Consider the following 45,447-nt stretch of genomic DNA (forward strand, 5'->3'; position numbering starts at 1 on the left):
GGTCAGTCGGTGACCGCCGCGGGCAGCCTGGCCAATGTCGCCCCCGGCGTCGTGGATGACCGCACCGCCGCCGGGCTCGATGTCTTCGCCGTCCTCTACGGCGTTCCCACCTGGGGATTCGCCATGCTGTGGCTGGCGCTGGCCATTGCCGTCACCCGGCACGCCCGCACCTCCATGCCGTTCAACCTGACCTGGTGGGGCTTCACCTTCCCGCTCGGCTGCTGCGTCACCGGCAGCACCGCGCTCTACCAGCACACCGGCGCCGACCTGTTCGCCGTCACCGCCGTGGGCCTGTACACCCTGCTGGTCGCCGCCTGGGCCGTGGTCGCCGCCAGGACCGTGCAGGGCGTGCTGCGGGGCGATCTGCTGCGACCCGTGCGCTGACAGCGCGATCAGCGCACGTCCCGGGTGGATCCGGCCGGATCCACCCGGGACGAATTCGTTGCGATACCACCGAAAAGTCCCCGCTGTAACCCCGGGCGCTATCTACTGACAGACGTGAACACGCGTCGTTGTATTCGTTGGATGCGGGAAGCGGCGGTTCATGGTGCGACGGGTCGAATCCGAGCACCGGACGCAGCCTGTCTCGAGCTCGAGCTCGGGTCGGGAGTTGCGGCTGGTGTCCGGTGACAGCTACGCCAGCTGGGAAGCGGTGTACCGGGACAATGTCACCTGGGTGTACGCGTTGATGTTCGGCAAGGTCGGCAACCGGGCCGACGCCGAGGATCTCACCGCCGAGGTGTTCACGGCAGCGCTCAAACCGCTGCGCATCACGGCGAGCGCCCCGGAAGTGCGGGCCTACCTGCGCGCCACCGCGCGCACGGTGCTGGCCGCGCACTGGAAGGCGCGAATGGGCCGGGAGATCACCACCATCGAGGGCGACATCCCCGATGATCCGCCCGAGGAGTTCCACGACTCCGGGGCGGAGGCCCGCGCCAAGGCGGTGCTGGCCGAACTCCCGGACCGCTACCGCCGCATTCTGGAACTGCGCTTTCTCCAGGGGCTTTCGGTCCGGGAGTCGGCGCAGAGCCTCGGTGTCACGGTGGCGAATGCGAAGGTGTTGCAGCATCGGGCGTTGCAGATGGCGTCCCAGCTGAATGAGCGAGGTGTGCGGTGAGCGGGCGGGAAGTGCGGCGGTTCGTCGATGAACTACTGGCCGGCAAGAAGTCCACGGGCTTCCGGCCCGATGAGGCCGAGGCCGAGGAGATGCGCACGGCCATCGAACTGCGGGCCGCGCGCCTGGGCAGCGACGCGCCCAGCGAGGAGTTCCTGAGCAGTCTGCAGCGCCGGCTCGCGGCCGAGATGGACGAGGAGCCGACCCCCTTGCACCCGGCGAACGGTTACCGCCGCCGGAACCTGCTGATCGGCACCTCCGCGGCCGCGGCCGCGGCCACGGTCGGCGCGGTGGTGGATCGGACCCTGATCGGGCACGGGCAGCCGGGTTCCCCGCCCGCCGCCGAGCAGGCCCCGCTGTCCCCCAATACGGGCGCGTGGCTGCCGATCGCCCGCTCCGCGGATCTGCCGGAGGGCGCGACGATCGCGTTCGATGTCGGCACCGTCAATGGATTCGTGCGCCGCGACAAGGGGAATCCGGTCGCGGTTTCCGGCGTGTGCACGCATCAGGGCTGCAAGCTGTGGCTCGATGCCCCGGCCGAGCGCCTGCGCTGCCCGTGCCACTCCACCTCCTTCTCCATCCAGGGCGAGGTGGTCACCCATCAACTGCCGGTGGCGCCCGCTCCCTTGCCCACCGTCCAGGTCCGCGAGAACAACGGCACCATCGAGGTTTTCGCGCCCACCGAACCCGCTTAGCCTCCAATAGTGCTGGTGCACAGCGGTTTCCGTCCGGTGTAACCCCCGCCCCTATCTATGGATGACCGGTTCGCAGCAGCGAACGGAACCATCCCGGATGGAGGCCCGGACCCCATGACACCCACCCGCAGCCGGCGGCGCGCAGCCGTCACCGTCGCCGCGGCAGCCCTGCTGACGGCGAGCGCGTGCAGCTCGAACGGCGGCGGCAAAGCCACGGACAATGCCGCCCCCGGCTTCACCTTCGCTTCCGGCACCGCTACGCCCGGCATGGTGCCGGACGGCAGCGGGCCGGCCGGTATGCCCGGCATGTCCATGCCGAGCTCGTCCGCCGCGGCGGCGGCACCGGCCGGCCCGAATGCTGTCAACATCGACAATTTCGCCTTCGGGCCCAGCTCCCTGACCGTCAAGGTCGGCACCACGGTGACCTGGACCAACAAGGACGAGGAACCGCACACCGTGGTCGGCAACGACGGCAGCTTCCGCTCGCCGACGCTGGGCAACAACGCGACCTACACCTTCACCTTCTCGAAAGCGGGCAGCTTCGCCTATGTCTGCTCGATTCATCCCTTCATGCACGCGACCGTGGTGGTGACCCAATGAACACTCGCAACCCGGACGACCGATACGCGGACTTCGAGGACGAGGACGCGGCCCGCGATCCGCAGAAGATGACCCGCCGCCAGCTCATGCGGCACTCCGCCTGGTTCGGCGCGGCCGTGGGCCTGGCGGTGGTGGGCGGCGAGGTGGTCTCGCACGTGGCCGGCACCGCGCTGGCAGCGCCCGCCCGGCCCACGCTGCGGTTCGCTCAGGTCAGTGACAGTCACATCGGCTTCACCGGAACCGCCAACACCAGCGTGACCGATACCTTCACCGAGGCCATCTCACAGGTGAATTCGCTGGGCTACGAGCCCGACTTCGTCATCCACACCGGCGATCTCACGCATCTGGCCACGGCCGAGCAGTTCGATCAGGTCCATCAAATGATGCAGGGGATCAAGACTCCGCACGTGTTCACCGTTCCGGGAGAACACGATTCGAGTGACGACGGCGGTTCCCGATACCGGTCGACGTTCGGGAACGGCACCCGCGGGGACGGCTGGTACAGCTTCGACATCGCCGGCGTCCACGTGATCGGGTTGGTGAATACGCTCAATCTCAAGGATCTCGGACACCTCGGGCAGGACCAGCTGGACTTCGTGCAGAAGGACGTGGCCGGATTGTCCAGTGACACACCGATCATCGTGTTCAGCCACATTCCGCTGTTCGCCATGTACCCCCAATGGGGCTGGGGCACAGACGATGCCACCCAGGCGCTCAGCTACATGAAGCGGTTCTCCTCGGTGACCTGCCTCAACGGCCATGTGCACCAACTGTTCACGAAGACCGAGGGCAATGTGACGTTCTACAGCGGCACCACCACGGCGTATCCGCTGCCGAAACCCGGTGACGGGCCTGCACCCAAGCCGGTGACGCTGCCCGCGGGCAAGCTGCACGACGCCCTCGGCATCCGCGAAGTCACGTATCAGAAGGGTCAACAGCAACTCGCTATCAAAGAACAATCGCTGAAATGACCACTGCCCAACGGTGTGTCGCACGTGGGTCTCACATCGTTGTCATTTCGTCAGCACGACCTGGCGATGGAAGATCTAAAACGGAGGGTAATCTACTACGCTGGGCAGTAACAAGATGCTGTGCAGCAGTGCGGCGCACGGCGATTACAGGAGGGAAGCTATGCCACCCCGCCGTTTTCGGACGAACGCCGCAGCGAGCGTATTGATCGCATTGGTGCTGGTGCTGGCGGCCTGCTCGTCCAATCTCCCGGGCGGGAATGTGGGTCCGCGCACACCGGTCGCGCAGTCCATCACCATCACCCCCGCACAGGGCACGGACAAGGTGGATCCGTCGGCGCCGGTGAAGGTGAGCACCTCCAGCGGCGTGCTGACCGATGTGTCGCTCACCAATGAGGACGGCAAGGTCATCGAGGGCACCTTCACGCCGGACAAGACGGCATGGAAGCCGAACGATCAACTGGGCTACAGCCGCACGTACACGCTGAAGGCCTCGGGCATGGACGTGACCGGTCCCACCGGTCCGGTCACCTCCAGCTTCACCACCATCGCCCCGAAGAACCAGACCAAGGTGTATCTGAACACCACGGGCGGGCAGGCGATCGTCGACGGCAACAGCTACGGCGTGGGCATGGTCATCGTCGCGCACTTCGACGAGGACATCACCGACCGGGCCGCGGCGCAGAAGCGTCTGGTCGTCACCACCGATCCGCCGGTCGACGGCGCCTGGTACTGGATGGACAACCGCAATGCGCACTGGCGGCCCAAGGAGTACTGGAAGACCGGCACCAAGGTGAACGTGGCGGCCAACCTCTACGGCGTCGAGGTCGGCAACGGCCTGTTCGGCCAGGAGGACTCCAAGGCCAACTTCGTCATCGGCCCGTCGCACGTGTCGATCGCCGACGACAACACCCATCAGGTGCAGGTGTTCGAGAACGGTCAGTTGATCCGCACCATGCCCACCTCCATGGGCCGCGGCGGCAGCGAGACCATCGCCGGCAAGACGTTCACGTTCTGGACCATGCCGGGCACGTACACGGTCATGGACAAGGCCAACCCGGTCATCATGGACTCCTCGACCTACGGTCTGCCCGTCAATTCACGGCTCGGATACAAGGAGGCCATCGGCTGGGCCACGCGCATCAGCACCGACGGCATCTATCTGCACCAGCTGGATTCCACGGTGTGGGCGCAGGGCAATACCGACACCTCGCACGGGTGCCTCAACCTCAATGCCGAGAACGCGCAATGGTTCTTCAACTTCGCGCAGCCCGGTGACGTGGTGGAGGTGCACAATACCGGCGGTGCGCCGCTCGAGGTGTGGCAGAACGGCGACTGGACGCTGAGCTGGGATCAGTGGCTGGCCGGTAGCGCCTGAACCCGCTCGCGCGCGGCCAGCCGACCGGTCCGCGCGAGATACCAGGCGGCGACACAGAATTCGGCGGCCACCGTGCCCCACACCAGCGTCCACACCGAGTGGGTGCGCAGGGTGAGGAGCAGCGCGGTGGCCGCCACCGCTGTTCCGATCACCGCGCCGATCATGATGCCGGCGGTGTCCTGACGCACCGGCAGGACGGCGGTGGTGACGAACGAGGTGGTGGCGGTGGCGACCAGAATGCAGACCTCCACGCGCAGGATCGGCACCACGGCGCGGAAATCGTCGTCGTAGATGAGCTGCACGGCGAACGGGGCGGTCACCCAGATCCCCGCCACCGCAACGGCGGCCACGATCACGCAGGCGGCCAGGGCGCGCATCTCGTGCCGCCAGAAACCCGGATCGGTGCGCTCGCGCGCCATGCGGGGCAGCAGCGCCAGCCCGATCGGATCGAGCAGCGACTGCACCGCGCGCACGAGTTTGTCACTCGCCGAATACAACCCGAGCGAGGCGGCGTCCAGCACCGAGGAGTAGACGGTGGCGGTGCCCTGGCCGTAGCTGGTCACCAGCAGCCGTGACGCGAGCACCGGCGCACCGGTGCGCAGGATCATCACGACCTTGGTGGGGCGTCCCGGGCGGCCGAACCGGGTGTGGGCGTCCCGCCAGGTCAGCGCGACGGTGACCACGGACGAGAGCAGCAGGCACAGCAGCACCACCTCGGCGTGCGGAAGTCGCGGCAGCACCGCGACCAGCAGCACGAGGTACACCACGCGGCCGGCGATCTGATAGGTCATCGAGGCCCCGAATCTGGCCTGCCCCACCAGCAGCCAGTCCTCGGACATGGACAGGAATCCGCCCACGAACAGCCCCAGCAGGATCATGCGCAGGTGCGGGCCGGCGCCGACAGCGAGCCCGGCAGTGAGCGCCACCGCGATGATGCTCAGCCCCGCGCCCCGCACCGCGAGGTAACTCCCCCGCAGTTCGTCGAGCCCCTCCTCGTTCAGCAGCGCGGCCAGAAACGTATTGATACCGAGGTCCACCAGCAACGAGCCCAGAAAATACGCCGACATCCCGATGGCCAGCAGCCCGACCCCGCTCACCCCGAGCGTCCGCGCGGTCAATGGCACGGTCACCGCGGTCACCAGGAACTGCCCGTACTTCCCGAGACTGACGAACCCGATGTCCCGCAAGACCGGCAGCAGCCCATCCTCGGCCACCTTCGCGCGCATCCGCCCGACCAGCGCCGTCCCCACCAGTCGCCGTCCCGCCATAGCGGTCCTCTTTCTCCCCGACCGCGCACTCCGGCCAGACCCCGAAATTCTCCTGCCCCCTCCCCACCCCCGCCACCCCAAACCCCCGACCCACCGCAAAACGTAACCCCGCATTCAAATCGATCACCCAGTCACCCAGCCTGATTCACCGCGGCTGCGGCCGTCGAGTGCCGGGCACCCAACCATCAACCTGTGCAATGGGTTCCAACGTAGGCTCGACGACGCACCGCCCAACCGAAAGGGTGACCCGATGTCCGACGACACCATGTTCAGCGTCTACGGCCGAATGACCGCCCTCCCCGGCCGCCGCGACGACCTGATCACCTTGCTCCTGAACGGATTCCGCGCCGGCGGCCCCACCAGCGGCCTGCTCACCTACACCATCAACACGGCCCCCGACGACCCCGACACCGTCTGGCTCACCCAACTCTGGATCAACAAACCCGCCCACGACGCAACCACCCGCTCCGAACCGGTGGCCGCCATCACCCGCCAACTCCCGCCACTCCTGGCCCGGCAACCCGAAGGCTTCTACGGCAACACCGTCCACGCACAAGGCCACACCCCCGAGTAACAAGAATTCCCGCCGCCCCGGGAATCCGCTGTCACATCATGACGAGTTTCGATACCTGGCGCGCGGAACAGACCTGACGTGGGTCCACAATGTCCAGAATGAAGGGGTTGCCCATCGAAAGGTCGTTCCGACGATGAAGTCCACCCGTATAGTCCTGGCCTCCCGCCCGACCGGTATGCCGCAGCCGGAGAATTTCCGCACCGAGACGGTCGAACTGGACCCGCCGCAGCCGGGCGAGGCGTTGCTGCAGACGTTGTACCTGTCGCTGGACCCGTACATGCGCGGCCGCATGAGCGACGCGCCCTCCTACGCCCCGCCGGTCGAGATCGACGAGACCATGTGCGGCGCGACCGTCTCCCGCGTCCTCGAATCCACCGATCCCGCACTGCGGCCCGGCGATATCGTGCTGGGCTGGGGCGGCTGGCAGACGCACTCGGTCGAGCATGTGCGGGCTCTGCAGAAACTGGACCCGAGCGCCGCGCCGCTCACGACCGCCCTCGGTGTGCTGGGCATGCCGGGTCTGACCGCGTACTCCGGTCTGCTCACCATCGGGCAGCCGAAGCCGGGCGAGACCGTGGTGGTCGCCGCCGCCACCGGACCGGTCGGTTCGACCGTCGGCCAGATCGCCAGGATCAAGGGCGCGCGAGCCGTCGGCATCGCAGGCGGCCCGGAGAAGGTCACCCTGCTGCGCGAGCGCTTCGGCTTCGACGCCGCCGTCGACCACCGCGCCCCCGACTTCGCCGAGCAGCTGGCCGCCGCCACCCCGGACGGCATCGACGTCTACTTCGAGAATGTCGGCGGCGCGGTCTTCGACGCCGTCCTGCCCCGGCTCAATCAATTCGCCCGAATTCCGGTGTGCGGCTTGATCGCCAACTACAACGACACCGACCTGCCGCCGGGCCCCGACCGGCTGCCGCTGCTCATGTCGAGCATCCTGCGCCGGAGCCTGACCGTGCGCGGCTTCATCGTGTCCGAGTTCGCGAGCCAGGCCGGTGAGTTCTATCCGGCGGCGGCGCAGTGGATCGCGGAGGGCAAGCTCGTCTACCTCGAAGATGTGGTCGACGGCCTCGACCATGCCGTCGCCGCGTTCCAGGGCCTGCTCACCGGCAAGAATCTCGGCAAGCTGGTCATCAAGGTCTCCGACTGACGGCCGACCCCGGACCTCCGGGACTCCCGTACGGCGGGCGGAAGTCCCGGAAGCCGTTCTCCTACTTCATGACCGCGATGTACGGCCGCAATCCCAGGGCGATGTCCACACAGACACCCAGCAGCACGTCCCGCTCCACCGGGTCGAGCGGGTGCTCGAGCCAGAGCCGGGTGCCCAGGATCGGGACGGGAAGCGGCTGCCCGGCCCGATCCCACCAGAAGGACTCGTTGTAGAGATCGTTCGCGATACGGCGCAGGCTCCAGCCGCCGACCGTGCGCACCACGTCGAGGCGGCCGGTCTCCTGTCCCATGCGGTCGAGCACCACGATCCGGAAGAGTTCCGGGGTCCGGGCCTCCTCCGGATCGGGTACGAAGTGGAAAAGCGTTCCCGCCGTGGATCCCACGGCGGTCGAGGTGTCGGCGCGCTGAATGGTGGCCAGCGAGGTCCCGTCGCCCCGGCTGAGCACGGTGGGCGCGGAGACCTTGGACTCCACCCACACCACCGACCCGTCGGCGTAGGTGATGCGGTGCTTGCCGGTGCCGCCGTTCTTGAAGCCGAACAGGATGGCGGCCTTGGCCGCGAGACCATTGCCCGCGCCCTGCACCCCGGTGGCCAGCGGGTCACCGGGGCCGGTACTGAAGGTGATCTTCAGTGCGTTGCTCACCTTGTGCACGACCCGGCCCTCGATCATCGTCGAGGGGTCCTGCGGCGCTGACATCGTTCGATCGTAGGCCCGCGGGTTCGAGTCCAGCGGCGGTTTCGGCCCGGCACGCCGGACTCGACGCGCCCCTAGCTATTGGGGAAGCCGACCTTCGCCAGCGCGGTGGTCCAGTCGGTGGCGATCGCCACCTGGGCGTCGACCAGTGCCACCTTGCCATTGCAGATCAGGGTGTGCAGCTTGGTCTCCACACCGTCCTTCGGATTGTTCGGCCCGGCGCCGGCCTGGTGGCCCGGTGACGGCGGCTCGACCCAGATATTGCGCGGATCATTGGGGTCGCCGCCCAGCTCCAGCGAGATCAGGTGGTCGTACTCGGCATCGCGGGGGTCGCCGGTGTAGTCGTAGGACTTGATATTGGCGGCCTTCTCCGGATTCGTGATCGACGTGTTGGGCCGAATCGAGGCGGTATAGCCCGACTTACAGATGGTGCCGGCCAGATTCGCCGCTGTCACTGTGGGATTCGTCGCGCCCGGGGTGCAGTTCGGGTCGGGCAGCGGCTGGCCGTCGGCGGTCTTGCGGTAGTGGCAGCTGCCGGGCGCGGGCTGCGCCGCCACCGTGTACGTGCCCTGGGGACCGGGGCCGACCGGAATCGTGCCCTCCTTCTCCTTGGGCGCGGGCTGCGGAACCGCTTGTGCCGGTGCATTGGCCGGATGGGTGGCCTCCCCCTTCGAGCACGCGACCGTCAAACCCAGGACCAGCAGGGCCATCGCAAGCCCTTTGTGCGCCTTCATAACTTCCCCTGCTCGAGCCGGATAGCCGCCTAATTGTGCGCTATCCCTTGGGGATCGGCCACCCGCCACGGCGACACTCCGAGCAGAGTTGCGGAACCCGGTTACCCGCCGGACAATACATACCGACCGGTTATGCTGCGACGATGACAGCAGATCTGTCGCACTCCCCCGCGGCAATCCAACCAGTCGGCTCCAATGGCATTCGGGCCCGCGCCCTCGCGCTGGCCGCCCTGCTGCTGGGCTCGGGCGTCCTGCACTTCGTCGCACCCAAGCCCTACGACACCCTGATCCCACCCCAGCTCCCGGGCAAACCCCGCACCTACACCCAGGTTTCGGGCGTGGCCGAACTGGCCTCCGGCGCGCTGCTCGTGCTGCCCCGCACTCGCGGCCTGGGCGCGCGCCTGGCCGCGCTGATCTTCCTCGCTGTCTTCCCCGGCAACCTGTTCATGGCCGCCGACTGGCTGCGCAGCAATCGCCCGCTGCCGCTGAAAATCGGCGCGCTGCTGCGCCTCCCGCTCCAGATTCCGCTGATCACGACCGCCCGCAAGATCTACCGCGGCGTGTGACCGGGCGTGCGCCCACCCGAGCGGACCGCTGCCGCCCAGCATGAATCTGAACCGTAGCGAATCCACAGTTGCTGATGTGTTGTCGGAGAACAGAACACATCCGTTGTCATAGTCCGTGTCAGCGTGGGCGAGGACCGGGACGGTCATCAGCCGAACCCCGAAACCGAGGGGAGCGAGGGTCTTTACGAGGGCATTTCGAGCAATCTCACGACGGGTACCCGTCACTGTCTCTAGGGCGGATGAATCCCGACCCGGAAATGATCTGGGTTCGCGGTGAAATAGCCGGTCCGAACCGTCTCCGAACCGAGATCCGAATGCGCCCCAGTTAACAGGAAATTGACAGCTTTCCGCTGGAAATGTCTCGAGGTTCGTGTCGATGTAATTGTCTATGACCCCGATTCAGGCCCCTTCACCGCACGCACGGTGGTTCTGGATCGCGGCCGGCAGTTTCGTCGCCGTGATCTCCCTGGCAGCCCTCAGCGCTCCCACTGCGTTCGCCACGTCTCATGATCAGGCCGGCGTCGGCCAGGTACCCGAGATCACGGCACCCAGCGCGACTGTGATTGCTCCGCACCCTATTTCGGTGACGGCCATCGCCCAGCAGATGCAGACCGCCATCCAGGCGGCCTCGCCCGGCACCAGTGTCGGCATCGACGTGGTGGACACCACCACCGGGGCGGCCATCGCCAGTCTCAATGCCGACGAGCAGTTCTACACCGCCTCGGTGGTCAAGCTGCTCATCGCCCTGGACGCGTTGAAAACCCAGAACTGGCAACCGGATCCGGACACCATGACCCAGATCACCCGGATGCTGGCCACCAGTGACGACGACATCGCCGACGAGATGTGGGACAACGGCGGCAACAACGCCATCATCGATCGCATGGTCGCCGCCATCGGACTGTCCGCGACCACCGCGCCGGACGACACCGCCCAATGGGGCGAAACCCTCACCACGCCACGAGATGTGGTCTCCGTCTTCCACTACATCACCACCGCGATCCCGGCCCCGGCCCGGGACCTGATCGTCGGCGCGCTGCACAACGCCTCCGAGACCGCCGCCGACGGCACCGACCAGTACTTCGGCATCCCCGATGCCCTCACCGGTGCGACCTGGGCGGTCAAACAGGGCTGGATGGATCTGGACTCCTCGACCACCCTGGACACCACCGGTCTGGTCTCCCCCTCCCCCGATCAGCCCTACCGCTATGCCGTGGCGGTGCTGTCCACTCAGCCCGCGGGCACCAGCTGGTCGGTGGCGGGCGCGGCCCTCACCGCCGGGGTGACCCTGCTGCACGCCACCCTGAAGTGAGCCCGCCGACGCCGTACCGAGCATCGTCGCCGACCGAGGGTTAAGGTCGGCCGTCGGATTCGGGAGACGGAGGAGGAGCCGGAGTGGTCACGCTGTGGACGATCGCCCGCGAATGGGGGCGCATCGGCTGCCTCGGCTTCGGCGGGCCACCCGCACACATCGCCCTGCTCCGGGACCTGTGCGTGCGGAGGCGCGGCTGGCTCGACGCGGGGGAGTTCGAGGACGCCATCGCCGCGACCAATCTGCTTCCCGGACCGGCCTCGACGCAGCTGGCGATCTATACCGCCTGGCGACTGCGCGGCACCGCAGGGGCGCTCGTCGGCGGATGCTGTTTCATCGCACCGGGTTTGGCACTGATTCTGATCCTGGCCGCGGTATTCCTGGCGGCGGGCAGCCCGGTGTGGGTGCGGGGCGCCGCGGCCGGGGCGGGCGCGGCGGTCGCCGCCGTCGCGGTGCATGCTGCGATGGGCCTGCTTCCGGCCGGCTGGAGGCGCGCGGGCAACGGCCGAGCCGCTCGGGCCCGCTGGATCGCCTATGCCGCACTGGGAATCGTCTCGGCCGCGGTCCTGGGACCGTGGCTGGTCCTGGTCTTGATCGGGGCCGGGCTGGTCGAGGTGGGGATACGCGGCGGCCTGTCCCCGAGCCGGGTATCCGCGTGGCCGCTGGCATCGGCGGCCGGGCCGGCCATCGGCGGCCTGGCAGCGCTGTGCTGGGTGGCCTTCAAGGTGGGCGCGCTGTCCTACGGCGGGGGCTTCGTCATCATTCCGCTCATGCAGGCCGATGCGGTCGACCGCTACGGCTGGATGACCGGAGCGCAATTCCTGAATGCCGTTGCGCTCGGCCAGATCACGCCGGGCCCGGTGGTGCAGACGGTGGCGGTGGTCGGGTACGCGGCCGCGGGTGTGCCGGGCGGATTGCTGGCCGCCGCGGTCGCTTTCGCGCCGTCGTTCGCCTTCGTGCTGGCCGGCGGCAAGTACTTCGACCGGCTGCGGGCCGACCAGCGCGTACAGGCGTTCTTCACCGGTGCCGGACCTGCGGTCATCGGGGCGATCGCGGGCTCCGCGATCCCGCTCGCCCTTGCGCTGCACCACCTCTGGCAGTTCGCGGTGCTCGCGGCTGCCGCGGCGTGGCTATTGGCGGCACGCCGCGGTGTGGTGAGCGCCCTGCTGGGCGCGGGCGCGCTCGGGGTGGCCGCGGCGCTGGCGGGCCGGCCGGTCGGCTGACGTGCGTCAGACCGTGATGCCGAGTGCTCCGGCGACCGCGCGGGTGAGGTGGTCGGTCACCTGGGCGCGGCTCCAGTGGCGGTGTTCGGTGAGGTCGTAGACCACGCGCTCGTCGAAGATGGTGATCCACAGCAGCACCGCGTAGGTGAGGTCGTATTCGGCTGTCTTGCCCTGCAGCGCAAGGGCATTGAGCACCTCGGCGAGCATGTCGTGCAGGGCGGTGATGGACTCGTCGCCGTCGGCCAGCCGTTCGATGAAGCCCCGGGAGCTGCGGATGTAGCGCACGGCCGGACCCCACTGCCCGGCCTGGTCCACCCAGGTACGGCAGCAGCGGTGGAACCGTTCCACCGGATCGGGGCCGGCGTCGACGGCGGCCAGCGCCTGCACCAGATGTTCAATGGCGCGGCGGTGGAAGGCCTGCAGGGCGTCCTGCGGGGTCGGGAAATGCCGGTACGCGGTGGCCACGCCGACACCCGCCGCGGCGGCGAGTTCCGGGATGGAGAAACCGATCCGGCCCGCCTCCAGCAGGCTCTGGACCGCGTCGACCAGCAGCACGCGGCTGCGCTGGGCGTCACTGCGGGTGTTCACGGGCACGCCTCCATCCTGCGCGAGCGCGACGCGGTATCGGTGCACGGCACTCGAGTAGAGAAGTTCTTCTCAGTTTCGTATTCTCTAACAGAGAAGATCTCCTCAGTTAGGAGGCCGGGATGCGGGCAGCCGCACCGGGTGCGCTGCTGGTGCTGATCATGGCGCAGCCGAACATGGCCACCGGGATGATGCCGTACTACCGGCACGCCTGGACGCTCGCACCCCTGCTCATCACCGTGATCTTCGCCGCCTACCTGTTCGCGCTGACCCCGGCGCTCGCACTGGTGGGCACGCCGCCCACCCGACGGGGCTGGTGGTGGCGCATCGGGATGGGCAGCGGGTTCGGCATCGCCGCGGATGTGGCCATGGCCGTGGCACATTCGCCGTGGCCGGTGGTCGCCGCGCGGATCTGCGCGGGGCTGTCGGTGGGGTTGGTGACCGGCTCGCTGGCCGGATTGATCCTGGAACACAAGGGCGAACGCGGGCGCACGGCCCTGGCGGTGGCGACCGTGCTCGGCTCGGCGCTGGGGACGATCGCGGCCGCGGTCGTGGCGCAGTATCTGCCCGCACCCGGGGCGACCGTCTATATGGGCCACGCGATCCTGCTCGCGGTGACCGCGATGGCGGTGCTGAGCGATCGTGCGGCGCGCCCGGCGATCGCCGGGCGCGCGGCCGCGGCTCCCGAGACCGCCGAACCGCGAATCGCCGGATACCTCAGCGGCATTGCCGCCTGGGTGTCCGCGGGACTGGTCGTCGCCCTGCTGCCGAGTTACGGCGCGGAGCTGCTGGGCACGAAGAATCTCGCCCTGCTGGCGCTGCCCGTCACGCTGTATCTGGTGAGCGCCTGGCTGGCGCAACGCCTGATCGCGCCGACCGGACTCGCCGCCGAACCCGTTGCGGCGCAATGGATCATCATCGCCGGCGTCGCGCTCGCGGCGGCCGTGTCCTGGCTGCCCAGCCCGGCGCTGCTGCTGTGCGGCGGCGCGGTGGCCGGTTTCGGGCAGGGCATCGCCTATCGCTCCGGGCTCCGGATCGTCAGTGCCGCAACACCTCCCGATCAGCACGCTCGGGCCGCCGCGCGCTTCGCGGGCGTGGCCTACGCGTGCGCGGCGGTCGCGACGGTGGGCTTCGGAGCCATCGCGACCGTGGCGTCCATGCGCGACGCGGTGCTCGCCGCCGCGGTCGTCCTCGTTCTGGTGGCCACGACCACCGCAGTCGTCCGTCGGCGCGCAACGGCGCGTGCCACGGACTCCGTTCCCACTCCGCAGATCTCGACAACCGCATAATTCTTCCGCCGCCATATTCGACGCATCGAATGGAACGGCACAATTGATCGCGCGCGAATTCCGATCGCGTGCAATTCAGCATGCCCGCAATGCTTTACATTGCCGAATACTCCAGATTTCGACGAAACGAAGTCGTTACGCGAGTTCACCGCCACATAAACTCCGGCCGTTTCACTGGAATACATCAGGTCCAAAGACATTCTCTCCGAATGGATTCCAGAAATGGCAGCACAAACTCGGGCCGGCGCGACTCCGGCAACCCCGGCCGCCGACGGAACGCTCACCCGCAGCCTCGGCCGGGTGGACCTCATCGCCATGGGCGTCGGCACCATCGTGGGCGCGGGCATCTTCGTCACCACCGGCATTGCCGCCGCGACCAAGGCGGGACCGGCCATCGTCCTGTCGTTCGTGCTGGCCGGGGCCATCTGCGCGCTGGTGGCGCTGTGCTACAGCGAACTCGCGTCCATGACGCCGCTCTCCGGCAGCGCGTACACCTATACCCGCGGCACGCTGGGCGAGGTGCCCGCGTTTCTGGTCGGCTGGAATCTGCTGCTCGAATACGCGGTGGCGGCATCGGCCATCGCCATCGGCTGGTCCGGATTGTTCGGGGCCGCCCTGGATTCCTTGTTCGGAGTGACACTGCCCAAGGCGATTTCCGCAGGCCCGAGTGACGGTGGCGTCATCAATCTTCCGGCGGTCCTCATTGTCGCGGCGCTGATCGGCGTGCTCGTGCTCGAGGTCGGACTCACCGCCGTCGTGGTGAAAACTCTGGTGGCCTTGACCATCGGCGTCCTCGTCCTGGTGATCGCGGTGGGCGCGCCCCATCTGCATCCCGGCAACTGGTCGCCGTTCCTGCCCTTCGGCGTGCACGGCATCGCGGCCGGCGCGGCGCTGGCGTTCTTCGCGTATCTCGGTTTCGATGTCGTCGCCACCTCCGCCGAGGAGACCCGCGATCCGCGCCGTGATCTGCCGTGGGGCATCATCGGCTCGGTCGTCGTCGCCACCGCCCTCTACGTGGCCGTGAGCGCTGTATTGACCGGTGTCGCACCGTATTCCACCCTCGGCAATGCCGCACCGGTGGCGACCGCACTGGCCGCCGTGGGGGCCGGATGGATCGGCAAGGTGATCCTGGTGGCCTCGGTGGTCGCGCTCACCAAGGGACTGCTCATGGTGTGCTACGGCCCGACCCGCCTGGTGTTCGCCATGAGCCGGGACGGCATGGTCCCGAAGGCGCTGTGCCGCACCGGTTCCCGGGGCACGCCCGTCCGGCTGAGCCTGCTGCTCGGCACGGTCGTCGCCGCGGTGGCCGGGCTGCTACCCATCGGCACGGTGGCGGAGCTGGTCAATATCGGCGCGCTGTTCGCGTTCGTGATCGTGGCCGTGGGCGTGCTCGTCCTGCGCCGCACCGCACCCGGCCGCCCGCGTCCTTTCCGGGTGCCCTTCCTGCCCGTGGTGGCCGTCTGCGCCATCGCCGGATGCGTCTGGCTGGCGACCACATTCGAGGCGCTGACCTGGTTGCGGTTCGTGATCTGGAGCGCGGCGGGAGTCGCACTGTATCTGTTCTACGGTCGCAGCCACGCGAGCGCCGTCCACGGCCCGACCGCCACGGCGCTCGATCCACCCCGGGTGCCCGATCCGAGCCCGGCACCCGATCCCACCCCGGCGACGGCCGATTCGAGCGCACTGACCACTACCGCGACGGTGACCACCGGAGGTGCGGCGTGACCGCGCAACTCGACAGCTTCTACCCGACCCGCGTCGACTTCGGCACCCTCGACGAGATCCGTCACGCGGCCGCGACCGCGCTCCCCGCCGACGTCCTGGACTTCATGGAGGGCGGCGCGGGTAAGGAGATCACCCTGCGGGAGAACCGGCTCGCCTTCGACCGCTGGCGCATCCTGCCCGCGCCGATGAGCGGGGTGGGCGCGCCCTCGATCCGCACCGAATTCCTCGGAATGCCCCTGGAGACACCGCTTCTCACCGCACCGTTCGGCGGTGACGCGCTGTTCCATCCGGACGGGCATCCGGCCGTGGCCCGGGCCGCGCAGGCCCGGGGAGCGCTGTCCGTCGTGCCGGAGGCGGGCAGCTTCTCCTATCAGCGGGTACGCGCCGCCGCACCGCGCGCCGCCCGGATCGCGCAGGTGCATCCCTTCGGGCACGCGGCCGCGGTCGCGGACCGGGTGGCGCGACTGGGCTACGACGCGCTGTGCGTCACCCTCGACTGCCCGGTCGGCGGCTTCCGCACCCGCAATATGGCCAATCGCTTCGACCCCGATCAGCGGCACTTCGGCGGGAATCTGACCGGCGAGGACGGCGCTCCCGGCGTGGCGGAGATCTTCGGGCAGCTGCTCAAACGCGGTGACATGGTGTGGGATTGGGCCGAGCTGGCCGGCGCCGCCACCGGGTTCGGGCTGCCCTGGATCGCCAAGGGCGTGCTCACCCCCGCCGCGGCCGAACGCGCCCTGGCCATCGGCGCGAGCGCCCTGGTCGTATCCAATCACGGTGGCCGCCAAGTCGATCCGGCCCCGGCGAGCCTGGACATGCTGCCGCGCATTCGCGCCGCGGTGGGCCCGGAGACACCCATCCTGCTGGACAGCGGCATCCGCACCGGCAGCGATGTGTACCTGGCGCTCGCGCTGGGCGCGGACGCGGTGATCCTGGGCCGCGCGGCCATCTACGGCCTGGCCGCGGCCGGGGAGGCCGGAGTGGATCGGGTACTGGAGCTCCTCACCGAGGAGCTGCGCACCCTGATGATCCTGTCCGGCGCGGCCACCCTCGCCGAGATCGACGCCACCCGGGTCATGCGAGCCGCCCCGTGAGCGCATTCCCGTTGGCCCGCACCGCGTCCGGGCTCGTGTTCACCTCCGGCCTGGCCGCCGTCGACCCGGACACCCTGACCGTCACCACCGCATCCTTCGAGGGCCAGACCGCCGAGGTCTTCCGGCAGCTCGACGCCGCCCTCACCGCGGCGGGCAGCGGCCGCGCGCACGTACTGCGGCTGGACTGCTACCTGTCCGATCGCCGCTGGTTCCCCGGCTGGAACTCCGCCTTCCGCACGCATTTCCCGACGGCCGCACCGGCGCGGATCACCACCGTCACCACCCTGCCCATCGACGGGCTGCTCATCGAAATCCAGGCGATCGCCGTCGCCACCGCTCAGGAAGATCGATCATGACCGCAGTCACCCCGCTCGTCCAACCGCAGTCCGCCCTCGGCGATTTCACCATCCGAGACGTCATCGAGGGCCAGACCGCCGGCCAGCTCATCGTCGCCGCCGACGACTGGGGCTGGTGGGTCACCCTGCTGGGCGGCGACACCGTCGCGCCCACCACCGGCATCCAGCAGACCGTCGCCGAGGGGCTGGTGCGCGCCGGCTTCCTGCTCCGGCGCGGGCGCCGCTACCAGCTCACCCACACCGGCCACGATGTCGGCAAGAACCGCGGCTTCGTGCGGGTGGCCGTGCGCGGGTGGGAACCCACCTTCCGTCAGCTGTCGGACAGCCCGCACCGCGAATACATTCCCGCCGCCACCGAACCCGGCGAGGTGGCTCGCGGCTGCACCGATATCGCGCGGCGGCGGCCGGAGATCTTCGAGGCCATCGGGCACGCCATCGCGGCCGGAACACCCGGCTGCACCATCGATCTCGGCTGCGCCGACGCCGGGCGGGTGCTCGCGCTGGCCGGAATCGCCGAGCGAGAACGGTTCCTCGGCGTCGACATCGAGGACGGCGTGATCGCCTCGGCCACCGCCGAACTCACCGCGCGCGGGCTCGGCGACCGCATCACCCTGCTCGCCGGATCGGTGCAGCCCGAACCGGAACCGCCCGCCTGGCTGGCCACCGTCGACCGCGATGCCGTCACCACCGCCATGTCGTTCTTCCTGCTGCACCAATTGGCCAGCGACGGTGACGGCATCGCCGCGGTGCTGCGCGGCTGGATGGACTGGTTCCCCAACCTGCGGCGGCTGGTGATCGGCGACGGCTACCTGCTCGAGGCCCCGTATTGGACACAGCAGCCGTGGTTCTCGCCCACCTACGAGATCTATCACGCGGTCACCGGCGTGCGACTGTGGACGCGCCAGGAGTACGAGCAGGCCTTCGCCGAACTCGGCTGGTCCGTGCGGCGGCGGCTCGAGGATCACACCATGCTGGTGACCAGCATTCTGGAACGCGACTGACCCGAATTCCCCGGCCAGAGCTCCGGTCGGCTTCGCGCATGGCCGGGGCCGGCCCGGGGTAGGCTCGCCGGGTTCGTTCGATGTTGAAGGAGAGTTCGTGGGTAAAAAGAGCCGTCTCGCTTCGGGTTTCGGAGTGATGGCTGCAGGGGTCGCGTTGCTGGGGGCGGCCGCGGGAGTGGCCGGGGCGGAGCGCGCACTGACCGCGCCGGAGCAGGTGTTCGTGAGCTACCTGCAGGAGCGCGGTGAGCTGCTGACCGATCAGGATCAGCAGCTCGCGGCCATCGATGTCGGCAAGGCCGACTGCGCGGCCATCGCTTCGGGCATGACCAAGGAGCAGCTGTCCGAACAGCTTCCGGGTGGGGCGGCCGAGAAGGAGGAGGCCGTGCTGTTCCTCGACGCGGCCACCGCGCCGGGGAGCCTGTGCGGCTGAGCTGAGCCGCGGACGTGACGAGCCTGCGGGCGCTGCCGGAAACGGCGGCGCCCGCAGGTTTTTCCGGGCCCGGACGGGTCCGACTGATTTCCGCGGCGGTGTCGTGATCGCGGCAGCCCGTTCGTGTAGAGGGTGAGCCCGGCAATCTGGCCGGGTCGCAGCCAAGGAGCGAACATGGGCAGGATCATCGCGGTCGTCAACCTCACCCTCGACGGCGTCATGCAGGCACCGGGCCGGGCCGACGAGGACACCCGGAACGGATTCACCGGCGGCGGCTGGGCACACCGGTACGCCGACCCGGTCCAGGGCCGCGTCATGGGCGAGCACATGGCCGCGCACAGCGACGGCGGCCTGCTGTTCGGCCGTCGCACCTATCAGGACTTCTTCGGATTCTGGCCGCACCAGACGGACAATCCGTTCACCGAGGTGCTGGACAAGGCGGAGAAGTTCGTCTGCTCCCGCACCCTCGCCGAACCGTTGCCGTGGCAGAACTCGACCCTGCTGCCCGGCGACGGGGTCGCGGCCGTGCGCGCGCTCTGCGCCGGGCGGCCGGACCTGGATCTGGTGGTCCTCGGCAGCGGCGAGTTGCTGCGCTGCCTCATGCGCGCGGGCATGATCGACGAGTACCTGCTCTCGATCCACCCGTTGACGGTCGGTCCCGGCGCGCGCCTGTTCGACGGCGTCGACGCGGGCCCGCTGCGGCTGACCGACAGCGTCACCACGACGACCGGTGTCCTCATCGCCACCTATCGTCCCGCCGGAGAGGAGTCGCGTTGACCGAGTACCTGCTCAGCGTCTACCAGCCCGATGACACCGCGCCGCCGGACAACCTCGACGAGATCATGAGCGAGCTGACGGCACTCGATGCGGAGATGCGGGAGTCCGGGGTATGGGTGTTCGCGGCCGGGCTGCACGCGCCGAGTACCGCCACCGTGCTGCGCGCGCAGGGCTCGGAGGTACTCGTCACCGACGGGCCCTTTGCCGAAAGCAAGGAGCACATCGGCGGTTTCACCGTCATCCGCGCCGCCGACCTGGACGGGGCGCTGGACTGGGGTCGCCGCATGGCACGCGTCATCGGGCTGCCGATCGAGGTCCGGCCTATCCAGGACAGCTGACATGCCTTCCGGCACAGTCGATGTCGCGGCCGTCTTCGCCGAGCACTACGGCCGCGCGGTGGCCTCCCTGATCCGCGTCTTCGGCGATGTCGATATCGCCGAGGACGCGGTGCAGGACGCCTTCGCCACCGCCGTGCAGCGCTGGCCGCGCGATGGGCTGCCGCCGAGTCCACCCGGCTGGATCATCACCACGGCCCGTAATCGCGGGGTGGACCGGCTGCGCCGCGAGGCCGCCCGCGCGGACAAGTACGCCCAGGCCGCGCTGCTCCGGGCAGAGGGCGAACCGATCGAGGAGGGCGCGGTGCGCGACGACCGGCTGCGCTTGATGTTCACCTGCTGTCATCCGGCGCTGTCCCGCCAGGCTCAGGTGGCGTTGACCCTCCGCCTGCTGGGCGGGCTGTCCACGGCGGAGGTCGCCCGGGCCTTCCTGGTTCCGGAAACGACCATGGCGCAACGCCTCACCCGGGCCAAGGGCAAGATTCGCGATGCCCGGATCCCGTATCGGGTGCCGTCCGACGCCGAACTGCCCGCCCGGCTCGACGCCGTGCTCGCGGTCGTCTACCTGATCTACACCGAGGGCCACACCGCCACCGCCGGTGAGCGCCTGACCCGCGCCGACCTGTGCGCCGAGGCCATCCGGCTGACCCGGGTGCTGGCCGAACTCATGCCGGACGAACCCGAGGTCCACGGCCTGCTCGCGCTGCTCTTGCTCAGCGAATCACGCAGTGCCGCACGCACCTCCGGGACCGGCGAGCTCATGCCCCTCCCGGAGCAGGATCGAAGTCTCTGGGACACAGCCCTGATCGCCGAGGGCCACGCTCTGGTCCGAGAATGCCTGCGGCGCAACCAGCCCGGCCCGTACCAGATCCAGGCCGCGGTCAACGCCGTCCACACCGACGCCCGCACCGCCGCCGACACCGACTGGCCGCAGATCCTCCAACTCTACGACCAGCTCCTCACCTTCACCCCGAGCCCGGTGGTGCGGCTCAACCGCGCGGTGGCCGTCGCCGAGGTCGCCGGACCCGCAGCCGCGCTGACCGAACTGGACCAGTTGGACCTCGACGACCAGCACCTCTTCCATGCCGTCCGCGCCGATCTCCTGCACCGCCTCGGCCGGAATGCCGAAGCCGCACAGGCATACCGCGCCGCAATCGCCCACGCCCGCAACGACACCGAACGCGAGTTCCTCATCGCCCGCGCCGAGGCGGCACGCACTGCCTGACCCGATGGACCCGACCTGTCCCGACGCACCCAGCCCGACCCAATGGACCGAGTCTGCTCACCCCGGCCGGGTGCTACTCGGTGCATCGCGCTCAGCGGTCCCGGTGCGTCAGGCTCGCTGTTCTCGGTGTGTCACCCTCAGCGCTTGGTCAGGCGCTCCACCGAGTCGTCCGGCAGCCCGAACTGCATGTCTGTCTCCGCCTTCAACGCCTCGGCGCGTCCGAGTTCCCGCGAATTCGCGTAGAGCGACTTGTAGATTCGGTTCGAACCGGCCGAGTTGGCGGTGATCTGCGTGGCCAGGTGGGCCACGAATTCGTCCAGCCCCTCGTCGGGCACCGCGTGGTTCACCAGGCCCATGTCCGCGGCCTCGACACCACTGAACCGCCGGGCGGTGAAGCTGAGTTCCTTGGCCCGGGCCATGCCCACCCGCTCCGGCAGCCGCACCGACATGCCCCACAGCGGAGCCAGCCCCCACTGACTGTGCGTATCCCCGAATTGCGCGTTCTTCCCCGCGACCAGCAGGTCGCAGGCCAGGGCCAGTTCGAGCCCACCGGTGAAGCAGTGCCCGCGGATCTTGCCGATCACCGGCGCCGGGAACGCCTCGAGCCGGGCAATGGTCTCCGCCTCGTGGTAACGGGACGCCAGCGCGTCGCCGGCGGCGAGCGACTCCAGATCGTGTCCGGCGCAGAAGGATCGGCCCGCGCCCGTCAGGATCACGCACCGGACGTCCGCGCCGGCCAGCGCGTCCAGATGCGCCGCCAGCTCCTCGAACGAGGCCGCCGTCAGTGCGTTCAACTTCTCGGGACGGTTCAGGGTCAGGGTGGCGACGCCATCCTCGACTGTCCGGAGCACGAGCTCAGCACTCATGAGAATTGCCTTTCCTTCGACCGTATCCGGCCGCCGACGCGCACGCCATCGACCGGATACCGAATTCGACTGTCTCGGTCCGGCTTCAGGCTACGGCCGATGATCTCCTTCAGGAGCTCAGGTGGGCTCGCGCACTGGCGATCCGAGGTGGCTCTTGCTTGCCGAACTGCACGAACCTCTGGTCCGACGAGTCCCACGCACACTTGCCATCAGGTGACGATCGTCGATGTCAGGGTTTGCATGAACGCATGGATGCCCGCCAGTGTGTGCGCCGGCATCATGATGTCGCAGAACGGCAGCGCCGCCGCCATCGCACCGGTGGCCGGCTGGAATCGGAGGTCGCCGGCACGGGGATTGAGCCAGATGACGCGCCAGGCCCGGCGTCGGATCCGGGCCATCGCGCGGGCGAGGACGTCGGGCGTGTCACTGTCCCAGCCGTCCGATGCGATGACGACGACAGCGCCGCGCACAGCGTTGCCGGACGGTGTCGCGAGCAACGTACCGAGGCACCGGCCGATATGCGTGCCGCCGTAGCGGTCGGCCACCTTGTCGTTGGCCCGGGCCACCGCGACATCCGGGGAACGGTGCGCCAGCACCGAGGTCAGCCTGGTCAGCGAGGTGGAGAAGGCGAACACCTCGGGGCGGTCGGGCGAACGGCGCTGCATCGCTGCCCGCATCAGGTGCAGGTAGAGCGTCGAATACGGCTGCATCGAGCGGCTGACGTCGCAGATCATGACGATTCGGCGCGGGCGGCGCCGGTGACGAGTGCGGACCAGTACCGCCGGCTCCCAGCCGGTGCGGCGGGAGTGGTCCATCGTCGCCCGGAAGTCGATCCGCTTGCCGTGCGGATCGTGTGCGTCGCGCCTGCTCCGACGCTGCGGCCACCGCGCCGACGCCTGCTCCAGCCAGGCGCCGACCGTCCGCAGGTCGTCCGGATCGAAGCTGGCGAACGGTTCCTGTTCCCGGGCCGCGAACCGGCTCGGCAGCACGTCCGGCAGCGCCACGCTCCGGTCGGTCGATCGGTCGGCGCCCGTCGCTGATTGCAGTGTCGCCCAAGGGACTTCACCGCTCTGCCCGGACTGCCCGCGACCGCCCGTGCCCGGCGCCGGCGCCCGTTCGGTCGGCAGTCCGTGCGTTCGGCTCGGCGGGTCCACACCCAGCACCGCGTCGGCGAACACCGTCGCGAAGACCGCGTCGAAGGCGGCGAGATCCTGCATGCGATCGACGAGCGTGAGTCGCGCAGCCCAATAGAGTTCGGTGCGCGACCGCGGCGCCATGCGACGCAAGGCCTGTACGAACAGTGCGGGCCCGCTCGGCGCCACCGCGACGCCACCACGCCGCAGCCGCGCGACCACCGCGACAGCGAACGCGGCCAGATCGACCCGCAGCAGTGCCGCTCGCGTCATCGCTTCCCGCGCATCTGCCTGCGTACCAGGATGATTCCGAGCACGGCCGCGAGCACGAACGCGATGACGGGCGCGTACTTCCTGATCATCGCGGGCCCGACGAGCTCGACCAGATCGAGCGGCGCCGGCTCGGTTTCCGCGACCGGTTGCGGCCGTGCCGCTCGGCTGTCCGGTCCGGCCGTCGCTGCTGTGGCGGCCGAATCGCCCGCTGCGAGCTTCTCTTCCAGAGAGGCGACGAACTGACCGATCATCTTCTCCGACACCTGCTGCAACATCCCGCTGCCGAACTGGGCGAGCTTGCCGACGATCTTGAGGTCGGTGTCCACGGTGACGCGGGTCTCGTCGCCGTCTTCGCGCAGTTGCGTGGTGATGGTCGCCGCCGCGTTTCCGGATCCGCGTGAATCCCGGCCGCTGCCGGTGATGACGGCGCGATGGTCGTGTTCGTCGCGCTCGACGAAATTCGCCTTCCCGGTGAATTCACTGGTCACCGGGCCGACTTTGACCTTCAGCTTGCCGAGGAAGTCCTCGCCTTCCCAGCCGACCAGCTGTGCCCCGGGCATGAGCGGAACCACCTGTTCGAGATCGGTCAGCACCGCCCAGGCCTGCTCGAGGGGTGCGTGGACGGTGAATTCATTGGCGATCTTCATCGGAGTATCTCTCTCATCCGGTAGCCAGGCTTCTGGTGAATTCGGCGAATGCCTCGTGGACCGTGGTGCGGTCGTCGGGTGTTTTCGCCAGTGCGCTGAGCGCGGCGACCGCCTCCGGCGCGGTGAGGTCGGCGACGTCGAGCGTCACCAGCGCGGCGATCCAGTCGATGGTCTCGGCGACGCCGGGCGGCTTGTCGAGATCGAGATCGCGCGCGCGGCCCACGAATTGGGTGGCGTGCTCGATCAGCGCGTCGGTGGCCCCGGGCACGGTGCGTCGCACGATCGCCACCGCGCGGGCCGGTTCCGGGTAGTCGATCCAGTGGTAGAGGCAGCGCCGCCGCAGCGCGTCGTGCAGGTCACGACTGCGGTTCGAGGTCAGCACGGCGAGCGGCGGATGTTCGGTGACGAAGGTCCCGAGTTCGGGAACGGTCACCGTGGCCTCACCGAGGAATTCGAGCAGCAGCGCTTCGAATTCGTCGTCCGCACGGTCGATTTCGTCGATCAGCAGCACCGGGGGCGTCGGGCCTCGATATCGCACACAGCGCAGGATCGGGCGGTCGACCAGATATGCCTCGGTGAACAGGTCGGCTTCGGTGAGCTCGGCGCCGCGCGCCTCGGCGAGCCGGATGCTGAGCAGCTGACGCTGGTAGTTCCAGTCGTACAGCGCTTCGCTCACGGTGAGGCCCTCGTAGCACTGCAGGCGGATCAGCGGTGCGCCCAGCACGGTGGCCAGGGTCTTCGCCGCCGTCGTCTTGCCCACTCCCGGTTCACCTTCCAGCAGCAGTGGCCGGCCCAGCGTAGTGGCCAGATAGAAGGCGGCGGCGGTTCCGGTATCGAGCAGGTAGTCGTCGGCGTCGAATCGCCGCACCACGTCCTCGATATCGTCGAACGGCGACATCATGGCGACGTCGCGGCGCGCAGGCGCTGGTAGTCGTCCCAGGTGTCGACGTCCAAGGGCATCGGTGCGTCGACGTCGAGTTGCGACACCGGGACGCGGCCCGACTCGATGATCTTCCACACGGCCTTGTCGCCGTGCAATCGCGCCAACTCGCCGAATATGCTGCGACTCAGCCAAAATGGATGCCCGACACCGTCGTGGTAGCGGCAGACCGTGATCACGGCGGACGTTCCCTCGGCGATCAGCCGCTCGACGGTCGCCGCCGGCAGACCCGGTTGATCACCGAGCATCAGCACGATTCCGGCGGCCCGAGGATGTATCAGGTTCAGGGCCGAACGCAACGACGACGAACAGCCTGAACGGAAATCGTCGGCCAGGACGATTTCCACCCCGGTGAGATCGACCTGCTGGGCCACCGCCGCCGCCGCGCCGCCGAGCGTGACGATGATCTGATCGAACGCGCAGGACCGCACCATGTCGAGGGTGGCGCCGAGAACCGTCGTATTCCGGTACGGCAGTAGCTGTTTCGCCGTGCCGAGACGCTCTGAGGTTCCCGCGGCGAGCACCACTCCGGTGACGACCCTGTTCGTCATGAGCCGGTCCTCGTCGCTGCGAAGGAGGTGCGGCAGCCGGAGCTGCAGAACCAGTGGTCGACACCGTCGACGGTGAGATGCGGGGTGTCCGGCCCGACGGTCACGGTCATGCCGCACACCGTATCGAGCACCTCGATCGCGACCTTCGCCGTGCGGGGCGTGACGGCCAGGCCACCTTTGCGGATCGCCTGGATCACTTCCGCGACAATCGACACCGCTATCTCCGCGGACGTCTTGGCGCCGATCGGCAAACCCACCGGGGTGCGGATGCGAGCCCGCTCGGCGTCGGTCAATTCGAGGTCGTCGAGGATCGACGCGCCCCGAATCGTGCTGGCCACCAAGCCGATGTACCCGACACCCGCGTCGAGCGCGACGCGGATCATCTCCGCCTCCGGACCACCGTGGCTGGCGATCACCACCACCGTCGTATCGGCCAGCGAATCCAGCGAGCCGGAGTCGGCAGCACCGCGCCGCACCCCGAAACCCACCAGTTCGCACATGTCGGCCAAGGCATCCGCGATGGGTGTCGCGCCGCAGATGCGGACCAGCGGCGCCGGGATCTGCGGCTCCAGGAAGATCTCCAGCGCTCCACCGGACAGACAGGGATTCACCACCACCGCCGCGCCGGGCGCTTCGGGAAAATGCAGATCGCCGTCGGGCAATACGCGCAGCAGCACACTCTCGTGGGACTGCAGGGCACCCAGCGCCGCCTTGCGGACCGAGTTCTGGGCGCACTGGCCGCCGACGAATCCTTCGATCGTCCCGTCCTGCAACAGGATCGCCTCGTCCCCGGCGTGCGCCGAGGTCGGCTGCTGGGCGCGCACGACGGTCGCGTGCACGAACGGGGTCCGGGTGCGGACCAGCTCCTGGGCACGATCGTTCATCTTCATCGGTGATCCCATCCCACTCAGATGGGCGGTGTGGCCCGGCCCTGCATCGCGTCCCACACCCGCGACGGCGTCAACGGCATGTCGGCATGCCGAACCCCGAACGGCGCCAGCGCATCCACCACCGCGTTGACCACCGCCGCCGGCGATCCGACCGTGGCCGATTCGCCGATGCCCTTCGCGCCGATCGGATGATGCGGCGACGGCGTGACCGTGTACCCGGTCTCGAAATGCGGAACCTCGAGCGCCGTCGGGATGAGGTAGTCCATCAGCGATCCGCCGAGGCAGTTGCCGTTCTCGTCGAAGGCCATGATCTCCATCAGCGCCATGCCGATGCCATCGGTGATGCCGCCGTGCACTTGACCCTCGATGATCATGGGATTGATCCGGGTGCCGCAGTCGTCGACGGCGAGGAAGCGCCGCACCTTCACCACGGCCGTCCCCGGGTCGATGTCGACGACGCAGAAGTACGCACCGTAGGGGAAGGTGAGATTCTCCGGGTTGTAACAGATCTGCGCGTCGAGTCCGCCCTCGATCCCCTCGGGCAGATCACCGGCGCCGTGTGCGCGCATCGCGATCTGCTGGATCGTCACGGCCGCGGACGGATCGCCCTTGACGTGGAACGAGCCCTTCTCCCACTCGAGGTCGGCGACGGAGACCTCGAGCATGCCCGACGCGATGATGCGCGCCTTGTCACGCACCTTCCGCGCCACCAGTGCGGCAGCGGCGCCCGAGACCGGCGTCGACCGGCTGCCGTAGGTGCCGAGGCCGAACGGGGTCTGATCGGTGTCGCCGTGCACAACCTCGATGTCGTCGGGCGGGATGCCGAGTTCCTCGGCGACGATCTGGGCGAACGTCGTCTCGTGCCCCTGCCCCTGAGTCTGAACCGACAGCCGCACAACGGCTTTGCCGGTCGGATGGACGCGCAGTTCGCACCCGTCGGCCATCCCGAGTCCGAGGATGTCCATATCCTTGCGCGGACCCGCGCCCGCGGCCTCGGTGAAGAAGGACATCCCGATGCCCATCAACTCGCCGCGGGCGCGCCTGTCCCGCTGTTCCTTACGCAAGGCGTCGTAGCCGATCATGTCCATCGCCAGACGCATGGTCTTCTCGTAGTCGCCGGAGTCGTAGACCCAGCCGGTCTTGCTCCGGTACGGGAATTGCTCGGCGCGAAGAAGATTCCGCAGCCGCAGCTCGGCCGGATCCATCTTCAGCTCGTAGGCGAGGCAGTCCACCAACCGCTCGACGAAGTAGACGGCCTCGGTGACCCGGAACGAGCACGCGTAGGCGACGCCGCCGGGGGCCTTGTTGGTGTAGACCGCGGTCATCTTGCAGTAGGCGGCCTCGATGTCATAGCTACCGGTGAAGACGCCGAAGAAGCCCGCCGGATACTTCAGCGGCGCGGCCGTGCCGTTGAAGGCGCCGTGATCGGCGAGCACGGTCGACCGGATGGCCAGGATCTTGCCGTCGGTGGTGGCCGCGATTTCGCCGACCATGATGTAGTCGCGGGCGAATCCGGTGCTGGTGAGGTTCTCGCTGCGATCCTCCATCCACTTCACCGGTTTGCCCAGCAACAGCGACCCGACGATGGCGCAGACGTATCCCGGATAGATGGGCACCTTGTTGCCGAACCCGCCGCCGATATCGGGTGAGATCACCCGGATCTTGTGTTCGGGCAGTCCGGCCACCATCGCGTAGATCGTGCGGTGGGCGTGCGGCGCTTGGCTCGTCGACCACAGCGTGAGCTTCCCCGTCACGGGATCGAGATCGGCGACGGCGCCGCAGGTTTCCATCGGGGCGGGATGCACTCGCGGATAGACGATCTCCTGCTCGACCACGACATCGGCGCGCGCGAACACCGCCTCGGTCGCGGCGGCATCGCCTGTCTCCCAGTCGAAGCAGTGATTGTCCCGCTTGCCCTCGAGATCGTCGCGGATCACCGGCGTATCGGGCGCCAGTGCGGTCCGGGCATCGATCACCGGATCGAGCATCTCGTACTCGACATTGATGAGCTCCAACGCATCACGCGCGGAGTAGCGATCCTCGGCGACGACGAAGGCCACCTCCTGGCCCTGGAATCGGACCTTGTCCGTCGCCAGCACGGCCTGCACATCGTTGGACAGCGTCGGCATCCAGGCCAGACCCTTCACGGCGAGATCCGCACCGGTGACGACCGCCTTGACCTTCGGATGTGCCTGTGCCGCTGAGACATCGACGCTCACGATCCGCGCGTGCGCGAACGGGGAACGCAGTATCGCCATATGCAGCATGCCGGGCAGCTGCACGTCGTCGACGTAGTTGCCGCGACCGCGAATGAACCGCGGATCCTCCTTGCGGAGCATCCTGCCGTGACCGCACGGCTTGCGGTCGTTGTCGACTCGGTCTTCGGGCCGGGGCTCGACGGCGGTCATGACGTGCTCCCTACCGGGGTCGGCGTGGCAGCGGGTTCGGGCTCCACCGCTTCGCCTCGTTGCTTCGCAGCGGCCCACTGGATCGACCGCACGATGGTCGTATATCCGGTGCAGCGGCAGATCTGGCCCGAGATCGCCTCGCGAATGGTCTGCTCGTCGGGATTCGGATCACGGTCGAGCAGGGCGCGGGCGGTGATCAGCATTCCCGGCGTGCAGAAGCCGCACTGCAACCCGTGACACTGCATGAAGCCCTCCTGCACGGGATCGAGCCGGCCGTCCACCTCGAGCCCCTCGACAGTGCGCACCGCGTGGCCGTCGGCCATGACGGCCAGCATCGTGCACGACTTCACCGGTTCGCCGTCGACCTCCACCACACAGGTGCCGCAGTTGCTGGTGTCACAGCCCCAGTGGGTTCCGGTGAGCCGCAACTGATCTCGCAGGAAATGCACCAGCAGGATGCGTGGCTCGACCTCCGCGGTCACCGGCTCGCCGTTGACGGTCATGGTTACCTGCATGGCTAATTCCCTTCCGGCGCAGATTCGTTCAGGACGCGCTCGACCGCGGTACGCAGCACGCGAATCGTCAGTTCGGACGCGAGATGGCGCTTGTAGTCCGCACTGCCGCGGGCATCGGTGACAGGTGAGCACGCCGCGCTCGCGCGGCGGCCCGCCTCCGCGAAAGCGTCTTCGGTGGGCGGCCCGCCGACGAGTGCGTCGACTGCGCCGGCCAGCGCCGCCGGATCGGGGTTGACCGCGGTCAGACCGATCCGTGCGGCCGCTATCGTCTCGCCGCGCAGTGTCACGGTCGCCCCGGCCGCCGCGATCGCCCAGTCGCCGACCCGGCGCTCCACCTTCGCGTAGGCACTCGAGGTCCGATGCCGCACCGGAATTCGGATCTCGATCAGAAGTTCGTTGTGCGCCATGGCGGTTTCGTACGGACCGACCAGGAAGTCGTCCATGGCGATCTCCCGGTCGCCGGACGGTCCGCGCACCAGGCAGGTGGCGCCGAGGACCGTGCAGACGGTGGTGAGATCCTCGGCGGGATCGGCCTGGCACAGCGAGCCGCCGATCGTGCCGCGATTGCGCACGACCGGATCGGCGATCACGCGCTCGGCGTCACGGAAGATCGGGCACACCGTGGCGAGATCGTCGGACTCGAGCAGATACCGATGCCGGACCATCGCACCGATGCGCACCAGGGTCGGATCGGTGACGATGTAGCCCAGTTCGGCAGCCAGGTCGTTGATGTCGATGAGATATTCCGGATTGGCCAACCGCAGCTTCATCATCGGTAGCAGGCTGTGCCCGCCCGCCACGATGCGTGCCTCGTCGCCGAGCCGGTCCAGTAGTCCGATGGCGTGATCCACGCCCGTTGCGCGCTCATATTCGAATGGCCCAGGAACTTGCACGTGATCTACCTCACATCAATGGGAAGAAGCTCAGCCTCTGTCCCGCTGATGCGGTCGTCAAGACCGAGTTAAGCAATCGCTTAACTGGCTGTTTGCGCCCGGTGGTGGATGCGGCCGCCGGTCCGGGTCAGGGACCGACCGTGTCCGCCCCAGCGGCGCGCGATGATCTCCGCCGCGATGGACACCGCCGTCTCCTCGGGTGTCCGGCCGCCCAGATCCAGCCCGATCGGGCTGGCGAGCCTTGCGAGTTGCTCGTCGGTGAGACCTGCCTGTCGCAGCCGGGCCAGCCGCTCGTCGTGCGTGCGGCGGGACCCCATGGCACCGACATAGCCGATCTCCGGCGCGCGCAGGGCCACCTCGAGCAGTGGGACGTCGAACTTGGGATCGTGGGTCAGCACGCAGACGACGGTCTGCGAATCGATCGCACCGGCCGCGATCTGCGCGGCCAGGTAGCGGTGCGGCCAGTCGACGACGACCTCGTCGGCGGTCGGGAACCGGGCGGAGGTGGCGAAGACCGGCCGCGCGTCGCACACCGTCACCCGGTACCCGAGGAACGATCCCTGCTGTGCCAGGGCGGCCGCGAAATCGATCGCCCCGAACACCAGCATCCGCGGCTGCCGGGCATAGCTGGCGACGAAAACCGCCATGCCCTCGCCGCGGCGCTGCCCGTCCGGACCGTAGGACAGCACCTCGCTGCGGCCTGCCGCGAGCAGCCCGCGTGCGTCATCGATCACCGCATCGTCGGCGCGCGCCGACCCCAGGGTGCCGTGCGCGGTGCCCGGCCGGATCAGCAGCCGTCGCCCGATCCGGGCGGCGTCGGGGTGCTCGATGACGGTCGCGACCGCGACCGGGCGGTCAGCGGCGATCTCCGCGGCGACCTCGCCGAGTTCCGGAAACGTCGCCCGCGAGACCGCCTCGACGAAGATGTCGATGATGCCGCCGCAGGTGAGACCGACGGCGAAGGCGTCGTCGTCGGAGATGCCGAACCGCTCCAGCACCGGACGACCGGTCCGGATGACGTCGGTGGCGAGTTCGTAGACCGCGCCTTCGACGCAGCCACCGGAGACCGAACCGCCGACCGTCCCGTCCGAGGCGACCACCATGGCCGCGCCCGGCGGTCGCGGCGCCGAACGGAAGGTCCGCACGACCGTAGCGACCCCCGCCGTGCCCCCGCCGTTCCAGGTTTTCATCAGATCCGTGAGCACGTCCTGCATGGTGCGTCCTCCGGGCGCGATGCGGCTGTAGGCACCGCGTCCACCTCCAAACTAGACTCGGGTTGTGACGCCCGCCCAGCTTCGGGCCTACTCGACGGTGGTGCGGCTCGGCTCCGTCCATGCGGCGGCCAGAGAGCTGGGGATATCCGACGCCGGTGTCTCGACGCACATCGCACAGCTGCGTAAAGAGCTCGACGACCCGCTGTTCACTCGCACGGCGGCCGGGCTGGCCTTCACGCCCGGTGGGTTACGCCTGGCCAGCCGGGCGATCGAGATTCTCGGACTGCAGCGCCAGACCGCCATCGAGGTGAGCGAGGCGGCGCACGGCCGGCGGCTGCTCCGGATCGCGGCCTCGAGCGCGTTCGCCGAACATGCCGCGCCCGGCCTCATCGACCTGTTCGCGGCGCGGGCGAAAGATCTGTCGGTCGAGCTGAGTGTTCATCCCACCAGCCAGTTCCGCAGCTTGATCGAGACCCGTGCGGTGGACATCGCGCTGGGACCCGGGCAGAACGACACCGACGCGGCCATCACCACCCGGCCGTTCCTGAAGTACCAGATCATCTCGGTCGCGCGCCCGGACAGCCCGCTGGCGGACGTCGCACCGTATCCGGCGCTGCTGCGGGAGCAGCAGTGGATGCTGGGCCCCGGCGCCGGCAGTGTCGACGGGCGTATCGCGACGATGCTGCGCGAGTTGGCGATTCCCGAATCACACCAGCGGATCTTCCAGAGCGACGCGGCCGCCCTCGAAGAGGTCCGCCGGGTCGGGGGCATCACCCTCGCGATCGGCTTCGCCGTCTCCTCCGACCTCGCGGCCGGTAGGTTGACCCGCATCAAAGGAGCCGGCCTTCAGGTATCCGACGAGTGGTGCGCGACCACTCTGCCACCCGACACCCGGCAGCCCGCGGTGTCGGAACTGCTGCGGTTCATCGCCACCCCGCGATGCATCCAGGCGATGATCCGCGGGTCGGGGGTCGGAGTCACCCGGTTCCGCCCGAAAGTGCATGTGACGTTGTGGAGTTGACCCTACTGACCGGCCAGATTTCCGCGCCGAGACAACGAGGGAGCAGCACATGGACGACGAGTTCGAACGCACGCCGCGTCTCACGGCCTTCCCGCGCATCGACGACTACGGTTTCATCTCCGACTGCGAGGTCACTGCGCTGATCGCCCCCAGCGGGGCCATCGAGTGGATGTGTCTGCCTCGTATCGACTCCGCCAGTGTGTTTGCGGCCATACTGGATCGCTCCGCCGGTTCGTTCCGGTTCGCCCCGGTCGAATTCATGGTGCCCACCGATCGCCGCTACGTCCCGGGGACGATGGTCATGGAGACGAGTTGGCGCAGTGGCGAAGGGTGGGCGACGGTTCGCGATGCGCTGCTGGTCGGGCCCTGGCGGCATCAGACACCCGGCCACAGCGCCCATCGTCGAACCCCCACCGACTACGACGCCGAGCACATATTGCTGCGGACGGTGCACTGTGAGACCGGGCAAATCCAGTTCGGGCTCGACTGCCAGCCGTCCTTCGACTACGGCAAGAATCATGCCCATTGGGAGTACCTCGACAGTTACTACCTCGCGCAGGCCAGCGCCGACGGGACCGATCTGGAGCTGACGCTCAGCACCGACATGCGCTTGGGACTGGAGGGTACGCACGCGCTTGCGCGCACCCTGCTGAAGGCGGGCGACACCCGCTTCTGCGCGCTCTCCTGGGGTAGTCGCAACGCGCCCACCGCCGCCGAGGAGGCCGAGGAAAGGCTGCTGCGGACGATCCACCATTGGCGGCACTGGCTCGCCGGCGGGCGGTTTCCGGACCATCCGTGGGCGGCCCAGCTGACCCGCAGCGCGCTGACCCTCAAGGGGCTTACTTTCGCGCCCACCGGTGCCATCAGCGCCGCTGCCACCACTTCACTACCCGAAACACCAGGTGGACAACGCAATTGGGACTATCGCTACTCGTGGATCCGTGACTCCGCCTTCGCGCTGTGGGGCCTGTACACGCTGGGCTTCAGCTGGGAGGCGAACGACTTCTTCTCCTACATCACGAACTTGACCGAAGGCGTCCGCGACATGCAGATCGTCTACGGCATCGGCGGCGAAAGCGACCTCACCGAGCAGACCCTCACCCATCTGCGCGGCTACGAGAATGCCAGCCCCGTGCGCATCGGCAACGACGCGTACCGGCAACGCCAGCACGATGTGTGGGGCGCTGCGCTGGACGCGGTCTACCTCTACGCGCGCAACCAGGACCGAATCGACGCGCGCGCCTGGCCGGTGCTGGGCCGGGCGGTCAAGAGCGCCCTCACCTACTGGCGCAAGCCCGACCACGGCATCTGGGAAGTGCGCGGTAAGCCCCAGCACTTCACCTCCAGCAAGGTGATGTGCTGGGTTGCCGCCGACCGCGGTGCCCGGCTGGCCCGCATCCACCAGGACTTCGAACGCGCGCATCGCTGGCAACAGGCCGCGGACGAAATCCACGCCGACATATGCGCTCATGCGGTCGACTCCCGGCAGGTGTTCACCCAGTACTACGGCAGTACGGCGCTGGATGCTTCGGCCCTGCTCATCCCGCTGGTTCGGTTCCTGCCTCCCGACGACGAGCGGGTACGCAACACGGTGTTGGCCATCGCCGACGAATTGACCGACGACGGCCTCGTATTGCGGTACCGAGTCGATGAAACCGACGATGGATGCGCGGGGGAAGAAGGCGCCTTCACGATCTGCTCGTTCTGGCTGGTCTCGGCATTGTCGGAGATCGGCGAAAAGAAACGAGCCAAACAACTGTGCGAGAAACTGCTCGCCTACGCCAGCCCCCTCGGCCTCTACGCCGAGGAGATCAACCCCCGAACCGGCCGGCACTGGGGCAACTTCCCCCAGGCGTTCACCCACCTCGCGCTGATCAACGCCGTCATGCACGTCATCCAGGACGAACAAGCCGTCACGCGGCAAGCACTCGGCGGGGAATCGATCTCCCCGCGACTCGACGATGCATCATTCTCGCTGGGATACATCCGCTAGGCGGGCTCAGTGGCGTTTGGTGATCACGACCGGTTCGATCTCGGTGGGAATACCATCCAGCGCCGATACAGGGATGCCGAGAACACTGGCGGTGACCTCCCGCGGAATCGAATTCAGGGCAGCGAGAATGCCGATATCGTCGCTTGTCTCCGGGGCGCTGGTGTTGAAGACGATAAGTAGTTCGAGTGGGGCGTCGGCGCGGGCATTTTCGAAGTAGTGAAAGAACCCCTGCGGGGCGAAGACCAGGTCGCCCGCGTGTGCTTCGAACACATCGTTGTGGTAGCTGCCGTCCGGATGGGTACCCATGACCGTCCATTTCGCGCTGCCGGAGATGTGGTAGTTGAGTTCCCACGCCGTGGGGTGCCAGTGCGGTTCGCGGACGCCTCCGGGCTCCAGCCGCACGAAGTACGCCGCACCGTTCTGGCCGGCCAGCACCGGGAAGTTCTGTTCGTGGGCTCCCTGCAGCGTGCCGCCGTCGTAACGGTCCGGTTCAGCGGCGGTGAGGTGGAACAGATGCGCGGACTTGTTCAGATTGGCATCGATACTGCCGGCACTGGGTAGTTCGGTCCGCACAGACTCGGCGCAGGCCGCGGCGGCTGTCAAACCCGCACCGAGCGCCGCCCCGCCCAACGCGGCCGCGCCGGTCCCGATGGCGGCGCGGCGGGTCACCGCCGGTGTTTCGTGGGGACGATCGCTCGACATGTCGCTCCGTTCCACACAGATTCGTCGCGGTCAACTCCGGGCAAATGCATCGACGGGGGCGCTCGACATGGAAGCGTACCCAGGAGTGCGCCGCCGACAATGCAGCAACTCTCGAACAGATGAACCCGCCGGGAGTGAGTGGAACAGCAACGATTTGCGTGGCGCTGCGGAGAAGACGCCGATTCCTGTTGTGGCACTGAGCATTTGATGACCTTTCCGAGGCCACCCGCTATCGAGTCCGTTTCACCCGAGCCGAAGGGGACACCCCAGGCGGGCATCCCCTCGAAACCGCCTCTGATCAGGCGGGTTTCGGACTGCGGCCGATGACCTCCCGCATGATCCCGAGCCGGCTCGCGCACTGCCGATCGGAGGCGGTTTTCGCTGCCCGAACGGTGCTGATTGGTCTATAGTCCCCGAATACGCCGGATTAGTTGCAATTTTTCTAAAGTTAATACTTTAGTGAGATAGGACGTCAGCGCCGAATTCACTTCCCCGCAAACAGCGTCCGGCCCACCGTTGAGCAACAGAACAGGAGCCGTCCGCCAACGACGACATCACCATCACCATCCGACCGCCCCGCGCGACGCAGGTTCAGCCAGTTCGATCTACCTCGACGGGCCGGACCTGTGCGCGCCCTCAGGATCCACTGAACAAGGCCGAGATCGTCCGATCAAAGAACTCGGCCGGCAACGAAAGAGGTTAGGAATGCGTTCGACGCCGATCAGCTCGCTGGTCCGCGGGCAGATCCTGCGCTGCTATGACTGCGGTCTGCTGTGCAAGCCCGCCGCCCTCCGCCCCGGCGACGACTCCTGCCCGCGGTGCCACGCGCACCCGCTGGTGATCATCAGTACGTCGGGGCGGTACGGCAGCGAATGCAGCCCACCGCAGCCCACCCGGAACGACGTATGAACTACCCCGGTCCAGGTCCGCAACCAGCGCACCGATAGCGAGACGACAACGCCGCGGCCGATCGGATACGAGCGGCTTCAGCATCCGACCGCTGCCGCCACCCGCGTAGCTGATTGCTAATGTTCGCAACCGAACATATGAGCAACTGGAAGAAGGACCATGCCCACCGCAACCCTCAACGGGATCCGACTGAACTACGACGTCGCCGGAACTGGTCCCCTCGTCGTCCTGGTGATGGGATCCGGAAGCCCCGGGCGCGTCTGGCGGACCTATCAGGTACCGGCTCTGGTCAAGGCGGGATTCCGGGTGGCGACCTTCGACAACCGCGGCATCGCGCCCTCGGACGAATGCGCGGACGGCATCACCATGGCCGATCTGGTGGCCGATACTGCCGCGTTGATCGAGTACCTCGGTGGCGCACCTGCTCACGTCGTCGGTACATCGATGGGCGCTCGAGTGGTCGCCGAGCTGGCCCTGTCTCGGCCGGATCTGGTCGGCAAGGCCGTTCTGCTGGCGGCGACAGGCCGCCCGGATCCGGTCGCCCAGACGCTCAATCGCGGCGAGCAGGCGCTGATCGACGAAAGCGTCTCGCTGCCACCACAATACGCAGCCGCGATCAAGGCGATCCTCAACTTGTCCCCGCATACGCTCGGTGACGACGAGCGCGCCCAGCAGTGGCTGGACATCTTCGACTACAGCTCGAGCGCAAAGCCGACGGCGGGCGTGCGAGCGCAGCTGGGCATGGACCGTTCCCGCGATCGGCTGGCCGACTACGGGCGCATCGGAAGGCCCTGCCTGGTGGTGGGATTCGCCGACGACCGGATGGTCCCGCCCGCGTTGTGCCGCGAGGTCGCCGCCGCCATACCCGGCGCACGCTTCACCGAGATCGACAAGTGCGGGCACTACGGCTATCTCGAACAGCCCGACGAGGTCAATCGCGTCCTCATCGAATTCCTCACCGCCGGCTGAGGTTCGAATCCACCCCGAACAGGAGACCCATGACCGCCCTACCGCCCTGCCCCGAATGCTCGAGCGAGTACACCTACGAGATCGGGTCGCTGCTGACCTGCCCGGAGTGCGCGCACGAGTGGACCGCCGCGCCGAGTTCGGACACCGACGACGCCGAGGAGGGCGTGATCCGGGACTCGGTCGGCAATGTCCTCACCGACGGTGACACGGTCACGGTGATCAAGAGCCTCAAGGTCAAGGGCAGCCCGAACCCGATCAAGGCGGGGACGAAGGTCCGCAACATCCGCCTGGTCCAGGGCGTCGGGGACCACGACATCGACTGCAAGGTGGACGGATTCGGCGCGATGCAGCTCAAGTCCAGTGTGGTCAAGAAGGTCTGACGCGAAATACCTGAACCACCCAGGCTTCATAATTTCGGCATTTCGCAATCAGTAGAGTCCTGAAGCAGTTTCTGATAAACCTTCTACCCGTGGGCGAAGTTCTCATCGAGGTTCTCGTCGACGCGCCGGACCGGCGGTAGCGCGCCGTGGGCTGGGTGCGGAAGATGCTGCGGATCGGTCGGGTCGCCGAGCCACGACCCGACCTGCCACCGCGGGCGGATGCGCCCGCGGAGGTACGTGGTTCACTGCAGTTGCGGCATGTGGACGCGGGCTCGTGCAATGGCTGCGAGGTGGAGATCACCAGCGTGTTCGGGCCCGTGTACGACGCGGAGCGCTACGGCGCACGGCTGGTCGCCTCCCCACGTCATGCCGATGGGCTGCTGGTCACCGGGGTGGTCACCCGGAACATGGCCGAGGCCCTGCGCCGCACGCACGCCGCGACACCCGACCCGAAGGTCGTGATCGCCTGTGGCGACTGTGCGTTGAACCGGGGCGTATTCGCCGACGCGTACGGGGTGGCGGGCGCGGTCGGCGAGGTGGCGGCCGTCGATATCGGTATTCCCGGATGCCCGCCGCCGCCGGAGGCGATCGTGGCCGCGCTGCGTTCGGCGACCGGACGGTGACGGCAACAGTCGAGGCGACAGCGGCACCGGTTCCCGTGCGCCGCAACACTTTCAGCGCCTCAACGGCGGGCGTCGTCACGAGTGTGCTGGGGGCGCTCGGGGTGGCCGCGGGTCTCGGTGGCGTGTTCGGCCCTGCGCGTTCGCTGAGTATCGGCTGGTTGCTACCGCTGTCGGGGGCATCTCTGCAGCTGGATCGTGTCGGTGGTTTCTTCCTGGCGCTGACCGGCGCGGTGGCGATCCCGGTGGGCATCTATCTGATCGGTTATACCCGGCGGGAGCATCTGGGGCCGGTGCCCCTCGCGATGGTGCCGCTGTTCGTGGGGGCGATGCTGCTGGTTCCCGCGGCCGGGTCGATGACGACGTTCCTGCTTGCCTGGGAGTCGATGGCGATTGCGTCGCTGGTGCTGGTATTCACCGAACATCGCCGGCCTGTCGCGCGGCGGTCGGGTGTGTTCTATGCGGTGATGACCCAGTTGGGTTTCGTCGCGATCCTCGCCGGGTTGATGGTGGCCTCCGCTTCGGCGGGCGGGGCGGATCGGTTCGACCGGCTCACCGGCGTCTCCGAAGGAGCGCGAGCGGTCGTATTCACGCTGACCGTGGCGGGCTTCGGTTCCAAGGCCGGGCTGGTGCCGTTGCACGCGTGGTTGCCGCGCGCGCATCCCGAAGCTCCGAGCCCGGTGTCGGCGCTGATGAGCGCGGCAATGGTGAATCTCGGGGTCTACGGCATCGTCCGCTTCGATCTGCAGCTGCTGGGCCCGGGTCCGCGCTGGTGGGGTCTGACGCTGATGATCGTCGGCGGCGTGACCGCCGTGTACGGGGTGTTGCAGGCGTCGGTGCAGTCGGATCTCAAACGACTGCTGGCGTTTTCGACCACCGAGAACATGGGCTTGATCATCCTCGCGCTGGGGACCGCGACCCTGTTCTCCGACGCGGGCGCGACCTCGGCCGCCACCGTGGCCATGGCGGCGGCGATGCTGCATCTGATCGCACACGCGGCGTTCAAATGCCTCGGATTCCTCGCCGCGGGTTCGGTGCTGGCCGCGACCGGACTGCGGGATCTGGACCGGCTCGGGGGGCTGGCGCGGCGGATGCCCGCCACCACAACGCTGTTCGGCATCGCGGCGCTCGGAGCGTCCGGGTTGCCGCTGGGCGCAGGCTTCGTCAGCGAATGGCTGCTGATCCAGTCGTTGATCCACACACGGACACAGAGTGATTCGGTGGTGGCGTTGGCGGCTCCACTGGCGGTCGGCGCGGCCGCACTGACCGCAGGTTTGGGTGTGGCGACGATGGTGAAGGCGTTCGGCATCGGATTCCTCGCCCGACCGCGCTCACCGCAGGCCGCCGAGGCTCGCGAGTCCTCGGCGTCGATGACGGCGGGGATGACGGTCGCCGCCGGGGCATGCGTGGTCCTGGCTGTGCTGCCGTTGGTCGCCGGGCCGGCGATTCGTGCCGTGACCGGTTCCCTGCCCGCGTCGCGGATGAACGAATTCACCGGTCTGGGCTGGACGATTCGCCTGCCGGGGCTCGCGGGCAGTATCGCGCCCGCCGGGATCGCCGCCGTGGTCGTCGTCGCCGTCGTGGCGGTCGCGGTCCTGATGCGGTGGCGTGCGCGGAACAACCCGGCGTCGGCGGAGCTGCCCTTGTGGGCGTGCGGCGCGGATCAGCCGACCGCGCGGATGCAGTACACGGCAACGTCATTCGCCGAGCCGCTGCAGCGGGTGTTCGACGACGTACTGCGCCCGGACACCGATATCGAGGTCACGCCTCTGGCCGAGTCCCGGTATCTGGTGGAGAAGGTCGCCTATCACGCGCGGATCGCGGATGCGGTCGAGGACCGGCTGTACCGTCCCGTGGTCCGGGCGATCCGACTGGCCGCGCTGACGGTTGCTCGCGCGCACACCGGCAACGTGCACCTGTACCTCGCCTATGGCGCGCTCGGAGTGCTGATCGTCCTGGTGGTCTCACGGTGAGCGCGACAGCGTATGCGGCCGGGGCCGTGCAGATCGGTGGCGTCATCGCCGGTGCGCCACTGGTTCTCGGCGCCATGCGGCAGGTCCGCGCGCGGGCAGAAGGGCGGGCCGGGGCCGGAATCCTGCAACCATGGCGAGATCTGCGCAAACAACTGAGCAAACAGTCGATCACGCCGGTCGGCACCACGCTCGTCTTCGCCGCCGCGCCGCTGGTGCTGGCGGCGACGACACTGGTGATCGCCGCGGTCGCGCCGCTGGTGGCGACCGGGTCGCCACTGGACGGGACGGCCGATCTGTTCGCCGTGGTGGGACTGCTGTTCGTCGGCACGGTGGCATTGGCGCTGGGCGGCATCGACACCGGCACCGCGTTCGGCGGGATGGGGGCCAGCCGGGAGACGGTGATCGCGGCGCTGGTCGAGCCAACCATCCTGCTGTCGGTGTTCGCACTGTCGATTCCCGGCGGCTCGTCGAATCTCGGTGCGCTGGTGGCGAATACCCTCGATCACCCCGGCCAGGTGCTGTCGTTGAGCGCGGTCCTGGCCGCGGCGGCACTGGTGGTCGTGATTATCGCCGAGACGGGGCGACTGCCGGTTGACAACCCGGCCACCCACTTGGAGCTGACCATGGTGCACGAGGCGATGGTGCTCGAATACGCCGGGCCCAGAATGGCATTGGTCGAGTGGGCGTCGGCCATGCGGTTGACCGTGCTGCTCGCCCTGCTGGCGAACCTGTTCCTGCCATGGGGAATCGCGGGCGGTCAGCCCGGCGTGATCGCCGTCGCCGTGGGCGTGGTCGCCATCGCGGTCAAGGTATCGGTGCTGGCGATGCTGCTCGCCTTCGCGGAGGTGTTCATCGCCAAGCTCCGACTGTTCCGGGTACCCGAGTTGCTGGCGGGCTCTTTCCTGTTGGCGCTGCTGGCGGTCACCGCCGCCAGCTTCTTCACCTCCCGAGGAGGAGCGTGAGCGAGGCCGGATACGCGAGTGTGCTCGACTTCGCCGCGGGTGCACTGGTACTCGCGGCGGTGTTCGTGGTGTGGCGCCGCGACCTGCGCGCGATCGCCTGGCTGCTCGGCGCGCAGGGCGCCGCGCTGGCGATCATCCCGATCGTGCAGGGCATCCACCACCGCGACGGCCCGCTGCTCGGGGTGGGGACGGCTGTCCTGGTGTTGCGCGCCGGGGTGCTGCCGTGGCTGCTGGCGCGGGCGATCGGCGCCGAGCGCCGCGAATACCGGGAGGCCACGCCACTGGTGAACACCGCGGCCTCACTGCTGATCGCGGCCGCGTTGACGGTGACAGCGTTCGGCGTCACCCGGCCGGTGGTGAACCTCGAGACGACCCCGGAGACCGCCGCGGTCCCGGCGGCGTTCGCGGTCATCCTGATCGCGCTGCTGGTGATGGCCACCCGCCGCCACGCCGTCTCGCAGGCGGCCGGATTCCTCATGCTGGACAACGGGATCGCCGCCACGGCGTTCCTGCTCACCGCCGGTGTTCCGCTGATCGTCGAGCTGGGCGCATCCCTGGATGTGTTCTTCGCGGTCGCCATCATCGGCGTCCTCACCGGTAGGTTGCGCCGGGCGTTCGGCGACGCCGACCTCGACCAGCTACAGGAGCTGCACGACTGATGACAGCCCTGATCCTCACCGCGATCCTCGCGCCCGTCGGCGCGGCCGCAATCGGCGCCCTCGCCGGATGGCGGCGCGGCACAGCCGTTCTCACCACGCTCAGCGCGCTCACGATCCTGGCCTGCGGGGCAGTCCTGGGCGGCCGGCTACACGGGCAGACGCACGTCATCGCCGACGGGTTGCTGCGGGCGGACGCGCTGTCGGTGACCATGCTGCTCGTCATCGGCGTCGTCGGCGCCCTCGCAACCTGCGCCGGCACCGACTATATCGATGCCGAACTCGCACACGGCCACACCGATTCGCGCGGGGCACGCACCTACGCTGGGCTGGTGCCCGCGTTCCTGGCAGCGATGGCACTCGCGGTGTGCGCCAACAATATCGGCGTGATCTGGGTGGCCGTCGAAGCCACCACCGTGGTCACCGCATTCCTCGTCGGGCATCGGCGCACTCGGACCGCGCTCGAGGCCACCTGGAAGTACACGGTGATCTGCTCGGTCGGCATCGTCGTCGCCTTCCTGGGCACCGTGCTGCTGTACTTCGCCGCCCGCCACGCCGGAGCACCCAGTGAGCAAGCGCTGGATCTCAACGTATTGCTCATGTACGCAAGCCATCTCGATCCGAGCGTCACCCGCTTGGCCGGCGGACTGCTTTTGATCGGCTACGGCGCTAAAGCAGGTCTGGTGCCGTTCCATACCTGGCTGGCCGACGCCCACAGCCAAGCGCCGGCACCGGTGTCGGCCTTGATGAGCGGGGTGTTGCTGGCGGTAGCGCTGTCCGTCGTTCTGCGCATCAAACCGATCGTCGACGCGGCCACCGGTACCGGATATCTGCGCGGCGGTCTGCTGATCGTCGGCTTGGCCACGCTGCTGATCGCAGCGTCCATGCTCACGGTCACCCGGGATCTCAAACGGCTGCTGGCCTATTCGTCCATGGAGAACATGGGCCTGATCGCCATCGCCGCCGCGGCGGGAACCCGGCTGGCGATCGCGGCGCTGCTGTTGCACGTCCTCGCCCACGGGATCGGCAAGACCGTGCTGTTCCTGTCCACCGGCCCACTGCAGGCCGCCCACCAGTCCACCGCTATCGCCGCCATCACCGGCGTCGCTTCCCGATCCCGGCTGATCGGCGTGGCCTTCGCGGTGGGGAGCGTCGTGCTGCTCGGTTTGCCGCCGTTCGCGATGTTCGCCAGTGAACTGGCCATCGCCCGGTCGCTGGCCGACGCGCGCCTGGCGTGGGTGCTGGGCTTCGCGCTGCTGTTGATCGCCATCGCGTTCGCCGCCCTGGTGCGCAATGCCAGTCGCATCCTGCTCGGCGACGTTCCCGAGGGCGCGCCCGCCATCGCGGTGCCCGTCTCGATGGCACTGGCACTGATCGCGGGAGTGGCGCTTTCGATAGCACTCGGCGTCACGGCCGGACCGCTCACGAACCTGTTCGCCACCGCCGCCGAGCAGGTGATGTCGCGGTGACTTCGGATCAGGCCCAGCGGATACGCCGCGTCGTCACACCCGGCGAACTCCGCGACGCCGCCGAAGACCTGTTCGTGGACGGCCACCGATTGGGGCTGGTCGCCGCCCATGACGACGGCGACGGCGGGCTGCGCGTCGTGTACCTGTTCCTCGCGGGACGGCCGGACCGGCGGGTGGAGCTGGAATGCCCTCTGCCCGCGCATGATCCGGCGCTCCCGTCACTCGCGTACATGTCGTTTCCGGCAGGCCGGTTCGAGCGGGAAATGATGGACCTCTACGGTATTCGCCTGCTCGGCCATCCGCGCCCACGCCGCCTGGTCAGGCACGCGCACTGGCCCGATGACTGGTACCCCATGCGCGCGGACGCACAGGACAGGCCGGTTTTCGAGGGGGCCGGTGAACTGCGATTCCTCACCGTCGGCGGCAGCGGTGTGTACGAGATCCCGGTCGGCCCGGTGCACGCGGGGATGATCGGACCCGGCCATTTCCGGTTCTCCGTCGTCGGGGAGACCGTGGTGCGGCTCAAGGCCCGCCTCTGGTACGTCCATCGCGGCATCGAGCGGCTGTTCCACGGCCGGGCCGCGACCGGCGCGGTCGATCTCGCCGAGCGCGTCAGCGGCGACACCTCCGCCGGTCACGCGCTGGCCCACAGCCTCGCGGTCGAGGAAGCCTGCGCGATCACCGTGCCCGACGACGTTCATCGGCTGCGCGCGATGCTGGTCGAGATGGAGCGGCTCTACAACCACGCCACCGACCTCGGCGCACTGGCCAATGACGTCGGATACGGACTGGCCAACGCCCACGCCCTGCGCATTCGCGAGCGTGTGCTGCGGATGAACGCCGCCGTGACCGGGCATCGCTTGCTGCGTGGCGCGATCGCGCCGGGTGGAGTTACACTGCGCGCGACGCCCGATGCGCGCGAGTTGCGTTCGCTGGCAACCGATCTCGCCGAAATCGCCGAACTCACCCTGCGGAATGGGGTGGTCTTCGACCGATTCGCCGGCACCGGCATCCTCACCGGTGACGACGCCCGTGCGCTCGGCTGCCTCGGCTACCCCGCGCGCGCCAGCGGTCTGACCACCGACGCGCGCCTGGACCATCCTTTCGTCGAGCTGCCCGTCACCGAGGTCCGCGCCGATACCGGGGACGTGCTCGCCCGCTTCACCACGCGCCGAGACGAATTCGCCGCATCCATCGCCCTTGTCACCGCGCTGGCCGAATCACCGGGCGGCCCATTCGAATTCACGGCGCCACCGAACCACCAGAGGCCGGCCAGCGGGGTCGGGATCGTAGAGGGCTGGCGCGGCACCATCGTGCACCGTGTGGAGGTCGACGCGGCCGGACGGCTGACGCGCGCCAAGATCGTCGACCCGTCGTGGTTCAACTGGCCGGCCTTGCCGGTCGCGATGAGCGAGACGATCGTCCCGGACTTCCCGCTGGTCAACAAGAGTTTCAACCTCTCCTACGCGGGAAACGACCTATAGCTCGACTCCAGGCGATTGCGCTGTTTGCTAAACTCTGCAATCAGAAGGCGGTCATAGGTACGAATTCCGCCACAGTGGAAGGAGTGGCGCACATGCCAGAACAGCAACGGCCGCTCTACCAGATGAAAGCCGACTTCTTCAAAACTCTCGGCCACCCCGTACGCATCCGCGTCCTCGAACTGCTCAGCCAGCGTGACCGCCCCGTCGCCGAAATGCTCGTCGAGATCGGCGTCGAACCGGCCAACCTGTCGCAGCAGCTGTCCATCCTGCGCCGCGCCGGTCTGGTCACGGCCCGCCGCGAGGGACTTTCAGTGACCTACGAGCTCACCTCCCCCGAGGTCGCAGAACTGCTCGCGGCCGCCCGGGCCATTCTTACCGGCGTCGTGGCCGGGCAGGCCGAAGCCCTGGAACAGCCCGCCTGATCGAACCCGCGCACCCCCAATGGGTGGGTGTGTGCGCCGTCACTTATTGCAGGTTTTCTAAACTCATTACCTAGTAGTTTCGCGAAGGAGATAGTCGCCGTGACCGAACAGTCCATCACCGTCACCAGGACCGTGCAGGCGCCGACCGACCACGAGGACATCCTGGCCTGGGTCGCGGAGATCGCCGAGTTGACCGCGCCCGAGCGCATCGTCTACTGCGACGGGTCCCGCGGCGAATGGGATCGGCTCACCGCCGAGCTGGTGGCCAACGGCACCTTCGTCCCGCTCTCGGCCAAACCCAACTCGTTCTGGTGCGTCTCCGATCCCGATGACGTGGCACGGGTGGAGGACCGGACCTTCATCTGCTCGGAGAACAAGGCCGACGCCGGGCCGACCAACAACTGGGTGGATCCGGTCGACATGCGCACCGTCATGACCGAGCACTA

47 protein-coding genes and 1 pseudogene (1 of these 48 running past the window's edge) are annotated in these 45,447 nt (G+C 68.4%); 33 read left to right on the forward strand and 15 right to left on the reverse strand.

Annotation, left to right across the window (positions count from 1 at the left end):
• The 6 genes from ABZV44_RS39105 to ABZV44_RS39130 all read left to right on the forward strand — a co-directional run.
• Window positions 1-384 carry the 3' portion of a TDT family transporter gene (locus ABZV44_RS39105; protein ID WP_354848237.1) on the forward strand. Its footprint begins 765 nt before the window's first position, so 384 of the gene's 1,149 nt are visible here — the last part of the coding sequence; the start codon falls outside the window, past its left edge; its stop codon occupies window positions 382-384.
• 160 nt (window positions 385-544) lie between these two features.
• On the forward strand, window positions 545-1,117 hold the full coding sequence (locus tag ABZV44_RS39110; protein ID WP_354848240.1) for a sigma-70 family RNA polymerase sigma factor: 573 nt from the start codon (window positions 545-547) through the stop codon (window positions 1,115-1,117).
• On the forward strand, window positions 1,114-1,809 hold the full coding sequence (locus ABZV44_RS39115; RefSeq protein WP_354848242.1) for a Rieske 2Fe-2S domain-containing protein: 696 nt from the start codon (window positions 1,114-1,116) through the stop codon (window positions 1,807-1,809). The genes ABZV44_RS39110 and ABZV44_RS39115 overlap by 4 nt, the downstream gene beginning before the upstream one ends.
• 114 nt (window positions 1,810-1,923) lie before the next feature.
• The gene (locus ABZV44_RS39120; RefSeq protein WP_354848245.1) at window positions 1,924-2,409 is read left to right on the forward strand and encodes a cupredoxin family copper-binding protein; all 486 of its coding nucleotides are present in this window, start codon (window positions 1,924-1,926) and stop codon (window positions 2,407-2,409) included.
• Between the two features lie 68 nt (window positions 2,410-2,477).
• Entirely contained in the window at window positions 2,478-3,380 is a 903-nt protein-coding gene (locus ABZV44_RS39125) for a metallophosphoesterase (RefSeq protein WP_354848360.1), read from the forward strand.
• Between the two features lie 160 nt (window positions 3,381-3,540).
• A complete protein-coding gene (locus ABZV44_RS39130; RefSeq protein ID WP_354848248.1) occupies window positions 3,541-4,755 on the forward strand; it encodes an Ig-like domain-containing protein in 1,215 nt (404 codons plus the stop codon).
• Here ABZV44_RS39130 and ABZV44_RS39135 read toward each other — a convergent pair.
• Window positions 4,731-5,981, reverse strand: coding sequence for a lipopolysaccharide biosynthesis protein (locus ABZV44_RS39135; RefSeq protein ID WP_354848362.1), 1,251 nt, complete (start codon window positions 5,979-5,981; stop codon window positions 4,731-4,733). The two genes, ABZV44_RS39130 and ABZV44_RS39135, sit on opposite strands and share 25 nt — an antisense overlap.
• A 292-nt stretch (window positions 5,982-6,273) precedes the next feature.
• On the opposite strand from ABZV44_RS39135, the gene ABZV44_RS39140 reads away from it, so the two are divergent.
• Together ABZV44_RS39140 and ABZV44_RS39145 are read left to right on the forward strand one after the other, a co-directional pair.
• On the forward strand, window positions 6,274-6,597 hold the full coding sequence (locus ABZV44_RS39140; protein ID WP_354848251.1) for an antibiotic biosynthesis monooxygenase: 324 nt from the start codon (window positions 6,274-6,276) through the stop codon (window positions 6,595-6,597).
• A 133-nt stretch (window positions 6,598-6,730) separates the two neighbouring features.
• The gene (locus ABZV44_RS39145; protein WP_354848254.1) at window positions 6,731-7,744 is read left to right on the forward strand and encodes an NADP-dependent oxidoreductase; all 1,014 of its coding nucleotides are present in this window, start codon (window positions 6,731-6,733) and stop codon (window positions 7,742-7,744) included.
• 61 nt (window positions 7,745-7,805) lie between these two features.
• On the opposite strand, the gene ABZV44_RS39150 is transcribed toward ABZV44_RS39145, so the two are convergent.
• Window positions 7,806-8,462: a hypothetical protein gene (locus tag ABZV44_RS39150; RefSeq protein WP_354848256.1), complete on the reverse strand. Its 657-nt coding sequence runs from the start codon at window positions 8,460-8,462 to the stop codon at window positions 7,806-7,808.
• Between the two features lie 71 nt (window positions 8,463-8,533).
• Window positions 8,534-9,193: a hypothetical protein gene (locus tag ABZV44_RS39155; protein ID WP_354848259.1), complete on the reverse strand. Its 660-nt coding sequence runs from the start codon at window positions 9,191-9,193 to the stop codon at window positions 8,534-8,536.
• Between the two features lie 143 nt (window positions 9,194-9,336).
• On the opposite strand from ABZV44_RS39155, the gene ABZV44_RS39160 reads away from it, so the two are divergent.
• The 3 genes from ABZV44_RS39160 (at window position 9,337) to chrA (ending at window position 12,294) form a co-directional block, all read left to right on the forward strand.
• Window positions 9,337-9,759, forward strand: a complete 423-nt coding sequence (locus ABZV44_RS39160) for a hypothetical protein (protein WP_354848262.1) — start codon at window positions 9,337-9,339, stop codon at window positions 9,757-9,759.
• Between the two features lie 583 nt (window positions 9,760-10,342).
• Window positions 10,343-11,071: a hypothetical protein gene (locus ABZV44_RS39165; protein ID WP_354848265.1), complete on the forward strand. Its 729-nt coding sequence runs from the start codon at window positions 10,343-10,345 to the stop codon at window positions 11,069-11,071.
• 83 nt (window positions 11,072-11,154) lie between these two features.
• The gene (chrA, locus tag ABZV44_RS39170; RefSeq protein WP_354848268.1) at window positions 11,155-12,294 is read left to right on the forward strand and encodes a chromate efflux transporter; all 1,140 of its coding nucleotides are present in this window, start codon (window positions 11,155-11,157) and stop codon (window positions 12,292-12,294) included.
• A 6-nt stretch (window positions 12,295-12,300) separates the two neighbouring features.
• Here the strand turns inward: chrA and ABZV44_RS39175 are convergent, their stop codons facing one another.
• The gene (locus tag ABZV44_RS39175) at window positions 12,301-12,882 is read right to left on the reverse strand and encodes a TetR family transcriptional regulator (protein ID WP_354848271.1); all 582 of its coding nucleotides are present in this window, start codon (window positions 12,880-12,882) and stop codon (window positions 12,301-12,303) included.
• 119 nt (window positions 12,883-13,001) lie between these two features.
• On the opposite strand from ABZV44_RS39175, the gene ABZV44_RS39180 reads away from it, so the two are divergent.
• From ABZV44_RS39180 to ABZV44_RS39220, 9 genes are all read left to right on the forward strand, one after another.
• On the forward strand, window positions 13,002-14,168 hold the full coding sequence (locus tag ABZV44_RS39180) for a hypothetical protein (protein WP_354848273.1): 1,167 nt from the start codon (window positions 13,002-13,004) through the stop codon (window positions 14,166-14,168).
• A 222-nt stretch (window positions 14,169-14,390) separates the two neighbouring features.
• Window positions 14,391-15,893 carry an amino acid permease gene (locus ABZV44_RS39185; protein WP_354848276.1) on the forward strand — a complete coding sequence of 501 codons (1,503 nt, stop codon included), beginning with the start codon at window positions 14,391-14,393 and terminating at the stop codon, window positions 15,891-15,893.
• Window positions 15,890-16,987, forward strand: coding sequence for an alpha-hydroxy acid oxidase (locus ABZV44_RS39190; protein ID WP_354848279.1), 1,098 nt, complete (start codon window positions 15,890-15,892; stop codon window positions 16,985-16,987). Before ABZV44_RS39185 ends, ABZV44_RS39190 begins: the two co-directional genes overlap by 4 nt.
• Entirely contained in the window at window positions 16,984-17,343 is a 360-nt protein-coding gene (locus ABZV44_RS39195) for a RidA family protein (RefSeq protein ID WP_354848281.1), read from the forward strand. Before ABZV44_RS39190 ends, ABZV44_RS39195 begins: the two co-directional genes overlap by 4 nt.
• Window positions 17,340-18,344, forward strand: coding sequence for a hypothetical protein (locus ABZV44_RS39200; RefSeq protein ID WP_354848284.1), 1,005 nt, complete (start codon window positions 17,340-17,342; stop codon window positions 18,342-18,344). The genes ABZV44_RS39195 and ABZV44_RS39200 overlap by 4 nt, the downstream gene beginning before the upstream one ends.
• A 97-nt stretch (window positions 18,345-18,441) precedes the next feature.
• Window positions 18,442-18,774 (forward strand): DUF732 domain-containing protein, encoded by a 333-nt coding sequence (locus ABZV44_RS39205; protein ID WP_354848287.1) that lies wholly within the window; start codon window positions 18,442-18,444, stop codon window positions 18,772-18,774.
• Between the two features lie 174 nt (window positions 18,775-18,948).
• Window positions 18,949-19,551: a dihydrofolate reductase family protein gene (locus tag ABZV44_RS39210; protein ID WP_354848290.1), complete on the forward strand. Its 603-nt coding sequence runs from the start codon at window positions 18,949-18,951 to the stop codon at window positions 19,549-19,551.
• Window positions 19,548-19,889, forward strand: coding sequence for a YciI family protein (locus ABZV44_RS39215; RefSeq protein ID WP_354848293.1), 342 nt, complete (start codon window positions 19,548-19,550; stop codon window positions 19,887-19,889). Before ABZV44_RS39210 ends, ABZV44_RS39215 begins: the two co-directional genes overlap by 4 nt.
• Window position 19,890: 1 nt before the next feature.
• Window positions 19,891-21,111 (forward strand): RNA polymerase sigma factor, encoded by a 1,221-nt coding sequence (locus ABZV44_RS39220; RefSeq protein ID WP_354848295.1) that lies wholly within the window; start codon window positions 19,891-19,893, stop codon window positions 21,109-21,111.
• Window positions 21,112-21,248: 137 nt separating this feature from the next.
• Here the strand turns inward: ABZV44_RS39220 and ABZV44_RS39225 are convergent, their stop codons facing one another.
• The 10 genes from ABZV44_RS39225 to ABZV44_RS39270 form a co-directional block, all read right to left on the reverse strand.
• Entirely contained in the window at window positions 21,249-21,977 is a 729-nt protein-coding gene (locus ABZV44_RS39225) for an enoyl-CoA hydratase/isomerase family protein (protein ID WP_354848297.1), read from the reverse strand.
• A gap of 209 nt (window positions 21,978-22,186) precedes the next feature.
• Window positions 22,187-23,383: a VWA domain-containing protein gene (locus ABZV44_RS39230; protein WP_354848299.1), complete on the reverse strand. Its 1,197-nt coding sequence runs from the start codon at window positions 23,381-23,383 to the stop codon at window positions 22,187-22,189.
• Complete coding sequence (locus ABZV44_RS39235; protein ID WP_354848302.1) at window positions 23,380-24,030, reverse strand: SRPBCC family protein; 651 nt, start codon at window positions 24,028-24,030, stop codon at window positions 23,380-23,382. Before ABZV44_RS39235 ends, ABZV44_RS39230 begins: the two co-directional genes overlap by 4 nt.
• A gap of 13 nt (window positions 24,031-24,043) precedes the next feature.
• Window positions 24,044-24,931: a MoxR family ATPase gene (locus tag ABZV44_RS39240; protein ID WP_354848305.1), complete on the reverse strand. Its 888-nt coding sequence runs from the start codon at window positions 24,929-24,931 to the stop codon at window positions 24,044-24,046.
• Window positions 24,928-25,521, reverse strand: a complete 594-nt coding sequence (locus ABZV44_RS39245) for a nucleotidyltransferase family protein (RefSeq protein ID WP_354848308.1) — start codon at window positions 25,519-25,521, stop codon at window positions 24,928-24,930. The genes ABZV44_RS39240 and ABZV44_RS39245 overlap by 4 nt, the downstream gene beginning before the upstream one ends.
• Window positions 25,518-26,411, reverse strand: coding sequence for an XdhC family protein (locus ABZV44_RS39250; RefSeq protein ID WP_354848310.1), 894 nt, complete (start codon window positions 26,409-26,411; stop codon window positions 25,518-25,520). Before ABZV44_RS39250 ends, ABZV44_RS39245 begins: the two co-directional genes overlap by 4 nt.
• 17 nt (window positions 26,412-26,428) lie before the next feature.
• Entirely contained in the window at window positions 26,429-28,819 is a 2,391-nt protein-coding gene (locus ABZV44_RS39255) for an aerobic carbon-monoxide dehydrogenase large subunit (RefSeq protein ID WP_354848313.1), read from the reverse strand.
• Complete coding sequence (locus ABZV44_RS39260) at window positions 28,816-29,334, reverse strand: (2Fe-2S)-binding protein (protein WP_354848315.1); 519 nt, start codon at window positions 29,332-29,334, stop codon at window positions 28,816-28,818. Before ABZV44_RS39260 ends, ABZV44_RS39255 begins: the two co-directional genes overlap by 4 nt.
• Before the next feature lie 2 nt (window positions 29,335-29,336).
• A complete protein-coding gene (locus ABZV44_RS39265; protein ID WP_354848318.1) occupies window positions 29,337-30,227 on the reverse strand; it encodes a xanthine dehydrogenase family protein subunit M in 891 nt (296 codons plus the stop codon).
• Between the two features lie 80 nt (window positions 30,228-30,307).
• The gene (locus tag ABZV44_RS39270) at window positions 30,308-31,441 is read right to left on the reverse strand and encodes an XdhC/CoxI family protein (protein WP_354848321.1); all 1,134 of its coding nucleotides are present in this window, start codon (window positions 31,439-31,441) and stop codon (window positions 30,308-30,310) included.
• A 64-nt stretch (window positions 31,442-31,505) separates the two neighbouring features.
• On the opposite strand from ABZV44_RS39270, the gene ABZV44_RS39275 reads away from it, so the two are divergent.
• Window positions 31,506-32,462 carry a LysR family transcriptional regulator gene (locus ABZV44_RS39275; RefSeq protein WP_354848324.1) on the forward strand — a complete coding sequence of 319 codons (957 nt, stop codon included), beginning with the start codon at window positions 31,506-31,508 and terminating at the stop codon, window positions 32,460-32,462.
• Window positions 32,463-32,511: 49 nt separating this feature from the next.
• Window positions 32,512-34,455, forward strand: coding sequence for a glycoside hydrolase family 15 protein (locus ABZV44_RS39280; RefSeq protein ID WP_354848326.1), 1,944 nt, complete (start codon window positions 32,512-32,514; stop codon window positions 34,453-34,455).
• A gap of 6 nt (window positions 34,456-34,461) precedes the next feature.
• Here the strand turns inward: ABZV44_RS39280 and ABZV44_RS39285 are convergent, their stop codons facing one another.
• The gene (locus ABZV44_RS39285) at window positions 34,462-35,157 is read right to left on the reverse strand and encodes a cupin domain-containing protein (protein ID WP_354848329.1); all 696 of its coding nucleotides are present in this window, start codon (window positions 35,155-35,157) and stop codon (window positions 34,462-34,464) included.
• Between the two features lie 705 nt (window positions 35,158-35,862).
• Between ABZV44_RS39285 and ABZV44_RS39290 the strand changes: the two genes are divergently transcribed.
• From ABZV44_RS39290 to ABZV44_RS39340, 11 genes and pseudogenes are all read left to right on the forward strand, one after another.
• The gene (locus ABZV44_RS39290; protein ID WP_354848332.1) at window positions 35,863-36,066 is read left to right on the forward strand and encodes a hypothetical protein; all 204 of its coding nucleotides are present in this window, start codon (window positions 35,863-35,865) and stop codon (window positions 36,064-36,066) included.
• 159 nt (window positions 36,067-36,225) lie between these two features.
• On the forward strand, window positions 36,226-37,035 hold the full coding sequence (locus ABZV44_RS39295) for an alpha/beta hydrolase (protein WP_354848334.1): 810 nt from the start codon (window positions 36,226-36,228) through the stop codon (window positions 37,033-37,035).
• A 29-nt stretch (window positions 37,036-37,064) separates the two neighbouring features.
• Window positions 37,065-37,415 carry a zinc ribbon domain-containing protein YjdM gene (locus ABZV44_RS39300; RefSeq protein WP_354848337.1) on the forward strand — a complete coding sequence of 117 codons (351 nt, stop codon included), beginning with the start codon at window positions 37,065-37,067 and terminating at the stop codon, window positions 37,413-37,415.
• 146 nt (window positions 37,416-37,561) lie between these two features.
• Window positions 37,562-38,038, forward strand: coding sequence for an oxidoreductase (locus ABZV44_RS39305; protein ID WP_354848340.1), 477 nt, complete (start codon window positions 37,562-37,564; stop codon window positions 38,036-38,038).
• Window positions 38,035-40,008 (forward strand): proton-conducting transporter membrane subunit, encoded by a 1,974-nt coding sequence (locus ABZV44_RS39310; protein ID WP_354848343.1) that lies wholly within the window; start codon window positions 38,035-38,037, stop codon window positions 40,006-40,008. The genes ABZV44_RS39305 and ABZV44_RS39310 overlap by 4 nt, the downstream gene beginning before the upstream one ends.
• Window positions 40,005-40,970, forward strand: a complete 966-nt coding sequence (locus tag ABZV44_RS39315) for an NADH-quinone oxidoreductase subunit H (RefSeq protein WP_354848346.1) — start codon at window positions 40,005-40,007, stop codon at window positions 40,968-40,970. The genes ABZV44_RS39310 and ABZV44_RS39315 overlap by 4 nt, the downstream gene beginning before the upstream one ends.
• The gene (locus ABZV44_RS39320) at window positions 40,967-41,629 is read left to right on the forward strand and encodes a hypothetical protein (protein ID WP_354848349.1); all 663 of its coding nucleotides are present in this window, start codon (window positions 40,967-40,969) and stop codon (window positions 41,627-41,629) included. The genes ABZV44_RS39315 and ABZV44_RS39320 overlap by 4 nt, the downstream gene beginning before the upstream one ends.
• Window positions 41,629-43,095 (forward strand): proton-conducting transporter membrane subunit, encoded by a 1,467-nt coding sequence (locus ABZV44_RS39325; protein ID WP_354848351.1) that lies wholly within the window; start codon window positions 41,629-41,631, stop codon window positions 43,093-43,095. The genes ABZV44_RS39320 and ABZV44_RS39325 overlap by 1 nt, the downstream gene beginning before the upstream one ends.
• Window positions 43,096-43,115: 20 nt before the next feature.
• Window positions 43,116-44,579 carry an NADH-quinone oxidoreductase subunit C gene (locus tag ABZV44_RS39330; protein ID WP_354848365.1) on the forward strand — a complete coding sequence of 488 codons (1,464 nt, stop codon included), beginning with the start codon at window positions 43,116-43,118 and terminating at the stop codon, window positions 44,577-44,579.
• 92 nt (window positions 44,580-44,671) lie between these two features.
• Window positions 44,672-45,001, forward strand: coding sequence for a metalloregulator ArsR/SmtB family transcription factor (locus tag ABZV44_RS39335; RefSeq protein WP_354848354.1), 330 nt, complete (start codon window positions 44,672-44,674; stop codon window positions 44,999-45,001).
• A gap of 99 nt (window positions 45,002-45,100) precedes the next feature.
• Window positions 45,101-45,447 (forward strand): annotated as a pseudogene (locus ABZV44_RS39340) (phosphoenolpyruvate carboxykinase); the annotation flags it as partial.

The sequence above is a fragment of the Nocardia sp. NPDC004860 genome (assembly GCF_040609015.1).
In the GTDB taxonomy this organism is placed as follows: domain Bacteria; phylum Actinomycetota; class Actinomycetes; order Mycobacteriales; family Mycobacteriaceae; genus Nocardia.

Bases quoted from the DNA above. Each gene is read 5' to 3' on its own strand.
- ABZV44_RS39185 (WP_354848276.1), top strand. From the start codon at position 14,391: ATGGCAGCACAAACTCGGGCCGGCGCGACTCCGGCAACCCCGGCCGCC.
- ABZV44_RS39300 (WP_354848337.1), top strand. From the start codon at position 37,065: ATGACCGCCCTACCGCCCTGCCCCGAATGCTCGAGCGAGTACACCTAC.
- ABZV44_RS39150 (WP_354848256.1), bottom strand. From the start codon at position 8,462: ATGTCAGCGCCGCAGGACCCCTCGACGATGATCGAGGGCCGGGTCGTG.
- ABZV44_RS39125 (WP_354848360.1), top strand. From the start codon at position 2,478: ATGACCCGCCGCCAGCTCATGCGGCACTCCGCCTGGTTCGGCGCGGCC.
- ABZV44_RS39295 (WP_354848334.1), top strand. From the start codon at position 36,226: ATGCCCACCGCAACCCTCAACGGGATCCGACTGAACTACGACGTCGCC.
- ABZV44_RS39270 (WP_354848321.1), bottom strand. From the start codon at position 31,441: ATGCAGGACGTGCTCACGGATCTGATGAAAACCTGGAACGGCGGGGGC.
- ABZV44_RS39280 (WP_354848326.1), top strand. From the start codon at position 32,512: ATGGACGACGAGTTCGAACGCACGCCGCGTCTCACGGCCTTCCCGCGC.
- ABZV44_RS39140 (WP_354848251.1), top strand. From the start codon at position 6,274: ATGTCCGACGACACCATGTTCAGCGTCTACGGCCGAATGACCGCCCTC.
- ABZV44_RS39325 (WP_354848351.1), top strand. From the start codon at position 41,629: ATGACAGCCCTGATCCTCACCGCGATCCTCGCGCCCGTCGGCGCGGCC.
- ABZV44_RS39130 (WP_354848248.1), top strand. From the start codon at position 3,541: ATGCCACCCCGCCGTTTTCGGACGAACGCCGCAGCGAGCGTATTGATC.
- ABZV44_RS39145 (WP_354848254.1), top strand. From the start codon at position 6,731: ATGAAGTCCACCCGTATAGTCCTGGCCTCCCGCCCGACCGGTATGCCG.
- ABZV44_RS39290 (WP_354848332.1), top strand. From the start codon at position 35,863: ATGCGTTCGACGCCGATCAGCTCGCTGGTCCGCGGGCAGATCCTGCGC.
- ABZV44_RS39240 (WP_354848305.1), bottom strand. From the start codon at position 24,931: ATGATGTCGCCGTTCGACGATATCGAGGACGTGGTGCGGCGATTCGAC.
- ABZV44_RS39220 (WP_354848295.1), top strand. From the start codon at position 19,891: ATGCCTTCCGGCACAGTCGATGTCGCGGCCGTCTTCGCCGAGCACTAC.
- ABZV44_RS39285 (WP_354848329.1), bottom strand. From the start codon at position 35,157: ATGTCGAGCGATCGTCCCCACGAAACACCGGCGGTGACCCGCCGCGCC.
- ABZV44_RS39135 (WP_354848362.1), bottom strand. From the start codon at position 5,981: ATGCGCGCGAAGGTGGCCGAGGATGGGCTGCTGCCGGTCTTGCGGGAC.
- ABZV44_RS39230 (WP_354848299.1), bottom strand. From the start codon at position 23,383: ATGACGCGAGCGGCACTGCTGCGGGTCGATCTGGCCGCGTTCGCTGTC.
- ABZV44_RS39120 (WP_354848245.1), top strand. From the start codon at position 1,924: ATGACACCCACCCGCAGCCGGCGGCGCGCAGCCGTCACCGTCGCCGCG.
- ABZV44_RS39255 (WP_354848313.1), bottom strand. From the start codon at position 28,819: ATGACCGCCGTCGAGCCCCGGCCCGAAGACCGAGTCGACAACGACCGC.
- ABZV44_RS39155 (WP_354848259.1), bottom strand. From the start codon at position 9,193: ATGAAGGCGCACAAAGGGCTTGCGATGGCCCTGCTGGTCCTGGGTTTG.
- ABZV44_RS39110 (WP_354848240.1), top strand. From the start codon at position 545: ATGGTGCGACGGGTCGAATCCGAGCACCGGACGCAGCCTGTCTCGAGC.
- ABZV44_RS39250 (WP_354848310.1), bottom strand. From the start codon at position 26,411: ATGAAGATGAACGATCGTGCCCAGGAGCTGGTCCGCACCCGGACCCCG.
- ABZV44_RS39335 (WP_354848354.1), top strand. From the start codon at position 44,672: ATGCCAGAACAGCAACGGCCGCTCTACCAGATGAAAGCCGACTTCTTC.
- ABZV44_RS39160 (WP_354848262.1), top strand. From the start codon at position 9,337: ATGACAGCAGATCTGTCGCACTCCCCCGCGGCAATCCAACCAGTCGGC.
- ABZV44_RS39180 (WP_354848273.1), top strand. From the start codon at position 13,002: ATGCGGGCAGCCGCACCGGGTGCGCTGCTGGTGCTGATCATGGCGCAG.
- ABZV44_RS39260 (WP_354848315.1), bottom strand. From the start codon at position 29,334: ATGCAGGTAACCATGACCGTCAACGGCGAGCCGGTGACCGCGGAGGTC.
- ABZV44_RS39225 (WP_354848297.1), bottom strand. From the start codon at position 21,977: ATGAGTGCTGAGCTCGTGCTCCGGACAGTCGAGGATGGCGTCGCCACC.
- ABZV44_RS39245 (WP_354848308.1), bottom strand. From the start codon at position 25,521: ATGACGAACAGGGTCGTCACCGGAGTGGTGCTCGCCGCGGGAACCTCA.
- ABZV44_RS39200 (WP_354848284.1), top strand. From the start codon at position 17,340: ATGACCGCAGTCACCCCGCTCGTCCAACCGCAGTCCGCCCTCGGCGAT.
- ABZV44_RS39210 (WP_354848290.1), top strand. From the start codon at position 18,949: ATGGGCAGGATCATCGCGGTCGTCAACCTCACCCTCGACGGCGTCATG.
- ABZV44_RS39235 (WP_354848302.1), bottom strand. From the start codon at position 24,030: ATGAAGATCGCCAATGAATTCACCGTCCACGCACCCCTCGAGCAGGCC.